Origin of the sequence: Dyadobacter jejuensis (genome assembly GCF_003149085.1) — a bacterium.
Lineage (GTDB): Bacteria > Bacteroidota > Bacteroidia > Cytophagales > Spirosomataceae > Dyadobacter > Dyadobacter jejuensis.
The window spans coordinates 173,015-230,685 of record NZ_QGDT01000008.1 but is presented as its reverse complement, the minus strand read 5'-3'; the positions used below and the strand labels follow the sequence as shown (position 1 = coordinate 230,685).

At 46.8% G+C, this 57,671-nt stretch carries 53 protein-coding genes (2 of these 53 running past the window's edge); 25 read left to right on the top strand and 28 right to left on the bottom strand.

Features of this window, described 5'->3' with window-relative positions; all coding sequences use genetic code 11:
• The 4 genes from cas7b to CLV98_RS15810 form a co-directional block, all read right to left on the bottom strand.
• On the bottom strand, positions 1-752 hold the 5' portion of the coding sequence (gene cas7b, locus CLV98_RS15820; RefSeq protein ID WP_109675633.1) for a type I-B CRISPR-associated protein Cas7/Csh2. The gene continues 112 nt to the left of window position 1, outside the view; 752 of the gene's 864 nt are visible here — the first part of the coding sequence; its start codon is at positions 750-752; its stop codon lies beyond the left edge, outside the window.
• A 31-nt stretch (positions 753-783) separates the two neighbouring features.
• Positions 784-2,646 (bottom strand): TM1802 family CRISPR-associated protein, encoded by a 1,863-nt coding sequence (locus CLV98_RS15815; RefSeq protein WP_158281277.1) that lies wholly within the window; start codon positions 2,644-2,646, stop codon positions 784-786.
• 95 nt (positions 2,647-2,741) lie between these two features.
• A complete protein-coding gene (locus tag CLV98_RS23465) occupies positions 2,742-2,897 on the bottom strand; it encodes a hypothetical protein (protein ID WP_158281276.1) in 156 nt (51 codons plus the stop codon).
• 292 nt (positions 2,898-3,189) lie between these two features.
• On the bottom strand, positions 3,190-4,119 hold the full coding sequence (locus tag CLV98_RS15810) for a helix-turn-helix transcriptional regulator (RefSeq protein WP_109675629.1): 930 nt from the start codon (positions 4,117-4,119) through the stop codon (positions 3,190-3,192).
• 203 nt (positions 4,120-4,322) lie between these two features.
• Here CLV98_RS15810 and CLV98_RS15805 point away from each other — a divergent pair, with 203 nt between their 5' ends.
• Both CLV98_RS15805 and CLV98_RS23345 read left to right on the top strand, forming a co-directional pair.
• Complete coding sequence (locus tag CLV98_RS15805) at positions 4,323-5,390, top strand: NAD-dependent epimerase/dehydratase family protein (protein WP_109675626.1); 1,068 nt, start codon at positions 4,323-4,325, stop codon at positions 5,388-5,390.
• A 59-nt stretch (positions 5,391-5,449) separates the two neighbouring features.
• The gene (locus tag CLV98_RS23345; protein ID WP_146202291.1) at positions 5,450-5,653 is read left to right on the top strand and encodes a hypothetical protein; all 204 of its coding nucleotides are present in this window, start codon (positions 5,450-5,452) and stop codon (positions 5,651-5,653) included.
• On the opposite strand, the gene CLV98_RS15800 is transcribed toward CLV98_RS23345, so the two are convergent.
• From CLV98_RS15800 to CLV98_RS15790, 3 genes are all read right to left on the bottom strand, one after another.
• A complete protein-coding gene (locus CLV98_RS15800) occupies positions 5,626-6,267 on the bottom strand; it encodes a class I SAM-dependent methyltransferase (RefSeq protein ID WP_109675624.1) in 642 nt (213 codons plus the stop codon). The two genes, CLV98_RS23345 and CLV98_RS15800, sit on opposite strands and share 28 nt — an antisense overlap.
• Before the next feature lie 89 nt (positions 6,268-6,356).
• Positions 6,357-7,406: a glycoside hydrolase family 43 protein gene (locus tag CLV98_RS15795; RefSeq protein ID WP_109675622.1), complete on the bottom strand. Its 1,050-nt coding sequence runs from the start codon at positions 7,404-7,406 to the stop codon at positions 6,357-6,359.
• A 243-nt stretch (positions 7,407-7,649) separates the two neighbouring features.
• Positions 7,650-8,561, bottom strand: a complete 912-nt coding sequence (locus CLV98_RS15790) for a UbiA family prenyltransferase (RefSeq protein ID WP_109675620.1) — start codon at positions 8,559-8,561, stop codon at positions 7,650-7,652.
• Positions 8,562-8,668: 107 nt separating this feature from the next.
• Here CLV98_RS15790 and CLV98_RS15785 point away from each other — a divergent pair, with 107 nt between their 5' ends.
• Positions 8,669-9,385 (top strand): SOS response-associated peptidase, encoded by a 717-nt coding sequence (locus tag CLV98_RS15785; RefSeq protein ID WP_109675619.1) that lies wholly within the window; start codon positions 8,669-8,671, stop codon positions 9,383-9,385.
• A gap of 1,133 nt (positions 9,386-10,518) precedes the next feature.
• On the opposite strand, the gene CLV98_RS15780 is transcribed toward CLV98_RS15785, so the two are convergent.
• Positions 10,519-11,760 (bottom strand): BamA/TamA family outer membrane protein, encoded by a 1,242-nt coding sequence (locus tag CLV98_RS15780; RefSeq protein WP_109675617.1) that lies wholly within the window; start codon positions 11,758-11,760, stop codon positions 10,519-10,521.
• A 461-nt stretch (positions 11,761-12,221) separates the two neighbouring features.
• On the opposite strand from CLV98_RS15780, the gene CLV98_RS15775 reads away from it, so the two are divergent.
• The 4 genes from CLV98_RS15775 to CLV98_RS15760 all read left to right on the top strand — a co-directional run bounded on the left by CLV98_RS15775 (position 12,222) and on the right by CLV98_RS15760 (position 18,289).
• The gene (locus CLV98_RS15775) at positions 12,222-13,775 is read left to right on the top strand and encodes a M20/M25/M40 family metallo-hydrolase (RefSeq protein WP_109675615.1); all 1,554 of its coding nucleotides are present in this window, start codon (positions 12,222-12,224) and stop codon (positions 13,773-13,775) included.
• A 132-nt stretch (positions 13,776-13,907) separates the two neighbouring features.
• A complete protein-coding gene (locus CLV98_RS15770) occupies positions 13,908-16,148 on the top strand; it encodes a M1 family metallopeptidase (RefSeq protein WP_109675613.1) in 2,241 nt (746 codons plus the stop codon).
• 173 nt (positions 16,149-16,321) lie between these two features.
• On the top strand, positions 16,322-17,536 hold the full coding sequence (locus CLV98_RS15765) for an ATP-grasp domain-containing protein (protein ID WP_109675611.1): 1,215 nt from the start codon (positions 16,322-16,324) through the stop codon (positions 17,534-17,536).
• 24 nt (positions 17,537-17,560) lie between these two features.
• Complete coding sequence (locus tag CLV98_RS15760; protein WP_310588730.1) at positions 17,561-18,289, top strand: M15 family metallopeptidase; 729 nt, start codon at positions 17,561-17,563, stop codon at positions 18,287-18,289.
• A gap of 22 nt (positions 18,290-18,311) precedes the next feature.
• Here CLV98_RS15760 and CLV98_RS15755 read toward each other — a convergent pair whose 3' ends face one another.
• Entirely contained in the window at positions 18,312-19,028 is a 717-nt protein-coding gene (locus CLV98_RS15755; protein ID WP_109675609.1) for a head GIN domain-containing protein, read from the bottom strand.
• A 208-nt stretch (positions 19,029-19,236) separates the two neighbouring features.
• On the opposite strand from CLV98_RS15755, the gene CLV98_RS15750 reads away from it, so the two are divergent.
• Genes CLV98_RS15750 through CLV98_RS15740 form a run of 3 tightly spaced genes read left to right on the top strand, consistent with a single transcriptional unit; the run spans position 19,237 to position 22,725 of the window.
• Positions 19,237-19,860 (top strand): RNA polymerase sigma-70 factor, encoded by a 624-nt coding sequence (locus tag CLV98_RS15750; RefSeq protein WP_170120686.1) that lies wholly within the window; start codon positions 19,237-19,239, stop codon positions 19,858-19,860.
• Entirely contained in the window at positions 19,857-20,876 is a 1,020-nt protein-coding gene (locus tag CLV98_RS15745; RefSeq protein ID WP_109675607.1) for a FecR domain-containing protein, read from the top strand. The genes CLV98_RS15750 and CLV98_RS15745 overlap by 4 nt, the downstream gene beginning before the upstream one ends.
• A gap of 58 nt (positions 20,877-20,934) precedes the next feature.
• Positions 20,935-22,725, top strand: coding sequence for a peptidase associated/transthyretin-like domain-containing protein (locus tag CLV98_RS15740; protein WP_109675605.1), 1,791 nt, complete (start codon positions 20,935-20,937; stop codon positions 22,723-22,725).
• Between the two features lie 56 nt (positions 22,726-22,781).
• Here CLV98_RS15740 and nadE read toward each other — a convergent pair whose 3' ends face one another.
• The gene (nadE, locus tag CLV98_RS15735; protein WP_109675603.1) at positions 22,782-24,824 is read right to left on the bottom strand and encodes an NAD(+) synthase; all 2,043 of its coding nucleotides are present in this window, start codon (positions 24,822-24,824) and stop codon (positions 22,782-22,784) included.
• Positions 24,825-25,045: 221 nt separating this feature from the next.
• Between nadE and CLV98_RS15725 the strand changes: the two genes are divergently transcribed.
• Positions 25,046-26,281 (top strand): ABC transporter permease, encoded by a 1,236-nt coding sequence (locus CLV98_RS15725; protein ID WP_109675599.1) that lies wholly within the window; start codon positions 25,046-25,048, stop codon positions 26,279-26,281.
• Here the strand turns inward: CLV98_RS15725 and CLV98_RS15720 are convergent.
• Positions 26,271-27,311, bottom strand: a complete 1,041-nt coding sequence (locus CLV98_RS15720) for a LacI family DNA-binding transcriptional regulator (RefSeq protein ID WP_109675597.1) — start codon at positions 27,309-27,311, stop codon at positions 26,271-26,273. The genes CLV98_RS15725 and CLV98_RS15720 overlap by 11 nt on opposite strands.
• Before the next feature lie 356 nt (positions 27,312-27,667).
• Between CLV98_RS15720 and kduI the strand changes: the two genes are divergently transcribed.
• Positions 27,668-28,498: a 5-dehydro-4-deoxy-D-glucuronate isomerase gene (gene kduI / locus CLV98_RS15715; protein WP_109675595.1), complete on the top strand. Its 831-nt coding sequence runs from the start codon at positions 27,668-27,670 to the stop codon at positions 28,496-28,498.
• An 83-nt stretch (positions 28,499-28,581) separates the two neighbouring features.
• Here kduI and CLV98_RS15710 read toward each other — a convergent pair whose 3' ends face one another.
• The 3 genes from CLV98_RS15710 to CLV98_RS15700 all read right to left on the bottom strand — a co-directional run bounded on the left by CLV98_RS15710 (position 28,582) and on the right by CLV98_RS15700 (position 31,696).
• Positions 28,582-29,664, bottom strand: coding sequence for a dipeptidase (locus tag CLV98_RS15710; protein WP_109675593.1), 1,083 nt, complete (start codon positions 29,662-29,664; stop codon positions 28,582-28,584).
• 6 nt (positions 29,665-29,670) lie between these two features.
• Entirely contained in the window at positions 29,671-30,684 is a 1,014-nt protein-coding gene (locus CLV98_RS15705; protein ID WP_109675591.1) for a 3-hydroxyacyl-CoA dehydrogenase family protein, read from the bottom strand.
• Positions 30,685-30,925: 241 nt separating this feature from the next.
• Positions 30,926-31,696, bottom strand: coding sequence for a DeoR/GlpR family DNA-binding transcription regulator (locus CLV98_RS15700; RefSeq protein ID WP_170120684.1), 771 nt, complete (start codon positions 31,694-31,696; stop codon positions 30,926-30,928).
• Positions 31,697-31,824: 128 nt separating this feature from the next.
• Here CLV98_RS15700 and CLV98_RS15695 point away from each other — a divergent pair, with 128 nt between their 5' ends.
• The 4 genes from CLV98_RS15695 to CLV98_RS15680 all read left to right on the top strand — a co-directional run bounded on the left by CLV98_RS15695 (position 31,825) and on the right by CLV98_RS15680 (position 36,382).
• On the top strand, positions 31,825-33,414 hold the full coding sequence (locus CLV98_RS15695) for a glycerol-3-phosphate dehydrogenase/oxidase (protein ID WP_109675589.1): 1,590 nt from the start codon (positions 31,825-31,827) through the stop codon (positions 33,412-33,414).
• A 141-nt stretch (positions 33,415-33,555) separates the two neighbouring features.
• Entirely contained in the window at positions 33,556-33,933 is a 378-nt protein-coding gene (locus CLV98_RS15690; protein ID WP_109675587.1) for a GxxExxY protein, read from the top strand.
• A 236-nt stretch (positions 33,934-34,169) separates the two neighbouring features.
• On the top strand, positions 34,170-34,910 hold the full coding sequence (locus CLV98_RS15685) for a GDSL-type esterase/lipase family protein (protein ID WP_109675585.1): 741 nt from the start codon (positions 34,170-34,172) through the stop codon (positions 34,908-34,910).
• A 128-nt stretch (positions 34,911-35,038) separates the two neighbouring features.
• Positions 35,039-36,382 (top strand): FGGY-family carbohydrate kinase, encoded by a 1,344-nt coding sequence (locus tag CLV98_RS15680; protein ID WP_109675583.1) that lies wholly within the window; start codon positions 35,039-35,041, stop codon positions 36,380-36,382.
• A gap of 6 nt (positions 36,383-36,388) precedes the next feature.
• Here the strand turns inward: CLV98_RS15680 and recG are convergent, their stop codons facing one another.
• Entirely contained in the window at positions 36,389-38,479 is a 2,091-nt protein-coding gene (recG, locus tag CLV98_RS15675; RefSeq protein ID WP_229203410.1) for an ATP-dependent DNA helicase RecG, read from the bottom strand.
• A gap of 138 nt (positions 38,480-38,617) precedes the next feature.
• On the opposite strand from recG, the gene CLV98_RS15670 reads away from it, so the two are divergent.
• The gene (locus tag CLV98_RS15670; protein WP_109675579.1) at positions 38,618-39,112 is read left to right on the top strand and encodes a DUF2911 domain-containing protein; all 495 of its coding nucleotides are present in this window, start codon (positions 38,618-38,620) and stop codon (positions 39,110-39,112) included.
• Positions 39,113-39,188: 76 nt separating this feature from the next.
• Here CLV98_RS15670 and CLV98_RS15665 read toward each other — a convergent pair whose 3' ends face one another.
• The 5 genes from CLV98_RS15665 to CLV98_RS15645 form a co-directional block, all read right to left on the bottom strand.
• The gene (locus CLV98_RS15665; protein WP_109675676.1) at positions 39,189-39,485 is read right to left on the bottom strand and encodes a winged helix-turn-helix domain-containing protein; all 297 of its coding nucleotides are present in this window, start codon (positions 39,483-39,485) and stop codon (positions 39,189-39,191) included.
• Entirely contained in the window at positions 39,485-40,630 is a 1,146-nt protein-coding gene (locus CLV98_RS15660; protein WP_109675577.1) for a hypothetical protein, read from the bottom strand. Before CLV98_RS15660 ends, CLV98_RS15665 begins: the two co-directional genes overlap by 1 nt.
• 75 nt (positions 40,631-40,705) lie before the next feature.
• Positions 40,706-41,083 carry a diacylglycerol kinase family protein gene (locus CLV98_RS15655; protein ID WP_109675575.1) on the bottom strand — a complete coding sequence of 126 codons (378 nt, stop codon included), beginning with the start codon at positions 41,081-41,083 and terminating at the stop codon, positions 40,706-40,708.
• 223 nt (positions 41,084-41,306) lie between these two features.
• Positions 41,307-42,203, bottom strand: coding sequence for an SMP-30/gluconolactonase/LRE family protein (locus tag CLV98_RS15650; protein ID WP_229203409.1), 897 nt, complete (start codon positions 42,201-42,203; stop codon positions 41,307-41,309).
• 20 nt (positions 42,204-42,223) lie between these two features.
• Positions 42,224-42,871 (bottom strand): thioredoxin family protein, encoded by a 648-nt coding sequence (locus tag CLV98_RS15645; protein WP_158281275.1) that lies wholly within the window; start codon positions 42,869-42,871, stop codon positions 42,224-42,226.
• A gap of 262 nt (positions 42,872-43,133) precedes the next feature.
• Here CLV98_RS15645 and rplU point away from each other — a divergent pair, with 262 nt between their 5' ends.
• The 8 genes from rplU to CLV98_RS15605 all read left to right on the top strand — a co-directional run bounded on the left by rplU (position 43,134) and on the right by CLV98_RS15605 (position 51,717).
• A complete protein-coding gene (rplU, locus tag CLV98_RS15640) occupies positions 43,134-43,445 on the top strand; it encodes a 50S ribosomal protein L21 (RefSeq protein ID WP_109675571.1) in 312 nt (103 codons plus the stop codon).
• 39 nt (positions 43,446-43,484) lie between these two features.
• Positions 43,485-43,754 carry a 50S ribosomal protein L27 gene (rpmA, locus tag CLV98_RS15635; RefSeq protein WP_109675569.1) on the top strand — a complete coding sequence of 90 codons (270 nt, stop codon included), beginning with the start codon at positions 43,485-43,487 and terminating at the stop codon, positions 43,752-43,754.
• A 155-nt stretch (positions 43,755-43,909) separates the two neighbouring features.
• The gene (locus CLV98_RS15630; protein WP_109675567.1) at positions 43,910-44,506 is read left to right on the top strand and encodes a NifU family protein; all 597 of its coding nucleotides are present in this window, start codon (positions 43,910-43,912) and stop codon (positions 44,504-44,506) included.
• Positions 44,507-44,590: 84 nt separating this feature from the next.
• A complete protein-coding gene (locus tag CLV98_RS15625; RefSeq protein WP_109675566.1) occupies positions 44,591-45,673 on the top strand; it encodes a hypothetical protein in 1,083 nt (360 codons plus the stop codon).
• A gap of 12 nt (positions 45,674-45,685) precedes the next feature.
• A complete protein-coding gene (locus CLV98_RS15620; protein WP_109675564.1) occupies positions 45,686-46,738 on the top strand; it encodes a flavin reductase family protein in 1,053 nt (350 codons plus the stop codon).
• A gap of 553 nt (positions 46,739-47,291) precedes the next feature.
• On the top strand, positions 47,292-49,736 hold the full coding sequence (locus CLV98_RS15615) for a T9SS type A sorting domain-containing protein (protein WP_229203412.1): 2,445 nt from the start codon (positions 47,292-47,294) through the stop codon (positions 49,734-49,736).
• A 126-nt stretch (positions 49,737-49,862) separates the two neighbouring features.
• The gene (locus CLV98_RS15610) at positions 49,863-51,275 is read left to right on the top strand and encodes a GH1 family beta-glucosidase (RefSeq protein ID WP_109675560.1); all 1,413 of its coding nucleotides are present in this window, start codon (positions 49,863-49,865) and stop codon (positions 51,273-51,275) included.
• A gap of 79 nt (positions 51,276-51,354) precedes the next feature.
• Positions 51,355-51,717 (top strand): hypothetical protein, encoded by a 363-nt coding sequence (locus CLV98_RS15605; protein ID WP_109675672.1) that lies wholly within the window; start codon positions 51,355-51,357, stop codon positions 51,715-51,717.
• Between the two features lie 21 nt (positions 51,718-51,738).
• On the opposite strand, the gene CLV98_RS15600 is transcribed toward CLV98_RS15605, so the two are convergent.
• From CLV98_RS15600 to CLV98_RS15570, 8 genes are all read right to left on the bottom strand, one after another.
• A complete protein-coding gene (locus CLV98_RS15600; RefSeq protein WP_109675558.1) occupies positions 51,739-51,954 on the bottom strand; it encodes a hypothetical protein in 216 nt (71 codons plus the stop codon).
• 248 nt (positions 51,955-52,202) lie between these two features.
• Positions 52,203-53,222, bottom strand: a complete 1,020-nt coding sequence (locus CLV98_RS15595) for a toast rack family protein (RefSeq protein WP_109675555.1) — start codon at positions 53,220-53,222, stop codon at positions 52,203-52,205.
• Positions 53,223-53,235: 13 nt separating this feature from the next.
• Positions 53,236-53,412 (bottom strand): LiaI-LiaF-like domain-containing protein, encoded by a 177-nt coding sequence (locus CLV98_RS23945; protein WP_229203408.1) that lies wholly within the window; start codon positions 53,410-53,412, stop codon positions 53,236-53,238.
• Between the two features lie 48 nt (positions 53,413-53,460).
• Entirely contained in the window at positions 53,461-54,063 is a 603-nt protein-coding gene (locus CLV98_RS15590; RefSeq protein WP_109675553.1) for a PspC domain-containing protein, read from the bottom strand.
• Positions 54,064-54,207: 144 nt separating this feature from the next.
• Positions 54,208-54,831, bottom strand: coding sequence for a hypothetical protein (locus CLV98_RS15585; protein ID WP_109675551.1), 624 nt, complete (start codon positions 54,829-54,831; stop codon positions 54,208-54,210).
• A 129-nt stretch (positions 54,832-54,960) separates the two neighbouring features.
• Positions 54,961-56,106, bottom strand: a complete 1,146-nt coding sequence (locus CLV98_RS15580; protein WP_109675549.1) for an aldose epimerase family protein — start codon at positions 56,104-56,106, stop codon at positions 54,961-54,963.
• Positions 56,107-56,137: 31 nt separating this feature from the next.
• Positions 56,138-57,325 carry a galactokinase gene (gene galK / locus CLV98_RS15575; protein ID WP_109675547.1) on the bottom strand — a complete coding sequence of 396 codons (1,188 nt, stop codon included), beginning with the start codon at positions 57,323-57,325 and terminating at the stop codon, positions 56,138-56,140.
• 104 nt (positions 57,326-57,429) lie between these two features.
• On the bottom strand, positions 57,430-57,671 hold the 3' portion of the coding sequence (locus tag CLV98_RS15570) for a D-2-hydroxyacid dehydrogenase (RefSeq protein ID WP_109675545.1). The gene runs 694 nt beyond the window's last position; 242 of the gene's 936 nt are visible here — the last part of the coding sequence; its start codon lies off the right edge, out of view; the stop codon is at positions 57,430-57,432.

The following is a 57,671-nucleotide window of genomic DNA, read 5'->3' as shown; positions in this document are numbered from 1 at the left end:
AGAATATAATCGGCCACATCTTCGAGGCCTTCCATTGTCTTATCCTCATTGAGAATAATATGCAGTCGTTGACAAAGATCCCCAATGAAAAAGCCATCCCGGTAATCCACTTTAACTAGTAATCTAGGCATATGCCCTTTCTTCGAACGTGTTAGTAGATTCTTCGTGCCGTTCCACATTGCCTCAGTTAACTCCTCAATATCTTCATCAGAAGTGCCTAATCGTTTGGCTGCATTTTCATTTATTACGCCATGAAAGGCAACAAGTCCGTAAGTGATGTTATATTCTTCTCTGAATGTCTTTTGCTCGGCTCCTTCTTTTGTAGCGAATGCTCCAGTCCCTTTGATGAAATTATCTTTAGTTATATGATTAATGGTATATCCCATAGAGAATTGCACTGGGCCAGTAAATTGGTAATTTTTGCCCTTTACAGCTGAAACACCACCAAACAAACGAACATCAATGAATTTTTTCTTGAATTCCTCTTCGTTGGCATATGCCCCAGATCGTTGCTCGCCAGTGACTGCTTCGGTCCGAATAAAAATATCACCTCTTCCTGCATCTTGTCCATCAAACCCCTTGTCGAATAAATAGTCCCTTATAGTTCGTTTTAGTCGCACATCGGTTACCAAGCAACGATTGGTTTCTTCATCTAACCGAGGTCGATTAGAGTCTAGCGGATCACCGTTTGGGTTACAGCGTTTTACGTCATATAAAAAGAGAAGTTCGCTACGATTTTGAATAGTACTCATGTCTTTTGTGTTTTATTATTTGAAATTGGATTTATTGATTGGATTCTCTTAGTTTTTTTAGTGCGCTGCGCTCCTTTTTTCTCTCTAAAAAAAACTCTCGTTGGATGATAAGTCCTAAGGAGAAAGCATAAGAGGTTTCTACCTTATTACAGGACTTTTCTGATCCTTTTGCAAAAGCCTTGTCAAATTTCGCTGCTAGCTGGATGAAACGTTCATATTCGCCGTAGAGTTTATCAGCCTTATGATACTCATCTGTCTTGGCCAATAGTTTTGGCATAATTTCCATCATTTCTCGATACCCTATACTCAAGTTGTTCAGCTTATGTGTGAACGGTCTACTTTTTAAATGTCCCTCTTGGGCATTTAAAAGGATTTCAGTTGCACTGCCTAAAAAGAAAGCTGCTTCACTTAAAGGTTTGTTTTGAAAGAAATTTGAGTGTTGCTCCACAAAGTCCTCAGCAACGAGATTTAAAGGTTTTTTTTCTGTTTCATCCATTTTTCCGAATAGTTCAAGAGATTGAAAATATTGATAGATAGCAAATGTCCTTTTAACAGTTTGGGGGAATTTATAAGCTTCTTCTTGCTGATTTTTAAAAGCGCTAACTATTATCTGCATAAACGCAGATAAAACTTGGTTTGATTTTATAGGGTTTTTGTAAAAAATGGCCTCCATTATTTGGAAGAAGAATGGCTCTGCTAGAAACTTTTTTATTTCAAATAGGGTAAGGCTAAATTGATAAACTTCCCCTTTTTTAGTTGTTACCTTAGTGATGGGCTCATAATAGGTTTCGATGATTTCTTTCTGTTTGAGGATTAGATTAAACCTAGAAGGCAAAACATCAGATAAATGAATTTTTATAGAAAACTGTGCTTGCTTTTGCTCATAGAAAAATATGTCGTAATAAATACTATTTTGACTTAATTTTTCTTCCTCAATTATTCTGTTAAAAATATCTTCCGAGTTAAATATTGAATTAATTTGTCCTGTAGTCCCAGTTTGGTTATTCTTCTTATTTTGCACAAATGCTTCAACTATCTCTTCTCTTAAGTGTAGATCATCAACCGCAATAAACCTTGGTAATACGAAAAACTTTAGGTTTTGAAATCCAAATGAGAGACTATCTTCCAGTGCTCTTTGTGTACCTTCCAGAATCTTTACAGCATCTGGTGAAACGGGGAACATTTTATAGGAATTTTTAGGCTCAAATCCATTTCGAGAAAAAGGAAGATCGTTTACAGTGAAGCCAAGGGTATCGACACGCCCCCATACCTCAGCCACAGGCTTATAGGTAACAGCACATATCTTATTAGCTGCTTTATAATCTTGGCCTTTGCTCCTGAAGTATTTGTCGTAGGCCGCAACATCAAGAATCCTTCTCATCTCCTCTATCTCGCCAAGCCAACAGTCGTCAATTTTTAGGGTGAATAGGTAATTCTTTTTTTCACTACATTTTTCAATTACAAAATCTTCAAATATTGGACGTAGTTGTTCAACAAGTAGTGAAGTGTTGAAGAATGTATTGTAGACTTTTGGTTCTGATTGTAGGCATCTATTTAATTTGTCAAGAAATTTATCAATACTGTTGTCTAAATCCTTTCTATTCTTGGCAGATGTTTTAGGATTATTGCCGATGGGTAGGTTGTAGAAATGAAGGGTGGGTAATATACTCGTGGAACGGGCTGAAGCTAGTTCTCTAAAAAGATATTTATCATTCCATGTTTTACGATATGTTTGCAGGGAAATGTTTTCTAACTCCCCTTTTTTGATATCCACTACAATTACCTGTTCATTTTCAGACCGATCTGAATATGCAGAACCATAAGCTTGGAAGTATCGCTTCATGGGTCCTATCTTTTGAAGTTGTTCTCCGAATTGATAAATTGTTTTGATCATAGCATATCTCTTTTTAAACATCGGCAATCTCGCCATCCTTTTTGACAGGGGCTGTCAATGACCGAATTTTTTTAATGTTTTATAGGGTTTTTTAATTAGGGAAGGTAATCGGTAGCATAGGAGTTGCCATTGCAGATTTCACATTCATGATCTTTTTCGTAGCCACAATTATGGCAGATTGAGACAGCCCGGTTGAGAAGTCTATCGAAGGTGGCTTGGTTTTGTCGCGTTTGAAGTTTAAATTTGAGCATAATTAGGCTATGGTAAGTTGAAAAACTGACTTGCGTTTATTATTATTTATTTAAAGAAGAGCAATTGCTGGGGGTTCAATTCCGTATTTGCTCTTCTTTTTTTTTTCTACCCTTCTAATTAATGGATGATTAAAATATTTACAAACTAGCGTGTTTCAACCATGCTTTTTAATATTGAATTCTAAACTAGCGTTAAAGTATTTGAATGTAAAGGTAATAAAAAGCTGGATCTTGTCAAGATCGATTGGCAAACTTTTCTGATATGTTGTATTGAAAGTTTCCAGATATAATACTAACTGTTTGATAGTAAGTGTTTTATTGTTGTTTTGGTTAATTCAGTTTTTTCTTTAAGAAACTGTTTAAGCTCCTCGGGTTGAAGAACCTGCACCTCGCCGGGTAGGCCTAAAAGGAACCTTCCAATGCCGCGAAAGTCGCGCACTTCGTAGCGGAAGGTATAGGGGAAGCGCAAGGGGGTGTCCTGGTCGTCAACTACCGACTTGCTGATAAAGCCCCTAGCTCCTGGAAATTCTTCGTAGAGCAGGTTATGAGCCAAAAAGGACAGTCTGATTTGCACTAGGATGGGCTCGGGACCCGTAAATCCGAAAAGATCGAGCTCTGGGGGCTCTTCTTGGTTGGCGATGGGGATGGTGCTTATTTCAACATCCTCCATACGGTGTACCTTAAAGGTTTTTTGAATGCCCGAGCTTACTTCGTAGGCCTTCAGGGTACTGAAATCGTCGGTCAGGGCCAAGGGTTCTACCAGTCGGTCGGTAACCGTGGCCGAATGGTTGGAGTGGTAGCGCAACAGTGTCACCCTTTTATGGGCTTGGATTGCCTCTTGGAGCTTACTAATCAGTCCACCTCTTTGCTTGTCGGCTAAGTCGTCGGCTAGAGGAATAAGCTCGCTGGAAAGATAGAGCTTGCGTTCGATGCTCCCTTTGAGAGGGTGGCTGGTAGGCAGGCCGGACAGGTGCATACGTACCAGGCGGGTCTCTTCTAAGGTAAACAATCCGCTCTTTTGTTGGAGCTGTTCCCCTAGGTAGTAACGATTTTGGTCGTCTTTTTCCAGGACATAGCCCACATTTTGTAATACCAAAATATCCCTATAGATGGTTCGTGGCGTGGTCGACAGGAGTAATGCCAGGTGTTCTATGGTTCGCTTGTTTTGATGCAGTATCCGGATCAGTCTTAGGATCCTTTCGGTCTTAGGTATTTCACTCATAAAGGAATTATTCTCAAGAAATTATAACGTTTGGTAGACGTTTCGGGTGGTTACAAATCGCATTTTATGGAATTTATTTGTATAATGCTTATAATATTTATGATTCTTAGTAAACGGTAATTCTTCCCCCTTTCCGGAATTTGTGTTAAGGATAGTGGGCCGGTGGCCCTACTTTTGTAGGAAGCCTATAAAACAAATAACGAATGACTACGATAGATAAAACAAAACCGGTGATGGTGACGGGTGCCAATGGCTATGTGGCCAGTTGGTTGGTAAAGCGGCTTCTGGATGAGGGGCTCACGGTGCATGCTGCGGTGCGCAATCCGGAAGATACCCGTAAGACGGGGCATCTCTTGGAGGCTGCTGCGCAAGGCAAAGGAACGCTCAGACTTTTTGCCGGGGATCTGCTGAAGCCGGGGTCGTATACGGCCGCTGTGGAGGGCTGCGAGCTGGTGTTCCATACGGCCTCTCCCTTTATCATGGACGTAAAAGATCCTCAGAAGGAATTGATAGAACCGGCGGTACAGGGTACGGAGAATCTGTTGAAGTCGGCCATGGAGGTAAGTACTGTTAAGCGGGTGGTGGTAACCAGCAGCTGCGCTGCTATATATACCGACGCCATCGACACGACCCAGGCTCCTGGAGGGCGCATTACCGAGGCGGTGTGGAATACCACGGCTTCGCTGGACTATCAGCCCTATGCCTATTCGAAAACGCTGGCAGAGAAACGGGCCTGGGAAATACAGAAAACGCAAAACCGATGGGACCTGATCACGATTAATATGTCGCTGGTGTTAGGCCCTGCATTGAACCCCGCCACCACCACCTCCGAGAGTGTTAATATACTGAAGAGGTTGGGCGATGGAGAGCTGAAAATGGGAGCGCCTAGGATGGGAATTGGGGTGGTAGATGTGCGCGACGTAGCACAGGCCCACTGGCTTGCGGGCTTCACGCCAGCAGCGAAGGGCCGGTATATTACCTCGGCCCACGAGACCGACCTCCTAGAGATGAGCGCATTATTATTGCCCAAGTATGGAGCTGCTTTTCCGTTGCCCAAAAGGGCCTTGCCCAAATGGCTGCTGATGCTGGTAGGGCCGATGGCCAACAAATTGTTTTCGCGCCGATTTGTCCAGAATAATGTCAATATTCCCTGGCGAGCCGACAATACAAAAATCCAGCGGGAGTTGGGGGTCCGATATATGCCGCTGAAGACTACCATGGAGGATTCCTTTCAGGTATTGATAGACCAGGGTGTTCTGCAGGGGAAATAAACCCTTGGTGGATAGATGTTTTTTTTAGGGCAGGAAGGGCCAGTATAAGGAGATTGGAATTGGACCCTTCGAACTCCCTTCGACCCTTCGGCTCCGCTCAGGGATCGCCTTCGAACTCCCTTCGGCTCCGCTCAGGGATCGCCTTCGAACTCCCTTCGACTCCGCTCAGGGGCCGCCTTCGAACTCCGCTTAGGGATCGCTTTGGGCTCCGCTTAGAGAGCCCCTTCGACTCCGCTCAGGGGTCGCCTTCGGGCTTCCTATAGACGATTCCCTTTATAAACCTTCCATAGGTTTCATATTGTGTAGCGATGGTATAGCCGTACGACCGGAAGGCGGGCTCCATGGGGATGAGGCGGGTGGCCTCTACCTTACAAAGCATCCGGAAGAAGAAAAGCATGGATTGCAGCAGATATTTGTGCCAGAATTTAGGCTTGGCCACGTCGAGGTGGAAATCGGCGAAGAGCCATAGACCACCCGGGCGCAGGCCTGCATCGAGTTTCTGGAGGCAGGTGTCGATGCGGTCCTGGGCGAAGTTGTCGAACAAAAAGGCCGTAAAAATAACATCGTAGGGCTGGGTGATAGGAAAGTCCTCCACGGCGCTCTGTACAAAAGATACGGGGTTTCGGCCATGATAATCTTTCTGGGCGAGGTGCAGCATATTTTCCGAAATCTCCACATAGGTGATCTGAAGGCCGGTAGGGTGTAAGGCTGCTATTTCGTTGAGGATCCAGCCGGTGCCGCCCCCCACGATGAGGACCTTACTATTGGCTGGGATATGCGCCAGGATTTTCTGCTGAATATATACCAAGGCTTTCCCAAACACCAATCGGCTAAGGGAATCATAAAACCATGCTGCTCGGTCATAATTGTTTTGCATAGACCAAGCTAGCCAAATGTTGTTACACTACAAAATAGCCGGAGGTTATTCCTAACTTCCGGCTACGGCCCGCGATACTGCAGTTGAGATTAGGGATTAATCGTTTGAATACTTCCGTCGGGGTTACGTTTTAGCTCCCGCACCTTCACATTGCGAAGGTGTGTTTTGCCCGATAGCTGAACGTCATGGTAGAAGATATACCATTTCGATTCTTTTTTCTTGTCTTTGATTTCTACGATGGAATGGTGGGTGGTCCAGCCCGTAACGGGCTCCATCAGAACGCCTTGGTAGGTAAATGGACCATATGGTGAGTCGCTGGTGGCATAGGCCAGCAGGTGGGTGTCGCCAGTAGAATAAGAGAAATAGTATTTGTCCTGGTATTTGTGCATCCAGGCACCTTCGAAGAATCGGCGGTCGTGGTCCCCACCCAGAAGAGGGCGCCCCTCGGGGTCGAGTAGGACGATTTTTCTGACGGGCTCGGCAAATTGCTTCATATCTACGGTAAGTCTGACCATCCTTGGCGCTATGGCCGGCGCCTGGTCGTTTTCCAGATCGGTCTTGGAGCCACCGGCCTCATACTGTCCGGTTTCCCAGCGTTGTAGTTGTCCTCCCCATATCCCTCCAAAGTACATATAGCTGCTGCCGTCGGTATCGGTAAATACCGCAGGGTCGATGCTGTAGCTCCCTTCTATGGGCTTGGGTTCCGCCTTAAACGGTCCGGAAGGGGAGGTGCTGGTGGCTACGCCTATTCTAAAAACGTCGTCCTGATCTTTGGCAGGGAAGTAGAGGTAGTAGGTGCCGTTTTTGGTGGCCGCATCGGGAGCCCATAGCTGACGGCCCGCCCAAGGGATATCCTGAAGCGCGAGGGCCATACCGTGGTCGGTGACCTTGCCTCCAATATGTTTCATGGATAGTATATGGTAATCCTGCATGTTAAAATGGCCGCCTTCGTCGTCTTCGGCTACATGGGCTTCTATGTCGTGAGAAGGGTAAATATAAATTTTCCCCTCGAAAACATGCGCAGAAGGGTCGGCGGTGTAGATATGGCTAACCAAAGGCTGAGGAGCTGATTGGCCGTAACTATAGCCAATGGTCAAAAGAAAGAGTCCACAAAGGAATCGGAACTTAGGAATATTCATATTTTATGTCTTATTAGTTTTGTTTTTTTAGTGTATACGAAATTAAGTGTTTTATTGACAAATAAAAATTATTGCTTCAAAAACCTGTATGGGCGGAGGAAGGATTGAAATAACCTGTATGGGCTTATCCCTTCGTTTAGGAGGATATCCAGTCTGGTGTTTTCAGGGATTTACAAGTTCTGTCATCTCAATGATTATGGGCTGGCGCTTTTCGTACTGGACGACAGGCTCTGAGGCGTCGGTTTACTGATGGGCGTATATGATGCCTAGGATGCCGCAGATGGCCTTAACTAGCAACAGACCGTCGATGACGATGAGGTAGAACAGGATTTTTTTTGGGGTATGCAGCGAAAAGGCTACCCAGAGTAAGGATAAAAAGGGGATGGTGTTGAAGAGGACCGTTTCGGGGGCGAAGTGCTTGTAACGAGCAAAAAGTAAGAGGGCGAGTAGGCCAACCAGAAGGAGCGGGATCAGGATAAAAGTGATGGTGCGGTAGAGGCCAAACCTTACCACGAAAGTTTTTAATTGGCGGTTGGAGTCGTCCTCATAGTCTTTGATGTCGAACATAATGGCATTGACGGTACAGAACATCCAGTTTTTGAGGAATAGCCATAGCATGAACCCGGGCTCGGCTACATGGATCCCTTGTTCCACTCGGGCCATGGTAATGGGAAGGATATTGACACAACCTGCCCATACGAAGCCGATGACGAAAGCCTTAAGCCAGCCGGTATTGCGGAGGTTGAGCCGGTAGAGGGATTTGGGCAGTAGGCCATAGTAGAGGGCTGCGGCCAGTACCATAGCGCCCAGTAAAAGCCAGTAGGGCCAGGGAAGGGAAATGATTTTATAGAAATTCTGGATAAAGATCTTCGTTGCCAGAACGATGCTGACAACCAGGAGCATCAGCTGGCTTCTGGCCGCAAAAGTCCGGTGTTGTTGGTACCAAGCCGTGCGGGGGTTGGGACTTGCCGAAGTGCCAGGATTGGCATAAGCAAAGGTATAATAGAGTACTGTTACACTAAATAGAAGTAAGTAATATTCGGCCGAAAGGAAGGGTAGAGCCAGCTGATAGGCCGTCTCTATGGATAAGGCTACGGCGAGGAAACCTACAAAATAATTGGCAAAAAACAGGAAACGGACGATATTCGATAGCATGGACCAAAGCCGGGTTATCGGGCAAAAATAGGGATTTTCGGACGAAGTAAGTATGTTGCAGTCGGAGTAATGGAATATTCCCGTTCATTTTTAGCTATCAGAGAAAGATGTGTTACCATATTTCATTAGAAGACAAAAAGCAGGTGGAGGGTATGAAGAAACCCATCAAGAGCGAGGTAGAGTTCGTACCGAAGTTTCATTTTAACGGTTTCGACAAGCCGATGATCCCGGTGGTGAGCATACGGACACCCGATGTGGTGAGCCTATACCGCTGGCGGCTGGTGCCCGAGTGGGTGGGGAAAGAGGGAGAGTGGAAGGCCAACACCCTGAATGCGCGCAACGACGAGCTCTTTGAGAAGCCTGCTTATAAGTCGTACTGGACCAACCGCTGTCTGGTGTTGTGTACGGGATTTTTTGAGCCCCATACCCCTGCCGGAACCAGCCAAACCCATAGCTGGTATATTCGGCCTGCGGCGGGAGGTCTGTTTATGTTGGGAGGGATTTTTACCCATTGGCAGAATCAATATACTTTTTCTATTATTACCACCGATGCCGGCCCGCATATGGCGGCGGTACATAATGAAGGGGAACGTATGCCGTTGATATTGGATGGGCCTGAGGCGGAAGCCTGGCTGTCGCCCCAGCTGACCCAGGCCGAAATGAAAGCCTTGATGGTGCCCTACGCCGATGAGTCGAGGCTGAAGACCTATCGGGTGATGGACGGGGTATTCAATGCCCGTAAGGATACCAATTGCCCTGAAGTCCTGTTGGAACACCCATCAGGTTCCCGCCTCAATGAGGGAGGGACGTTGTCGTTGTTTTGAGGGCTGGAGTGGCTGTAGGCGATAAGCTGTAAGCAATAGGCTGTCGTTGGTGATCAAAGGTAATATGGTAACGGCTGTAAGCTCTAAGCAGTAAGCTATAGGCCTTCGTTGGTTATCAATTGTAGCGGGCTAGCGGCTTTAGGCGGCTGTAAGCGATAGGCTATCGTTGGTGTTCAAGTGTAGCGCGCCTTTATCCGCCCGGCGGCCGCTTTTAACTTTTAACCTTTAACCGTCCGGCGGCTGCATTTAACCTCTAATTACCTAACCGCTAACAGCCTAATACATTGACTGCCTTCGACAAGCTCTGGCTGACAGGGCTTTACGCTTTATGGTACCTTGAAGAGCTATTTTGGTGGCTGGAGTGGCTTTAGGCGGCTGTAGGCGATAAGCAGTAAGCAATAGGCTATCGTTGGTGTTCAAGTGTAGCGGGCTAGCGGCTGTAAGCTGTAAGCGATAGGCTATCGTTGGTGATCAATTGTAGCGCGCCTTTAACCGCCCGGCGGCCGCTTTTAACCTTTAACCTTTAACCGTCCGGCGGCTGCATTTAACCTCTAATTACCTAACCGCTAACAGCCTAATACATTGACTGCCTTCGATAAGCTCTGGCTGACAGGGCTTTATGCTTTATGGTACCTTGAAAAGCTATTTTGGTGGCTGGAGTGGCTTTAGGCGGCTGTAGGCGATAAGCAGTAAGCAATAGGCTATCGTTGGTGTTCAAGTGTAGCGGGCTAGCGGCTGTAAGCTCTAAGCAGTAAGCGATAGGCTGTCGTTGGTGATCAATTGTAGCGCGCCTTTATCCGCCCGGCGGCCGCTTTTAACCTTTAACCTTTAACCTTTAACCGTCCGGCGGCTGCATTTAACCTCTAATTACCTAACCGCTAACAGCCTAATACATTGACTGCCTTCGACAAGCTCTGGCTGACAGGGCTTTACGCTTTATGGTACCTTGAAAAGCTATTTTGGTGGCTGGAGTGGCTGTAGGCGATAAGCAGTAAGCAATAGGCTATCGCTGGTGTTCAAGAGTTGCGCGCCTTTATCCGCCCGGCGGCCGCTTTTAACTTTTAACTTTTAACCTTTAACCGTCCGGCGGCTGCATTTAACCTCTAATTACCTAATTTCTAACCGACTAACGCCTAAAAATACTGGCCAATTCCGAACACAAATCCTTGGCCGACGCCGTTGATGCTCCAGCCGTAGTCGAGGCTGAGGATGGCGTCGAAGGCTTTTTTGTAGATAAGCCTGGTGCCGAAGCCCGCGAAGACTTTGGTGTTTTGTCTTTTGGTAAAATCGGTCAGGGTGCCACCGGGTTTGCGCCAGGTGCCGGCATCGATAAAGCCGAGGGTCTGGATGCCGAAAGTAGGGTTTTCCCAGAGCGTCTGTCGGTATTCGGTATTAAGGACGATGGAGCCTGTGCCCCTGTCTATGCGGTTGCCCACCCCCCGAATATTATAATAGTTGTCGAGAACGAAGGGGGCCAGGAAGACATTCTGATTGCTGGCCAAACCGATTCTGTTACGAATGGCTAGGTTTCCTTTATGAGGCATGCGTTTGAAATAGCGGATTTCGTTGATAACCGACACGAAAGGTTGGGTGTTTTTGGGACCCAGCGTACCGACCACCCGCAGGGTATTGGCCCAGCCTGACAGATAGAAGCTATGGTAGTTGAGTTGGTTGAGGGTATGGACCGTCTTGAGTACCAATTTTTCATGGAAAAAGCGGGTGGGGCCTTGCTGGAATTCTTCAGGCTTCGTATGGAGGTATTTCTCTGAAAGGTAGCCCATTCCTACTTCCAGCTCATGGCGGTTGACTTTAAAAGGATAGCTGACGTTCACTTCGGCATTCCGGCTAGTGTATACATAGTATTCGGGCGTGTTCTGGAAGGTAAAAGGCTCGAGAAAGGACCATTTCCGGAGCAGATAGCCGACGCCCCATTTGCCTAGAGCCAACGGGAATTTTTGCTTCAGGACGAAGGAATGTTTTTCGTTGTACTGATAAAAGGCGATGGTTTGAATTCCCTTACCGAGCCCATTTTCGTCCTGGACGCCCAGGCGAAACCATTGGTTGCCCTGGGTGGCGCCTATCTCTACGATGGGTAAGACCGACTGCACCTCTTCACAATGGAAGTTTACAGTGGTATCGGAGCCGACAACCCTGGAGGTATAGCTTACGGTATGAAAAAGGCGTGTGTTCCTGATTTTTCTGGCTAGGGTCTGAAGCTGCAGGCTGTCCAAGGTGCTATGGGGCCTTAGACCGATAGCCTTTTTAAGATAGACAGAATCCGTCCTTTTTAACCCTGAGAACTGGATATTTTGGGCGCAAAGGGAATAGGAGCCCATAATGAATAACAATACATGTAAATATAAACGTGGGGTCATATGCCATTTTTTTTCGTTAGGCCGCCCTGATATTACAGCTTTTTATGGAGACGGTCACAATTGGAGGCCGCAAAGGGGGTACCAGGCCAGTGGTGAGTACAGGGCCCAGGGCCGCACGGCCCCATACTCATTGGACTAAGTACGTAAGTAGGTAGGGAATGGTTGTTTGCTATTCTAAAGCATTGCCAAAACAATGTCATGCCCTTCGACGGGCCCTGTCACGTTGTGTGATCAGGATTGGAATTTTTAATACTCTGTTAATCAGTAGTTTGTGATTTGTTTCGATAGGGACAGTAAAAGGGTTTTTAAGGAAATAATGTTATATTTCGAGGGAAGTGAGCTTACTTGGCTTTGAAATATTATTAATTTTCTGATTAGTAGGAATATTGAAAGGGAGGTTGAATTTTGGAATCAATGTGGTGACTTCGTTGATAGAATTACTAAATCTTTAATCTTTAGAAATGAAAAAACGAACCCTGTTTTGTTTCAGTGTAATGGCTGTAGTTGGCAGCATGGCTTATGGCCAAAAGGCTGATCCGGTAGTGGAGGCGATTATTAAGGAGGCTACGTACCACTCCCAGCTCGAACAGCTAGGGCATGAGCTACTCGATGTAGTGGGGCCGAGGCTGGTAGGTAGCCCACAGATGAAGCAGGCTGGCGACTGGGCCGTCAAACAATATGCTTCCTGGGGGATTGCAGCCAAGACCGAGCAGTGGGGTGAGTGGAAAGGATGGGAGCGAGGCATTACCCATGTCGATATGGTGGAGCCTTGGGTGAAATCTTTACATGGGATGCAGCTGGCCTGGAGCCCGAGTACGGCAGGTAAGACGGTAACGGCCGAGGCGATTTTACTCCCCGAATTAGCAGATTCCTTAGCCTATCAAAAGTGGTTGCCTACGGTAAAGGGCAAGTTTGTGTTGCTGTCGATGCTAGAGCCTACCGGTAGGCCCGACGACAACTGGAAAGACAACGCTACTCCAGAGTCGTACAAAAGAATGAAAATAGAAAGGGAAGTGCAGTCGGTGGCTTGGCGGGAACGTATCCGGCGGACGGGCTACAGCAGCAGGACGCTGCCGGCTGTTCTGGAGAAAGCGGGAGCCCTAGGGATTCTTACTTCCTACTGGTCGAAGGGGTTTGGTGCTAATAAAATTTTTGGTGCCTATACCGAAAAAGTACCTTCTGTAGACATTTCTCTAGAAGACTATGGCTTACTGTATCGGTTGGCGGCGTCGGGACATAAGCCGAAGGTCAGCCTCCGTGCCGACTCAAAAACGGGGGGAGCTGTACCCACTTTCAATACCATCGCTGAGATAAAGGGCTCCGAAAAGCCAGACGAATATGTGATCCTATCGGCGCATTTCGATTCTTGGGATGGGGGCACGGGTGCTACCGACAATGGTACCGGCACACTGACGATGATGGAGGCTATGCGAATATTGAAAAAAGTGTATCCTAATCCCAAGCGCACGATCTTGGTGGGGCATTGGGGCAGTGAGGAACAGGGGCTCAATGGCTCTAGGGCCTTTGTAGAGGATCACCCCGAAATAGTCAAAAATATTCAGGTGGTCTTAAACCAGGACAATGGAACGGGGCGGGTGGTCAACCTTTCGGGACAGGGCTTTGTGGACTCCTACGACTATCTGGGTCGTTGGCTGGCTTCCGTTCCCGATAGTATCAGGAATGAAGTTAAAACCACTTTCCCTGGTACTCCCGGAGGGGGAGGCTCTGACTATGCCTCTTTTTTGGCAGCGGGAGCTCCGGCATTCTCTTTGAGCTCTTTAAGCTGGTCGTATGGGAACTATACCTGGCACACCAATTTGGATACTTATGATAAAATCGTTTTCGACGACCTGCGTTCCAATGCTATCTTGACGGCCATTATGGCTTACGAAGCGAGTGAGGATCCAGAGCCGACTTCGAAGGTGAAACGCCAGATGCCTATGACCGAAGGGGGGAAGCGTCAGCCCTGGCCTGCTCCGCGAAGCCCGAACCGTAAAGGGGGAGGCATTGAATAGAACGACTTAGGACTAGAAAGAGCAGGGGACCCATTCGTACAGGATGGGTCTTCTTCTTTATTGATGGATTTGTTTGTCCTGTAGGTAAAAAAATATACGTATCTTTGATATAGAACCTCTATTGAAAATTGTATGCGCTATTTACTATTTTTTATATGGATACTGTTCCCCATCATCGGGACGGCTCAAGAGGGGCTGGAGCTTACTTGGAGCACCTCCGATATTGCGACCCTGGAGCAGAAGGGAAAGGGGGCCGGTTTGTTGCAGGCGAATGCGGGTTTAAAGGTGATGTCTTCCAATAATTTTGATGTGCGGTACTACCGAGCGGAATGGGAGGTGGACCCTGCCGTCAATTTTATCTCAGGCCAGTTGACCGTCTATTATATGATGGTGGCTACCGGGAGTCAGATCGTGCTCGACTTGTCTCAACAGATGAATGTTAGCCAAGTACTGCAGCGGAATATGCCCTTGGCTACGGTACATGCGGCCGACGCTTTGGCGATTAATATCCCTGAAACGGCGAGCGGAACCCTCGATTCCGTAACGATCGTATATAGTGGTACACCGGTGGGGTCTGGATTTGGGAGTTTTACCACCACCACCCATGGGAGTCCCGGAGTTCCGGTGATGTGGACCCTTAGCGAGCCCTATGGAAGTAAAGATTGGTGGCCATGCAAAAATGGCCTCGACGACAAGGCCGACGACGGGATGGATATTTATATTACCCATCCTGCCGCCTACAAGGCCATTTCGAATGGGCTCAGGCAGTCTGAAACCAACCTAGTAGATGGCCGGGTGCGTACGCATTGGCGCCATGGCTATGCCATCGCCTCTTACTTGGTGTGCATGGCAGTAACCGATTTTACGGAACTGTCGCATTCGACCACCATCGATGGCGTCACCATCCCCATGCAGAGCTATTGCTATCCGGAAAGTGTGGCATCTTTCGAAACGGGCGCGACTACAGCTTTGGACGCCATGCAGTTTTTTAGTAGTAAATTTGGATTATACCCCTTTGCTGAGGAGAAATATGGGCACGTACAATTTGCCTGGGGAGGAGGTATGGAGCATCAAACCAACTCCTTTATGGCGAGCATGGGCGTGGGGCTGATCGCCCATGAACTGGCACACCAGTGGTTTGGCGACATGGTTACCTGTAGTTCATGGAAGGATATATGGCTCAATGAAGGCTTTGCGACTTACCTGACGAATATCTACCAGGAATACAAAAACCCGTCCCAAGCAACGGCGCTGAGAGCTAATGAAGTGAATTATATTACTTCGGTGGCCAATGGCTCGGTGATGGTCGACGATACCAATAACGTTAATAGGATTTTCCATGGAAGACTTAGCTATAGTAAGGGCTCCCATTTGTTGTATATGTTACGCTGGATAATGGGGGATAGCGATTTCGAGTTGGCGTTGAACCAATATCTTTACGACGCCAGGTTGAGCTATGGGTTTGCCAGTACCCAAGACTTGCAAGGACACTTGGAGGCGGTAAGTGGGAAAGACCTGACCTATTTTTTCGATCAGTGGTATAGGGGGCAGGGCTATCCAACCTATCAACTCACCTGGAGCCAGCTGGGGGCGGGTGATGTATCCATTAATCTAAAGCAAACGACCTCCGACCCATCGGTGACTTTCTTTAAGTTGCCCGTGCCTATCTTGTTCAAAAACAACAGCACTGGGGAGGAACAATTGGTGGTCGTCGAGAATACCCATCACGATCAGGATTTTACTGAAAACTTGCCATTTGATCCGGAAACGGCAGTGATAGACCCAGATTTCTGGCTTATTTCTAAGAATAACACGGTGACGTTGAATACGGATCCGCTTCCTGTTCGTTACAGTGCTTTGTCCATAGGCTGCCAAGGGCACCGAGTACGCTTGGAATGGGAAACTTCCAATGAAAAAAATGTGGATTACTTCGAAATTCGAAGGAGTACCGATAGCGTTCATTGGACGGAGATAGGGCGGGTCGATGCCGTATCGAACTCGGATGTTACCAATCGTTATTCTTTTATGGAAGCTACGCCGAAAGAAGGAGCGGTATATTTTCAGATTGTGAGTCACGACCATGATTTTACTACCGTTCCTACGAGGATTTTGACCCAGCGCTGTGCTGAAAAGGTAGCGCCTTATGTGGCACCTAATCCGGTGAGGGGGCGCTTGTGGCTTCGGGGATTGTCGGCTTTTGAAGGGCAGAGGTTGCTGAGGATTTACGATCAGCGCGGGGTAGTGTTAAATAGTATCAGGGTGAGTCATCCGGTTCTTCAGAGCGATGGGGTGGACTTGTCGCAGCTTGGAGCGGGCTTATATTTCTTGCAACTCGATGGGGAGGCTTCCCTGAAATTTGTTTTAATAGAGTAATCATTTGCTGAGCGAGCGGCTACCCGCCGGCAATATCGTCGTAACTAGAAGAATAGGGAGGGTTTTGCCAAAAAAAAACGAATCGATAGGCCTAGAATAGCTGGTTCTTTTCGTTAGATTTGGGAGAAGTCGCCTTTGGGCCTAAAAGGGATTGTGTCACTAAAATAATATATATGTCTGTACCCTATACATTTCTCTGTATCTCTACCATTTTTAAAGGAAATGATTTTCTGCGGGCCTGCAAGGAAGCTGGCAATACGGTGCTCTTGTTGACCGACCGACGCCTAGCCGATAAGCCTTGGGTGAGGGAGTCTATCGATGAGGTCTACTATATCGATTCGCTGCCTTCTGGTGGTTACGATGTGGATACCATGTTCACAATTTTGGCCTTAGCCATGCGTACTACGAATATAGACCGGGTGGTGGCACTGGACGACTTGGATGTAGAAAGGGCCGCTCAGCTTAGGGAGTATTTTCGTATTCCAGGAATGGGGCAAACAACAGGGGGGTATTTTCATGATAAATTGAGTATGCGTGCCAAGGCCCAAGAAGCGGGAATACGCGTTCCAGGCTTTTCCGCCCTGTTCAATGATGAGGATATTCGAGCTTTTACAGAAAAACATCCGGGGCCATGGATGCTTAAGCCGAGGTCGGAGGCCAGGGTGATGGGGATTCAGAAACTACAGTCGACCGAGGAGTTATGGCGGGCCATAGAAAGCCTTGGGGATAGTCGGCATGCCTATTTGGTGGAGCAATATACCGCAGGGGACGTCTTTCATGTCGATTCTATCAGTTATAATGGTCGGGTCGTGTTTCTATGGAGTAGCCAATATCTGACTCCACCCTTTGACGTGGATAGTATGGGGGGGATTTTCAAGTCGGTCACCGTACCATTTGAAACCTCGGAGGCACATGCCTTGGAAACGATGGCGGTTGATCTGTTAAAGGCATTTGGGCTCACCCAAAGTGCGTCACACACCGAAATTATCCGTTCGCAGGAGGATGGGAAGTATTATTTTCTGGAGACTTCATCGCGAGTGGTGGGTGCTCATTTGTCGGAGATGGTGGAGGCCTCTTCGGGGATCAATCTTTGGGTAGAATGGGCCAAAATGGAAACCGCTGTGGTGTCCAATACCCCCTATAAGCTGCCTCCTGTAAGGCAACATTATGCCGGGATTATCAAGGCTAAAGTATCGGAAGAGTTTCCAGATACCAGTATGTTCGACGATGCAGAGCTTTTCTGGCGTATGGAGGAGCCCTTTCAGGTCGGCTTGGTGGTAAGGGCGAAGACCCAGCAGCGGGTATTGGAATTACTAGAAAAATATACGAAGATCATACAAGAGCGCTTTCAAGATAGCCGGCAGGGAGCCGTTCAAGCGACAGAGTAGTAAAAGGAGCATAAAAATAAAATAATGAATTGGATCAAAGAAAGGGTGGGACAAGGAAAAACGAGGTTAGTGGTATTACTAGTAGGGTGGTGCTGGGCACTAGGCCCCATGGTGGCATGGGGGCAGACCAAGGTGCCAGAGCTAGAGCAAAAGATGATTGCCAGGGGATTGGTGGATGTGCAGCGAGTAGATCCGAGCATACTAGTAGAGCTCAAGTATTCGACGACCGATAACTTTGTGAAGAAGGACGTCTATGGCGACTTGACCAGGGCCTATCTCCAACCCGAAATGGCCGATCGGCTAGCTCGCGCCAGCAAGCTATTAAAATCGAAGCATCCGCAGTTACGTTTATTGGTATACGATGCTGCCCGGCCCAATTCCGTTCAATATCAACTTTGGGATGCCTTGGACGCCCAAAATATTCCCGAGAGTCGTAAGCCCATGTATGTGGCCAACCCGAAGACGGGGTCTAATCATAATTTTGGTTGTGCAATCGACCTTACGGTAGCCGATGCCGCTGGAAAATCTTTGGACATGGGAACGTCATACGATTATTTTGGCCCTCTGGCTTATCCACGTTCAGAGGCAGACATGCTCCGTCAGGGAAAGTTGAGTAAGCAGCAAGTCGCCAACCGACAAATCTTACGCTCGGTGATGACTGCCGCGGGGTTTACAGTGAATACGACCGAATGGTGGCATTTCGATGGTATGTCCAAAAAGCAGGCTAGGGCCAAGTATGGGATGATTCCCTGATCGGACTTGGCCCTAGAGGTTCTTAATATCTTTTCACACTGCTACTTCCCGATACATCCTGACTGATGCTGGGACTCCCCTTATAACGTACCTTACTGGCGCCGCTGGCTTTGATGTCGAGGTCGTCTAAAGCCCAAACGTAGGCCTCGCTAGCTCCAGACAGGTCGAGTATCACCGATTTGACGGGATAGTCGACGGCATGTAGTTCAGAAGCCCCCGAAAGTTTACCATTCAGGACTTCGCTAGTACCCTTCAATTTTAGCTCAGAAGCACCGGATAGGTCCATTTGTATGCTACCGGCATAGCCGTCAAAAGTACATTCGGAAGCGCTCGTAAGCTTTAGCTGCAGGGTGGAGAGGTTGTCAAATCCGTTGATGTCGGCATCTACGGCTCCTGAGAATTCAACGGCCGAAAGGTCGTTGGTGGTCAGGTATAAGTCGAGGCGCTGGCGGTTGCTAAACCATTTGTCCTTGAAGCGCGCCACCAGTTTGTTGTTAGAGACTTCGATCTCGAGGTCGTCGAGGTCGCGCTGGGCGCCGGTCGCTTCTACATATGAGGCGGCCCCATAGCGTAGGTGGACGTCGATACCATCGGTGACACTCACCCGATCGAAGTCGTCGACGTACCAGCTTTCTGTCGACTGCGGCCCTCTTGGCGATATACCATCGGAATCGATGTATACACAAGCTTGCATGCTTGCGGCCAGGGCAAGGATCCAGGTTAATTTAAAATTGTTCATGGCTAATAAATTTAACGAAGGTATAAATCTTGTTTGGTGCCTAATGGACAAACCACGAGAGGGGAACCCCTATGCGTGAAGAAAAAAAATAGGGAGATAGGGGTAGAGGCGGTGCTGAGTTGTCATGATGCAAACCGACAGAAAGACCGTGATTGTAACAGAAAAAGCCCAAGCGGAGACGTATATCGGGGGTGAATTTTTAAATTTGATGCAAAATCAAAGCCGTAAAAAAGTGGATTTCACCGACCCGGAACTTGTGCAGGCCATCAGAAAAGGCGACGAGCGTGCTTTTGAGGTAGCCTTCCGCACCTACTATGAGCGATTGTGCCAGTATGCTGGTTCTCTCCTCAAAGACGATGATGAAGCGGAGGAGGTGGTACAGACTGTTTTTTTGAATATTTGGGAAAAGCGGGAGTCCTTAGAGATTACCCTTTCCTTAAAGTCGTATCTGTACAGGGCCGTACATAATTATTGTTTGAATCGGTTTAAACATAATGCCATCAAAAAGACCCATCAGGAATACAGCCGTCATATTCTGACACCCCATCATGATTCGGTAACGGAGGCTATCCAGAGCCAGGAACTGGAGGAGAAGATAGAAATGGCCATTAGCAAACTGCCTGAGCAATGCCAGGTGACTTTTCGGATGAGTCGGTTTGAGGAGCTTCGCTACCAAGAGATAGCCAACCAACTGGGGGTTTCCATCAAAACGGTGGAAAATCAGATAGGAAAGGCCTTACGAATATTAAGACAGGAGCTGGCGGATTATCTACCTACTGTGGTAGGATTGCTGTGTTTCTTTTCAGAGCATTTAACCGTTATTAGCATATGAGCGCCCCATTAAATACATTATCGGACGAGTTATTGGCTCGATATTTGGCTCATTCGGCTACGAAAGAGGAGATTGAGACCGTGGAAAAATGGCTGAGCCAATTTCCAGAAAAGAGGAAAGAACTGAGTGAATACCGACTTATCTGGGAACTGTCGGGTAAACTCAAGCCTAGCTCTGCGACCGACAAGGTGGATAGGGCCTGGGAGCGGGTGCGTCAAAAAATGCAGCAGCCTACTCCTGATATCGATAAAATACGTCCCTTACATGGAGGCGGGAGTGGGCAAGGGGTTAAGCGCTACCCCTTGTTGGCCTTGGCCATGACGGTGGCTGCCGCTTTAGCCCTGATGTTTGGCTTGTATTATTACCGGTTCGAACCCGTACCAGAGATGGTTTCGGTTGTTACCCAAGAGCAGACCCAGGAATTGGTATTGCCCGATGGAACCAGTATATTTTTGAATCATCATTCGCACTTAGAGTATCCTGCTCAGTGGAAGGATGATATTCGGACGGTCTCTTTAGAGGGAGAAGCATTTTTTGACGTGCATCGGGATGAGAAGCGCCCGTTCGTTATCAGTACCTTAGAAGGGGAAGTACGGGTATTGGGGACGTCATTCAATGTCAATGCTTCGAAAGAAGGGCCTATGCGGGTCGATGTGGTGTCGGGGAAGGTGGAAGTGAGCAATGCCGTTGCCAAAAAATTGCTTGTGAAAGGACAAGGGGCGGAGGTTCAGCGCGATACCATCTTAAGTCTGATGGCCAATACTAATTTGCTGGGCTACAAAACGCAGATCTATGATTTTAAGGCTACACATTTGGCGGATGTGGTCGAGTCCATTCGGAATGGATACCATGTGGACCTCCGGCTGGCCAAATCGAACATTTCTAACTGTCGGCTTACGATACGCTTCGAAAAGGAACCACTCGACGCCACATTGGCGGTTATTGCGGAGACCTTGCAGCTAGAGCTGCGCAAGGATGGAGATACCTATTGGCTCGAAGGTGCGGGCTGTCGATAAGGGTTGCGGGTTGCTATGAATTCTTGACAAAATACGGAGCATTTAATATAATCATCAATTGAAAACGAAACTACAACTTCTGATATTCCTTTCGGGATGGCTCCTGCTATCAAAGGCGTCAGTCTATGCCCAGGGGATTTTGGACACGCGCATTACTATTAAGAGCAGCCAAGAGCGCGTCGATCAGGTGCTTTCAAAAATCGAACGGCTGGGGGGCTTTAGCTTTTCTTACAGTCCCGATGCCATAGATGTACGGCGTAAGGTGAGTGTCGCGGCCGATGAAGAGCGAATCGTGGATATTTTGGATAAAATATTCCAACAGGAAGTACAGTATAAAGTACGGCGTCGGTACGTAATACTTCAAAAACGTGCTGTACCTAAAGCTGCGAAGGTGGAAGAGGATTTTAATTTCAGTGGTTATATTGTAGATGGGGCTACGGGGGAAAAGCTGGCTAATGCCAGTGTTTATGAGTCTAGCACGCTCATTTCGACTATTAGTAATCAATATGGTTATTATAAACTTCGATTGCCCAATGTGTCCTCTAAGCTTCAGCTGGAGGTACGCAAGGAAGAATATGTAGGGGTGTCGATACCGGTCATGCAACGTGAAGATACTTATCGGCCTATTCTGTTAAGTCCCGATACACTACGGCCCTTGGCCGGTAAGCCTGCCCGACTATCGCAAAGGATCGACAGTGTGGGGGTGAAGGTGGTGGTTCCAGAATATGAAACCACGGCTACAGCGAGCTCCAATCCACTACAGGGAATAGAGCCAGTATTGGATAAAACGCATCAAAAACTTAGGCAGACCTACCAGTTTGTGCAGGGAGAGTTTGTTTCGGCTTTCGCTTCGGCTCAGCAACATATCCATACCCGCAATATTGAGGATACCCTTTACCGGCCATTTCAGGCTTCGTTATTACCGTTTTTGGGAACCAATCATGGACTTAGCGGGAATGTGGTCAACGACTTCTCACTTAATTTATTAGCGGGTTATTCCTTGGGGGTCAATGCCATGGAGATAGGCTGGGGTATCAATGCGGTCCGTGGGAATGTGAAGGGCTTTCAGCTAGCGGGGTTGAGCAATGTTGTCGGGAATAATGTTACAGGCTTTCAGTTTGCTTCGGTGCTCAATGTGACCTTGGGGGATGTTTATGGTTTTCAGGGTTCTAACGTGATCAATTACACAGGAAAGAATTTTAGAGGTTGGCAGGTAGCGGGAATAGGCAATGTAGTTGTGGGGCATTTGAATGGGTATCAGCTCTCGCCGGTGTACAATTTTGCTGGAACGGTGCGGTCGGGTCATCAGATTGGGATGGTCAATTTTGCTGATTCTTCGGCTACGGTACCTTTCGGTATGTTTAGCTATGTTCGACGGAATGGGTATCGGCGTTACGAAGTCTCTATCGATGAGTTCAACTATTTCAATGCGACCTTTAAGACTGGTATGCCCAAGTTTTATAATGTATTTACGATGAGTTTTAATGGGTTGGCTGCCCATCGTCCTATAGGAAGTATGGGCTATGGGTTCGGTACGGCTCGGTTGTGGGGCCGAGGCTGGGGAGCGAATCTGGACCTTACGGCCAATGCCGTGTGGTTGGACGATCGGTACGAGGAAAGTGCTATTGCAGGCTTATTTAGGGCTAGTTTGAGCATAGAACGTAAAATTGCTGGGCGGTTTGCCCTGGCGGCTGGCCCTACCCTGAATCTATTTGTGAGCGACTATATGGGGGTTGTTACCAACAAAAGGAAAATAGAGCCCATCTGGATAGGGCATGCACCTTCTGAAGGTCGAGAGGAGCAGAGCTGGTTGGGATTTGCAGTGGCCTTACGTTTTTGTAATAAATAAGGAGACGTTAAAGGGTATAAATGGCTGGAAGCAATGGCGCTTCCAGCCATTTTATACTAAAAGCCGATTCGATTTTTCGATTTTGTAAGGTCTCCAGCGGCATAAGCGCGGAGCTCTTCGAGCTCTTTTTCAAATCCACCAGACAGTATCGGGAATCGGCACCAGGATCGGGGGTCTAAGTTCAGGTCGTCCAAATGAAAGGAAGGGGCATAGCGCTCGCGTTTCCATTGGTTACGGCTCCAGAGCCTAAAAAACCTTTCGGTCCAAATGAGTAATTGCTCCCGACTATGGATGGTCTCGTAGTTGGTCAACAGATTTTGGAAGGACACTTTAGGAGATTTTTTCTCATATATAGCCAGGCGCTCCAAGTCATTGAGGAAGTCGTAGGGCATCAGGTCGGCTTCGTCGGTCTGTTTCTGATCTTTTGGTCTTAACTCGGCGGTAGGCTGGAGGCTATTCACTTTTTTTAGACCTTCGATGCGAATGTGTCTTCCTTTTACCTCACATCCCTTTTCTTCGAGCCATCGGAGCCACTGGCGTAAATAGTGTTTGTCGATGCCGGCCAAGGGGCTGATGCTACCGGAGGTGTCGCCGTCCATAGTGGCATAGCCCACGGCGACTTCCGATCGGTTGGAGGTAGCCAATAGGAGGTGGTTGTTCAGGTTGGTAAGCAGCCATACCCCTGGGGCCCTCACCCGTGCTTGAATGTTTTGAAGGGCTATATCGTCCTGTTGCCAGGTAAGTTGACGGCCGATTTGGTCTTCAATAAGGCCTTTATAAGTCTCTACCAGGCCGTTGATATCGATATTGTAAAAACGCGAGCCCATGGATTCCGCTAGGGACTGAGCCGACTCTAGAGTATCGGTGGAGCTGTTCTCGGTGCCTTGATAGATGTTGTGGATCAGGACTTGGGCCAAGTCTTCTTCGGTCTGGGTGTCGGTTAAGGCAGGGATGTAGGCTAATTTCTGTTTTAGTCGGTCCATGCCTATGCTTTCATCGGCGAGGCGTATCATCAGTCCACAAAGAGCGGTACAAGCGGAAGAGTCGGCCCCACCCGACAGGGAAATGGTGAAGCCATGGGAGCGGCTTTTGCGCAAATAGTCGAAAAGTCCGAGACACACCGCCCGAGCAAACTCTTCTTCCTTGAGGGCACCTCCTTTTTCAAAAGCTTCAAGTTGAGGTATTTGTTTGGCCACCGGCAGCAGCTCGGGGAAGTCGAAGCGGGCATGGATGAGCCAACGTTCGTCTTGGGCAGGGTCAGTTCGGTTTTGTAGCTGATTGAGACGGGTGAGGTCGGTGTCGATAACTGCGGTGGTGACCAGCTGATCCTCATAGCTAAACCGAGGGCTGGATACGAGCAGTTCCCCATTGGAGGCTATCATGGCATCACCATCATAAATAGCCCGCCCGGTTTCGTTGCCCAGTAGGTTGGTATAGATATAGCTACAACCGTAGGCACGGGAGCCGTCGATCACCAGCCGTTCTCGTATCAGGAATTTGTGAAAAGCGAAGTGGCTGGCACTGGGGTTTAGGATAATGTCCACCCCTCTTTCATAATGGCTTTTGCCGGGACGATTGGCCACCCAGGCATCTTCACATATTTCGAAGGCGAGGCGGGTATTACGACCTTGGCGGTCTTTTATCTCGAATACTAAGTCGCCGATTGGGTAGCTTAGGTCTTGGAATTCCACTTGGCTCACCAGTCCTTTGGGCCAGGCATGAAACCAACGCGTTTCGTAATGGATGCCGTTATTGGCTAGGTTTTGTTTGCAATAGAAGCCTACGATCTGGCGGTTAACGATCAGGCAGGCGGCATTGTAGAGCCGATTGTTATGGCGGATGGGGAGGCCTACCGAAGCGATGATCCCACTGGTGGCGGCTACGATTTCGGTGAGTGCGAGCAAGGCTTGATCGGCCAGGTCAGGGGCAAAAAAATAGTCCTCACAACCATAGCCTGTAATGCAGAGTTCGGGTAAGCAAATGATACTGACTTCCTCGGACCGGGCCTGCTCTATAGCTTCTAAGATGTGCTTGGTATTGTTTTTCCAGTCCATGGCCGTTTGATTGACCACGCCGGCAGCAACTTTTATTAATGGCATATATGTTAAATCTATTGAATCGATGGTTGATGGTACCCATAGAAAGGAATAGGATCCTATTCTGTGAGGTCATCTTGACGACTAAGATAGTATTTCTGGATGAAAACATCGACGACCGGGCTGGTCCGCTACCAAAAAGGACCGACAATGATTGGGCAGGCATTCAAGATTCCCCGGAAATTGCGCTATTTTTGCCCCATTACCTTTAAAATATTATTTCCTTGCAGTTTCCATCGTTCATAGCCAAGCGTATACGTCATAATGAGGCAGGGTCCTTTTCAGCTACCGTTACCCGAATTGGGGTAGCCAGCATAGCCATAGGGGTGGCTGTGGGGATTTTGGCTTTTGCTATACTATTGGGTTTTAAACAGACTATCCAACAAAAAGTATTTCTTTTTGGAGCGCATATCAATGCCAGTGCTTATATATTGGGGAATACCTATGAGGAGGGACCTTTGAATATTCGTAATCCCATAGCCGAAGAACTTCCTCATATCCCTGAGGTAGATCATTGGCAGGTGGTAGCCCATAAGTCGGGGATATTAAAAACCAAGGATGAAATAAAAGGGGTTGTCCTTAAAGGGGTGGGCAAGGATTATAATTGGGAATTGTTAAAAAATACTTTGGTCAGTGGTAGGCTACCCAGCGATCGAGACTCTTCATCGATTAAGTATGGATATTCGACAGAAATATTAATCAGCAAAAAAATTGCTTCACAATTAAGGCTAGAGGCAGGAGATGGGGTCATTATGTACACCTTGCAAAATCCGCCAAGGCCTCGTAAGTTGACGATTGCGGGGATTTATGATACCCAAATGGAGGAGTTTGACAATACACTGATCATAGGTGACCTTGGCTTGGTGCAGCGCTTAAACAACTGGGGGGCCGATACTGTTGGGACCTATGAAGTTTATCTTAAGGATTTTGAAGATTTAGATCTGGTAGCGGAACGTTTAAGAAAGGTGGTGCCAGTAGGCGTGTATTTATCGAGAGTAACAGATTCTTTCAGGCCTTTATTCGATTGGCTGGTACTCTTGGATCGGAATACTGCTGTGTTCTTGAGCTTAATACTGTTTGTGGCTTGTTTTAATATGGTGTCTATCCTGCTGGTGATGATCATGGAGCGTACTCCGTTGATTGGTTTGTTAAAGACATTGGGTAGTCCAAATCGACAAATCAGAAGGGTGTTTTTTAGGGTAGGGCTGTATATGGTTCAAAAGGGATTGATTATCGGGAATCTTACGGGGCTTACTTTATGTTGGCTTCAGTATCAGTTTCATTTGATCCCTCTCGATCCAGTAAATTATTATATGGACACGGTGCCCATCGTGTTCGATTGGCCCGTTTTTGCGTTGATCAATGTGGTAACGGTGCTGGTGGCAGGAGTCATATTGTTGATACCGACTTTAATAATTACCCGTATACAACCCGTTAAGGCTCTTTTATTTAAGAAATAAACGGTTTTGAACCAATAGTAGAGGATCTGATGTCCAGTAGGGAGGGTAGGATAAGGTTTTGGAATTCGTTAACTTTTTGAGGTGATTCTATAAGTTCTATGAGGAGCTTGGCTGCTTGTTCTCCCATCTGGTAGGCGGGCTGTACCACGGCCGTCAATGGAGGATTTAGGAGCCCAGCAACGGCGTTGTTAGTAAATCCGACGAGGGCCATTTCTTCAGGTATACGCATGTTTCTTTTATGAAGGATCTCCAGGCTTGCCATGGTGAGTCTTTCGCTGGCCGCGAGTAGGGCGTCGGGGGGCTGAACCTGGTCGAGTAGGCCATGAATGGTCTTTTCGTTTTCCTGCGCTACTGCACCCCCATAATGAAAATACTTTACCAGTTCTTCTTTAAAGGTCAAATCATAATCCAATAAAGCCTTTTTGTATCCAGCCAGCCGTTCTGTGGTGATAGACAAATACCTCGGACTGGTGAGGTGTGCGATTCGTTTTTTGCCCAGTTCGATAAGGTGTTTTGTTGCATTATAACTAGCCTCAAAATTATCGGAAGTTATTTTATGCACTTGACCTTGCTGGGGTACGCGGTCCACAAAAACGAAGGGCATTCCCTGGTCCATCAGGGCGTGGAATGGGTGGAGGTCGGTGGTAAGGCTCGATAAGGATACCAATATGCCGTCGACTCTTCGAGAAGATAAGTAGTTGAGATTGTTAACCTCTCTTTCGTAGGTCTCATGACTTTGGGAAATCACCACATGATAACCATGGGCATAGGCCACGTCTTCAATCCCATTGATGAGTTGAGAGAAGAAGGCGTTGGCGATTTCGGGTAAAATGAGACCTATGGCTTTACTTTTACTGGCTCTAAGACTGACTGCCATGGGGTTAGGACTGTAGTTGACTTTCTGGGCATAGTCCAATACCATTTTTTTTGTCTCCGGGTTCATCTCTGAGCTATCTCTTAGCGCCCTAGAAACGGTTGAGGTAGACAGGTTCAAAGCTCGGGCGATATCTTTAATGGTTACGGGGCTCAAATGGCGTCAATGTTTTAATGGGTGAAAGTAATCCTTATTACAATTACAGAAATATTTACGATAGTTCCTTAAAATAGCCTCCTTTTCAAAAATGAAGCAGGGGTATATGTGGAGCTTTTATTCCTTGATTTCTGTAGGATATTGCCTTATATGGTTCCTAATGGTGATGGCTTGAGGACCTACATAGGCAATTGGTATTTACCTATTGGTTTTGGCTGATGAGAAGGAGGTGTATTCTCTTAAAATCAGTTTTTAACAGGGTAAATTATTCTATAATTTCCCTTAATTGATAGGCTTCAATGATATACAGCCTGCAAATAGTATGGTTCTAAAATTTCAAAAAACAGGAATAGAATATGAAAGTAAGATTTGAGAGTAGTCCAAGGGAGGTAGCCACTATGAGTACAGCCATGCTAAGGGAGCAGTTTTTGGTGGGAGAAATTTTCAAGGAGGGCGAAATAAATTGGGTTTATTCGCATTATGACCGTGTCATGATTGGTGGGGCGATTCCATTAGGGAATTCGATTGCCCTACAATCGTTTGAAGGCCTGAAGGCCACGTATTTTCTAGAACGTCGGGAACTGGGGATTATTAATATTGGAGGAAATGGAAGCGTGGTTGTGGATGGACAGCGCATGGATATTCAAAAGCTAGGCTGCGTCTATGTGGGGCGTGGGAGTAAAGAGGTGGTGTTCGAGAGTGTCAACTCAGAAGACCCTGCCGTATACTACCTGCTATCGGCTCCGGCCCATGCCAGCTATCCTACCAGGCATTACAGTAAGGAAGACGCTGCCCCAGCAACGGTAGGAAGCCAGGAGACCTCAAATTTGAGAACGATCTATAAATATATTCATCAGGAAGGGCTGCAGAGTTGCCAGCTGGTGATGGGGCTAACGGTGCTAAGTCCGGGTAGCGTATGGAATACGATGCCGGCACATGTGCACGACCGACGTATGGAGGCCTATTGTTATTTTGATGTAGCTGAAGGCCAACGGGTGATGCACCTGATGGGCGAGCCTTCAGAAACGCGGCATATATGGGTTGAAAATCGTCAGGCTGTTATTTCTCCGCCTTGGTCTATTCATTCGGGTTGTGGTACGTCCAATTATTCCTTTATTTGGGGGATGGCGGGTGAAAATAAGGACTATACCGATATGGACATGGTGGCGATACCAGATCTAAGGTAATGGTATTACAGAGGGAGCCAGCCTGACTGTCGGGCTGGCTCCCTCTGCAATTTGAGATCTATAGGTCTGCTTTTAGAAAGGCTTTAGGACCAGGCCTTACGAATGAAGTTGAGCCAGTTGGAATAGAATATCTTGTCCAGGTCCTCGTCGGCATACCCTCTTTTGCGAAGCAGGCCTTCCAAGTTTTGGAGGTCGGCAATGGTGTCCAAGTCATAGGGCGATTGTTCTTTGCCATAGCCACCGTCTAGGTCGCTTCCTATGGCGATGTGGTCGGTGTTGCCGGCCATCTGACAAATATGGTCGTAGTGGTCGATAAGCTTTTCTAGGTTTACACCACGGGTTTTTGGGTCGTCCTTTCCTCGCTGCCAATCGTTGGCCAGCATCCAGGTGTCGAGGACCCCGCCGATCACAGAATCTCTTTCGATTAGTTGTTTGATCTGGTCGTCGGTCAATTGACGCTGATGATGAACCAGCGCCCGACAGTTATGATGGCTAGCCCAAACCGGGCCCTTATAGCGTGAAAGTGCCTGGGAGAAACCTTCGTCGGTAAGGTGGGTAACGTCCAGTATCATGTTGAGGTTATCCATTTCGCTGAGTAGGTCTAGGCCTGCTGGGGTAAGGGGGCCAGCCATTCCCGTTCCGGGGGCATAGCGACCAGGCCCATAATGGGCGGGTCCTAGGGCACGAAGTCCATAGGCATAGGCTTTTTCGAGATAGGAGAGGTTTACTAACGAATCGGCACCTTCGAGACTAAGGATGTAGCCAATTGGTTTTTGTGTGCTTTCCGTTGAGTCGTCCAGCCATCGTGCTATATGTTCGTCTAAGGCTTGTCGGTTGGATATTTGTTTCATTTCGCCTTGTTCTTCCATGGCCCGATACCAGCCCAGCTGAGCTTGGGTGATCCCCCAGGCAATTTCGGGGGAGTTCCAGCCGGGTAAGTTGTTGCCAGGGCCCACATAGCGGGCAATCTGCGTGGCTACCACGAGGCCAATTCCTCCTTGGCGGAGTTCGGGCAGGGCAACGGTTCCTAGCCCACGATCGAGCTTGTCGGTCATGCCAGATTCGGACATGCGGATGGCCTGTACTGGTTCCCGTAAGTTTCGGTTCCATTCTATGGCGTTCATCGATAAGTCGAGATGGGCGTCTATAATTAGTTTACGAGACATAGGGGTTTATTTTTTTGGATTATTACTAGCGGTTTTTGCCGCTTTTATTTTTTCTTCCACCACATTTCCGGGGTATTTGAGGGCTAGTTGGCGGATGTCGTAATCGAACTCTTCGAAGGTCTCCCGCCATAATCGTGCTTCTTCTTCGGTGTATTCATAAAATCCTTTTTGGTTGACGACACCTTTTCCTCCATTGTCGACCACTTGACGCATGAGCTTGGGGACATCTTGCTGGTTGCTCAGGGAAGGAAGGAGCTCTTCCATGACGGCCTGGTAGGCGGGCACACCGGTGAGGTCCATCCAGCGAAAGACACCCGCTAGGGTCATCCAATACCCAGGGTTGTTACGACAGGCCCTGTCCACATCTTCGACGGTGGCATAGCCATTTTCTACTAGATGAAAGGCTTCTCGAAACATGGCATACATGAGTCGGTTGGTGATAAAGCCCCGAATATCCTTACGTACCAGGGTGGGTTCCTTGCTCCAGTGATAGGACAGTTCATAAAGCCACTCGGCATATTGGATATCACTATGGTCGCCGCATATTATTTCGAGGAAGCGACTGGTATGGGAGGGCTCTTTCCAATGAAGTCCGAGGAATCGAGCTGGGATGTGCCGATCTTTTTGTAGCTCGGTAATGGGAATGGCCGAGGTATTGCTGGTGATGATGGCTTGGTCGTCGACAATGGCCTCGATCTTGTCGAATACCGACTGTTTGATGGCTAGGTTTTCTAGGGTGCTTTCAACAACTAGGAGGCATGGTTGTAACAGGTTGTATTGCTCGGTAATGACTAATTTGGAAAGGTAGTGATCGGCGGTTTCGGTGATGAGCCCCATCTGGTGCGATTTGGTGAGATGGGCATGGATTCGGTCCCGGGCGGTTTCGAGGTCGGCGGGGGTAGGAGCGATGCCCACCACCGGGTGGCCTGCCATCAATAGACAGGTGGCGATGCTGGTGCCCATGAGTCCAAGGCCCACTACGCCCACATAGATGGTCGAGGGGTCGTTTTGCTTATGCATACAATTTGGGGTTTAGGTCAAAAAATCTCCACAGTACATCTGGTTGGATAAGAAGAACTCCACTTCTTGACAAGAAGGTGTTCCTTTTCGTGTATCCATTACTCTCCTATTGGTTTACTGAGGAGTAGTCGAAGATATACCTATCTACGGAAAGGATTTTTATCCCTCGTTTTACTTGCAGATTTCAGATATAGCGGACAGGGTATGATAAGAATGTAACAGGTAACTGGCACGACCTGCCTTATACGCAAGTTACTTCGATGCCTAGATTTTCTAATAGTTCCAGGGTGTTTTTGTTTACGCCTGTATCGGTGATAATATGATGTAGGTCGGCAAGGGGGCAGATCTTTCCAAAACTTCTTTTACCAAATTTTGATGAATCGGCCAAGACGATAACCTCCTGGGCCGTGTGGATCATGGCTTTGTTGAGTTGGGCTTCCAGCATGTTGGTGGTGGTACAGCCTTGATCGATATCCAGGCCATCTACGCCCATAAAGAGCTTGGTGCAGCTAAAATGTGCCAGCAGGTCTTCGGCATAGGGCCCTATGGCCGACATGGAGGATTTTCGGACGATTCCACCCAGTTGTACGATTTCGATATTGGGTTTATCGATCAGCGCCATAGAGATATTCATGGCTGAGGTGAGTACGGTAAGGGGCATGTCCTGGGGGATCGCCAGGGCTAATTGCAATACGGTGGACCCTGAGGCGATGATAACGGCTTCGCCGGGTTCGAGCAGGGTAGCGGCCTGTTTGCCGATCCTTGTCTTTTGGTCGGTAAGTATGCTTCCTTTCTCTGTTACGTCGCGGTCGGTGGCATAGGGATTTTGTAGGCTGATGCTGCCGTGTGAACGGTAAAGTAATTTCTTGTCACTGAGGAGTTTTAGGTCTTTTCGGATGGTAACAGCCGAAACATTAAGTTCGGCGCAGAGATCGGCCACTCGGATATTTTGGTCGTGTTGAAGTCGATTGAGTATATAGGAATGGCGCTGGGCCATGGTTTCGATGTGCATGAGGGAAGTTGTTTTTTGACAAAAATAAGGCAAAACGAAACCTGAAGCAATATATGATAGGTAAAATGTTTCATTTCCTTGCAAACGAAACAAAAAGAAACTACATTTGTAGGTATAAATGAAATTATATGAAAGATATTGAAGCAGTAGGAGTGGAGTCAAGGGAGAGGTTGTTGCGACGATTGACGACCTTGCAAGAATGGGATGTGATTGTGATTGGAGGAGGAGCTACTGGCCTTGGAATAGCCATGGATGCCGCTAGTAGACAATATAAAACGCTGCTGGTGGAACAGGCCGACTTTGCCAAAGGAACCTCTAGTAAGGCTACTAAGCTGGTGCATGGAGGGGTGCGCTATATGGCCCAAGGGGATTTGGGACTGGTACGTGAGGCTTGCTATGAACGTGGATTGCTATTGAAAAATGCGCCTCATTTAACCAAAAATGAGACTTTCGTAATTCCTAATTACCGCTGGTTCGATAATATTAAATATACTATAGGTCTTAAGTTCTATGACTTGTTGGCGGGGAAGCTGAGCCTAGGGGCTTCTAAATACATCAGTAAACGGAAGACTTTAGAGGCTTTGCCCAATATAAAAGAAGAAGGCCTTAAGGGAGGTGTAACTTATCAGGATGGTCAGTTCGATGACTCTAGGCTGGCATTGAATGTGGCACAAACGGCGATAGAACAGGGGGGCTGCGTGCTGAACTACATTCAGGTGACTGGTTTTATAAAAGGTAATAATAAAAAGGTGGTTGGTGTCGAAATGAAAGATGTCGAAACTGGGGTGGCCTATAGTGCCATTGGTAAGACGATTATTAATGCGACGGGGGTATACGTGGATTCTGTCTTGCAGATGGATCGTACGGATGCTCCCAATATGATTCGCCCTAGCAAAGGGGTGCATATTACCTTGGATCGGTCGTTTCTGCCTGGCGCACATGCCCTGATGATCCCCGAAACCTCCGATGGCCGGGTGCTGTTTGCCGTACCGTGGCACGATACGCTGATCGTCGGGACTACCGATACGCTCTACGACAAAGCAGAATTGGAACCTCAGGCCGTAGAGGAAGATATTGACTTTATTTTGAATACGGCTGCCGCCTATATGGTGAGGAAGCCTCTTCGCTCCGATGTCCGCTCGGTGTTTGCCGGATTACGCCCTCTGGCAGCCCCCAAAGCCGATGGCGGCAAAACAAAGGAAATCTCTCGGAGCCATAAGATCATTGTCTCTGAGTCGGGACTGATCACTATTACAGGGGGGAAATGGACGACCTTCCGACGCATGGCTCAGGATACGGTCCAGAAGGCGATCGATAATGGACACCTGCCTTATAAGAAATGTGTGACAGAAAATTTGAACGTCCATGGCCATACTAACCAGCCTGATATCAATCATCCCCTCCATTTCTATGGCTCAGACTTGCCTTATGTCGAGGCCCTAGGTGTCGAAAATCCGGCTTGGTCGGAACCTCTCGTGGCGGGCCACCCTTTTACCAAAGCCCAGGTGATATGGGCTGTGCGGCATGAATATGCCCGGAAGGTGGAGGATGTATTGGCACGCCGCTTTAGGTTGCTATTGCTGGACTCGAAAGCGGCCTTGAAGGCGGCACCGGCTGTAGCCCAGCTGATGGCCGAAGAACTGGGGAAGGATGCCGACTGGATACAACGAGAATTGGAGGGCTTTAAGGCTTTGGCCCTGGGATATAGCTTGAATTAAAGAGGGGGGATTCGTGTGAATTGGTGTGTTCGTGGCTGGAATTGTAGCTTCGGATGCACTTTTGTTGTTATATGGATTTATTTAAGTAAATTAATGTAAAAGTTTGTCCATCAGTATTTTGTGGTTATTGGATCAGTGGCTATGGCGGTTGATATCTTGTATAAGGAGGAATCCTATCTAATTATTGGCAAGTGCATGGAGGTGTATAACGCCCTGGGTCATGGCTTTCTCGAGGTCGTGTACAAAGATGCCTTGGAGATTGTCTTTACAGAAGACGCCGTTCCATATGAGCGAGGTAAGGAGTATCAAGTCTATTTTAGGGGCAAACTTTTAAAACATTTATTCTATGTCGATTTTGTAGTCTACAACAAAATTATTTTGGAAGTGAAATGTAATACTGAAATCACGGATGAACATATAGCCAAGACGATTAATTATCTGAAAGTTTCAGGGAATAGGCTGGCGTTATTAATCAATTTTGGAAGGGGGAAGCTGGAGTACAAAAGATTGATATATTGATTGTAGGAACCTTAACGCTAATTTTCACTACTCCAAAGTGCTAAACTCTTCAAGCAAATCCCGGCATCATCTTCCAGCCACGAATCCACAAATCTTCACGAATCTTCACTTTTTCAGGGTACTTTCTCTCTTGTTGCCCTTCCGTAAGCTAAATATTTTAATAAAATTGAAGAAAAATAGATTATAAAAGTAGTACTTGTCTCTTCCTATAAGTATCGCACGACCATTTTTATACCATGTATTACAATATTATCAAGGGGAGTAAATTTACTCGAATTACTGTTTTTTTATTGCTAGCAACCTTTTTAGGTTCTTGTCACAAGCCAAGTTACACCAGTTTAGCTGCCGACTGGACGCCCGACTATGATTTAGATCGGTTCGAAAAGACCATACTTTCCTATGAAAAGCGCGATGCTGTGCGGATGCCTCCGAAAGGAGGGATTGTTTTTACGGGGAGTTCGTCTTTTACCAAATGGACCAAAGTTGATCAAGATTTAGCCCCATTGCCAATCATCAATCGGGGGTTTGGGGGCTCTACAATTCCTGAAGTGATACATTATGCCGACCGGACCATATTCAAGTATCAGCCCAAGACCGTAGTAATTTATTGTGAAAACGATATGTTTGGTGCCAAGGCCAAAACGCCTGTGCAAGTAAGGGATGAATATGTCAAGTTGACGAAAATGATTCACGAGAACCTTCCAGGGGCCAAAATTTATGGCATTTCTTTAAAGCCATCGCCCTCTAGGTGGAGCAAGAAAGAGGAGAGTTTAGAGGCTAATCGTTTAATCAAGGATTTTATTGCCAAGGACAAGGGGCACGAATACATCGATATTTGGGACGTGATGTTAAAAGACGGGCGGCCCGATGGCGCAATATTTGTGTCGGATAGTTTACATATGAATCAAGAAGGCTATGATCGGTGGGTGAAGGTGTTAAGGCCTATATTGGAGAAGGCTCCGTTTGATGCCCAATAGTGAAAAGATGCTTTCAAATTCATGAATGCAATTAAAAATAGGGATAAGGGTGATTGTTCCAAAGTAAAGTCACTATATTAACAGCAAAATAAGTTTTTGAGTTATCAGGAGAATAGCGAAGACATATAATGAAAGTAACAGCAGTATTTGATATTGGCCGGACCAATAAAAAGTATGTTCTTTTCGACGAGAACTACGACATAGTAGAGGAGTATTCTGAGCACCTGCCTGAGACCATCGACGAAGATGGCTTTCCTACAGAAGACATTCAGCTCTTGACGCAATGGGTAAAGGATCATTGGGCCTTACTTTTGGCCAATCCCAAATACGACGTCAAGGCGGTCAATGTAGCGGCCTATGGGGCAAGTCTGGTACACTTAGATGAAAATAATCAAGTTATTACCCCTTTATATTCCTATTTGAAGCCCTACCCACCAGCGTTGTTAAATCAATTTTACAGTGCGCATGGCGATCCCACGCGTATTGCGCTACAAACCGGCTCACCGGCTATGGGCATGTTAAATTCGGGGATGCAGCTATACTGGATCAAGTATACCAAGCCTGAAATTTACAAAAATATTGTTACCACCTTACATTTGCCTCAATACATCTTGTACTTACTTACCAACAGAAAAGTAAGCGACTACACCTCTATGGGCTGTCATACGGGCTTATGGAGTTTCGAGATGTGGGATTATCACGAATGGGTTAAGGCAGAGGGGGTTCATAAGAAATTAGCGCCTTTATTGGCCTCATCTTCCTTTATCTACCGTCATGAGGAGAAGGGCATCCAGTCGGGATTTGGAATGCACGACAGTTCTGCCGCTTTGGTGCCGTATCGTATGGCTATGAAGAAGCCCTTTGTTTTGCTTTCTACCGGTACATGGTGTATTTCCTTTAATTCCTTTTCCTCCAAGCCGCTTACATTTAATCAGCTAGAGCGCGACTGTCTTAACTTCCTGACGCCGGAAGGCAGTGGAGTGACCGCTTCCAGGCTTTTTATGGGTCGGGAGCATGACTTTCAGGTGCAGCGGATCGCTGAATATTTCAGGGTTCCGGCCGATTTTTACAAGTCAGTGCAGTTGGATGAAGGTCTATTAAAACTCGACACCCCGCCATTCTTTCCTGCCTGTATGGAGGGGAATGGGCCTGAGCCCGCTCCAAGTCCGCAGGACTGGCAGATTAGTGCATTTGCCTCTGCAGAGGCTGCCTATCATCATTTGATTGTTGGGCTAGTGAAGTTGTTGAAAAAATCACTCGATCTCATTGCAGTCGAAGACGTAGATTCCATTTTTATTGATGGAGGCTTTGCCAAGAATAAGATCTTCGGCAAGCTAGTGGCCAGGACGTTTCCAAACCATGAGGTGTATGCTTCGGAGCTGCCCTATGCCACTTCATTGGGGGCCGCTGTTCACGTAACCCGGCCCGATTCCTTTGAGTTTAAAGATGCCATTAAAATTATCACCGCATAAGCAGTACTAGCTAATTCTACTCCAGTTTGTTTCTTCCTTACGAAGGTTCTCTAGATGCACCTTTATGGGGTTATGTTCGGGCTGGAGTAGGTGTTGGTCTGCCTCTAGGATCTGTTGAGCGGTCATTCTTGCTTCCTTTAGGATGGCTCCATCTTGAGCCAAGTTAGCCACCAACAAGTCGGTGATCCCACTTTGCTGAGTTCCCGACAAATCCCCAGGTCCACGCAGCTGTAAGTCTACTTCCGATATTTCAAAACCATCATTGGTTCTGCACATCGTTTCGATGCGCAGCCGGGTATCCGCACTAATTTTATAGCTAGTCATAAGGATACAGTAGGACTGGTCGGCGCCTCTTCCCACCCTCCCTCTCAGCTGGTGTAGTTGAGAGAGTCCAAATCTTTCGGCATTTTCTATGACCATCACCGAGGCATTAGGGACATTTACGCCTACCTCAATGACCGTAGTAGCCACCATGATTTTTGTTTCGTTTTTGACAAAGCGTTGCATTTCGAAGTCCTTGTCTTTGGCCTTCATCTTACCATGCAGAATGCTCAGTGGCACCTCGGGGAAGGACCTTGACACACTTTCATAGCCATCCATCAAGTCCTTAAGATCGAGCTTTTCCGACTCTTCTATAAGCGGGTAGACCATGTATACCTGTCGACCTTTATGGAGTTCTTCCTTAACGAATCCAAAGACGGCGCTCCGGTTGGCGTCGTATCGGTGTACTGTTTTAATGGGTTTTCGGCCTGCTGGCAGTTCGTCGATGGCCGATATGTCCAAGTCGCCGTAAAGGGTCATGGCCAGAGTTCGCGGAATGGGTGTAGCCGTCATAACGAGCATATGGGGGTTGATCCGATCATTTTTTGCCCATAGTTTTGCCCTTTGGGCCACGCCAAACCGATGTTGTTCATCGATAATACACAGTCCCAGATTTTTGAATTGGACGATATCTTCAATAAGCGCATGAGTCCCCACGATAATCTGCATTTCGCCACTGAGCAGTTGTTCATGAATACGCATCCTTTCCTTTTTGCGCGTCGACCCCGTCAATTTGCCAATGGTAATTCCCATTAAATCGGCAAATTTGCGAAGGCCTTGGAAGTGTTGTTCAGCCAAGATTTCTGTTGGGGCCATCAGGCACGACTGAGCCTGGTTGTCCAGGGCGAATAGCATCGTGATAAAAGCCACAATCGTCTTTCCTGAGCCCACATCTCCTTGAAGCAGTCGGTTCATTTGACGGCCCGTGAGCAGGTCGCCATGTATTTCGTGAAGAACACGTTTTTGGGCACCGGTAAGTTGGAAAGGGATATGGTGGTTATAGAAGTCCTGAACGATGGCACTTCGGTCAAATATCATTCCTGGATACTCCGTCTTATGGAGTAGCTTGTTTTTTATAAGCCTAAACTGGTTGTAGAACAGTTCTTCAAACTTCAGGCGGCGTTGGGCTTGGTGTAGCCAAGCGGCACTTTGTGGTAGGTGAAACTGCCATAAGGCATCACGCTTGCTAACGAGTTTATATTTTTGGATGATATAATCGGGCAAAGTCTCCCGGATATGGGGCCAAGCCATTTCAAGCAACACCTGAATCATTTTTCCAAGTACCTTGCTGTCGAGGTTTTTTCGGCGGAGCTTCTCTGTAAGCGGATATATAGGCTGCCAATACCCTCCTTCCGAGTTCTCGGGAGTCAGTAGGTCCAGTTCTGGGTGGGTGATACTCCAGCGTCCTCCAAACTGTACAGGTTTGCCATAAACGATATATTCGCCATTTGGGCGGAGGTATTTTTCGAAATAGCTAACCCCTTGAAACCATACCAAGTCCATGGTACCTGTGAGGTCGGAGAAAGTCGCCACGAGCCTTTTTTTGCTGCCCTCCCCAACGATATGCCATTCTCGTAGCCTTCCTTTGATATGCACATTAGGGAGCCTTTCGTTTATGTCGCGTATTTGTTGAAAACTTGTACGGTCTTCATGGCGAAAGGGGTAATGTTGTAATAAATCTCCAAAAGTGAACAAGCTCAACTCCTGGTTGAGAAGGGCTGCTCTTTGTGGGCCTACCCCTTTTAGAAATTCAATTTTGGTGTCAAAAAAATTCAATTGTTTATGATTTAATGGGCTTGGTTTAGGCTCAAAATTACAAATTTTGAATCAATACTCTTTTATTACAACTTTAAGGGTATGATTAACGTTACAAGCGTAAACCAATATTCACCCAAACCAATTTAAGAATTTTTTATGAAGACTTCATTATTAGCTTTATTGATGACCGTCGTAGCCTTTACCTTCGCTACTGCACAGAAAAGTCCAAGAGTAACAGCCGATGGTAAAAACGTAAGTGTGGCCTATGGTCAACCCTCTCAGAATGGCCGGGTATTATTTGGAGCGGAAGGACTCGAAAAGTATGGCAAAGTATGGCGTACAGGTGCTAACAAGTCTACCGAAATTACCTTTAAGAAAGACGGTAAGTTTGCTGGGAAAGCGGTAAAGGCCGGTACCTATTCCCTTTTTACCATTCCTGGTGAAAAAGAATGGACCGTAATCTTAAATAGTGTTTTGGGCCAGTCGGGAGCCTTTGAGTATGAGAAAAACAAATCGAAAGATGTACTCTCTGTAAACGTTCCTGCCAAAAAATATTCGACATCACAGGAGAAGTTAACCTTTACGGTGAAAGACAAAAGCCTAGATTTCCAATGGGGAGGCGACGGGTTCTCAGTTCCTCTTAAATTTTAATCGAGGACTATTCCAGAAATAGTAATATTGCAAAGCTAGGCTAACTTGTATTTTAGTCTGGCTTTGCTTTTTTTGTTTACATATTCTGACGAATCATTTTTTCGAGCACCAACAAATGTTCAGTAAATGCTTCGTGGCCGATTTCGGTAGCGGAATAGGTCGTTAAAGGCTTTCTTCCCATAAATTGTTTCTGAACGGATATATAGCTTATGTCTTCCAAGGCACGTAAATGTGAGGCTAAGTTGCCATCTGTAAGTTGTAGCAGCTCCTTGAGTTCTATAAAGCTCATGGATTCATTCACTACCAACACAGACATCAGGCCCAGCCGGATCTTACTTTCGAATACCTTATTGAATTTCTCTAACCATTCCATCATTGGGGGTCCTTTTGGGTAGCCTCATATTGGCTTTGTTGGGCTTCCATCATAATAAGTGCGTCGCGGTTGCGTATCCACACGGCCTGGTCGCGTTGGTTATTGGCTCTAGCATTGAGCATAGTAGCGGCCACCCCTGTGCCTAATGATACCCATATAAATTTTTTCCAACTGTCCCGATCGTTACTGAATAAAGAGACAATTGTTCCTACTGACCCTGCTAGGGATATAGCCAGGCCAATATTACGATTTCTTCGAGATCTAAAATACATATTCAGACCGTTGGGCGATATGGAAAACTCTTTCATCAGCGCCTTATTGCCCGTATATAGCTTATTTTGTTTGACGTAGCTATTCTGCCCTTGCATATAAATGCTTTCCTGGTCGTACCAGCGGATGGGGTTTCTTTCACCTGTATGGGGTGTTACACTCTGAGCCGTAGCTATGCTGCTACAGAGTACCATCCCTAGCAACAAACTTGTGCCTATACCACTCCGAGGTTCGGGCGATTTTAGGTCATACTTCTTATGCATCACTAGGCCATATAATATATGTAGTAGGCCGAAGCCTACCGACCAGAGTAACACGGCATAATTTGTCATGAATAGGGCCAGGCAGCCAATCAGGATTTCGCAGATCCCTAGGTAGCGCACTTCCGGATAGGTAAAGCGAGCGGCTGTTACCAAGGCGAGTCCATAAAATATCAGGGTAGTAGGGAAAACCAGCCATATAAGACCGTAATGGAGCATGGCGATGCAAAAGATACCACCGGCGGCCAAAGGGACAATCATGGCCCTTAACAATCGTCTCGAACTCCCATTCCAGACTTTTAAACCTCTTTTTTGGGCCTTTCGTACCGTTAACAGAATACCACACACAAGGGATAAAGATAGGACTAGGAGTCCGTCCAGAAAAAGGAATAAGATGATTTCCTGCCGACCAGTCTTATGGGCCAGTCCCGTGGGTTTTAGAATCTCCGTAAGCCAGTCAGTTTTAAAATGAATGTAAGCGATGGTGGCCCCTAATAAGGCAAAAATACCCGCAAATACACCACTTAGGCCACTTAGCGAGAGAAATTTGGACGATTTCTCCATCAGTTCCCTAATTTCATGTAGGGTATGTAACGATTCCTGTTCTGGTTCCATGTAGTGTAATTAATAGACTGTAAATATAATCGGTTACAAAATTATCGCCCCAATTATTTTTGACCATTCATATCCCTATACCAGTAAAGCGGCGAATTTAGGAATGAAGATGATCAGGCCGGTAAGGAAGGCCACTATGGCCATAATGAGTACCCCAGCGGCGGCAAGGTCCTTTACTTGTTTAATCCCCGGGTGGATCTCTGGGGATACCACATCGGCCAACTTTTCCAAAGCGGTATTAAAGGCCTCTGCCATCCACACCAGGCCAATAGCCAGGAGTACCAATATCCATTCATGCGCAGTCAGGCGCAGGTAATATCCTACTGCCATGACCGATAGGGCTGCCAACAAATGGATTTTGGCATTATTTTCATTTGCAAATAGGCTGACAATTCCCATTGCTGCATATTTAAAGCTCCGGAGGGCTTTGGGTATATCGATTCTTAGATTCATGACGCGTCAATTGGGCTCTGAAATAGCTCGCAAAATACAACAAGATCGATACAATGGAAAAAATGAGGTAGGTCTTAAAGTTAAGAGGTCACCGCTGTTTAATCTTCGAAATAAAGTACTTTGCATAACAAAGGAAAGAAAGAAAATCTTTTATCCCTACAGGGACTAGGGATTTTAAAGAAGATTGTTCTTTTACAAAAAAGTTCGCTGGGTTTTGTACTATTTATTTTTGCTGGAACTGCTTCATAAGTGCCCATTCTCTACCCGGAATTTTCACCTTAAATTGTTCCAGGTGGCCGGTATCCTGCAGGGTGATGTAGGCGGTTTTTCCTTTTTTTCCTCCAAAGCAAATATTGGAGACTTTTTTTCCTAAGGTTTGGATCGTTTGAAGCAGCCTTCCATCGGGCGACAATACGGCCACTTGTCCCATTCCGTGCCGAGCTACGTAAAGGTTGCCGGCGATGTCGCAGCGCATTCCGTCCATACCGCCCTCTTCAAAGCGGAAAAATAGCTGTTTATTGGTTAAAGATCCATCGGGTTCTATATCGAAGACCCAAATGCTGCGTTGTACGCTTTCGTTTACGTACAGCTTTTTTTCATCGGGGCTCACCTCAATACCATTGGTAGTGCCCAGGTCTTTGGCCTCTAGCCGGCTGGTACCGTCAAGGGATACATGCCATATTTGGCCACTATTGTCCTTCCAGTTGGGGTCGGAGCAGTAGATATAGCCGGTAGAGGTGACCGCCAAATCGTTGGGTTGGTTCATGGCTGGCTCGTGAACCAATACGGATATTTCCCGGCTTAGAAGGTCCGCTTTTAGTACATTATGACCGGTAAAGTCGGCAATCAAAAACGTATTTTGGTCGATGAAACGAATGCCATTTCCGGTACTTCCTTTCGGAAGGGTCATAAAAAAACTCGTTTTCCCTTTTTTAGTGATTTGAGCTACGGTGCCATCTCGGGCAAAATTTACGGCATACACATTGCCTTTACTATCCACGGCCGGGCCTTCACAGTTGTTGGTGAACTCGCCGGTTGCGGAAAATGACTTGGTTTGGGCCCAGGCCGGAGCGGCTAAGGCCAACATCCAGATCAGCGATAGGGTATAAGTAGGGTTCATAGCGTTAATGGGGTTAGTCGTTAGAAACGTAACCGGCAGCCTTCTGCCAGGGTAGTTGGCGTGATGACCGGCTTGTGATCCAAAAGGTTCGAAACGGCCTCTTCTACATAGGGTCGGGTTACGGCACCGGCATCCTGTGGGTTGTCGTCGATAAGGCCGCGGTATTTTACTTCAAAATGGTCCCCATTTCTTTGTAGAACAAAGGCCGTAGGGATGCGAGTAGGGCCAAAAGCTTCGGTGACCTTTTGGTCGCTGTCGATACCGTACGTAAAGTTAAATCCTTTCGATATAGCTCTTTCTTTGATTTTGCCAAGGGCATCGTCTTGGTGGACGTTGGGGTTGCTCGGGTTAATGGCTAGGACTGGAAAGCCCATACTGCCAAATTTGTGCTGAAGGGCTATCATCCTGTTTTCGTAGGAACGAGAAAACGGGCAATGCATATTGCTGAATATGATAATGAGCCCTTTGGCGCCGCTGAAGTCCTTTAGGGAAATAGGTTTCCCATTGAGGTCTTTAAGGGCAAAATTCACTACCAGGTCGCCAGGCTGGTACCCAGTAGTCTGTTGCCCAGTTTCCAGAGCGGGTTCTGTTGGCTGGTGAAAGGCCAATATAGGTCTCCATGTTCCTGCTAAGAGAAAAAGACAGGCAATTTGGATAATGGTTTTCATGTTGGTACGATCCATGGTCTGATATCCGGACGGATTTCTATACTAAGGTAACGATTCAGAATGTTAAGCCGTGTTAAGGGAAGATAATTTTATAGGGGCCATCACCATCTCTTTGCCGATAACGCCTAATACTACTATATTTTCCTGAACAAAAAAATGTATTGGGTTCTTTTCTTCTATAATTGTAAGGGAGTGTTTGCAAATAAGTTTGTTAATCAGTAGCTTTGCACCTCATTTTGAATAATTATCAATATACATTACAATGTACGCAATCGTAGAAATCGCAGGTCAGCAATTTAAAGTTGAAAAGGGTCGCGCTATCTTCACGCACAGGCTTGAAGGAGACGTGAACGCTGAACTTGTATTTGACAAAGTCCTTCTCGTTGATAACGCAGGCACAGTACAGGTTGGTGTTCCTACAGTAGCTGGTGCTTCTGTTAAGGCAACCGTTCTTGAGCACCTTAAAGGTGACAAAGTAATCGTCTTCAAAAAGAAAAGACGTAAGGGTTACAGAGTTAAGAATGGTCACCGTCAATATCTGACCAAAATCAGCATTGACGAAATTGTAGCTTAATTCCAAATCAAAGAACAACACATTAAAAGTTAAGATATCATGGCACATAAGAAAGGTGTAGGTAGCTCGAGAAACGGACGTGAATCGGAAAGTAAACGTCTGGGAGTAAAATTATTCGGTGGTCAGATCGCCCAAGCTGGTAACATTATCGTTCGTCAGCGTGGCACTAAGCACAATCCAGGTGAAAACGTAGGTATCGGTCGTGACCATACTCTATTCGCTTTGGTTCCTGGTAAAATCGTTTTCCGTAAGAAACGCGACAACCGCTCCTATGTGAGCATTGAGCCCGTTGCTGTAGCGGAAGCTTAAGATTTTAGGTATTTCCTTAGGAAGCGTCCACTGGTATCTCTGGTGGACGCTTTTGTGTATAGACCCTATTTTTGGGTCATTACCAAACCAAATGGTTCCGAATGCTGTTATAGCAACATCCATTACTGATATAATATTTTTAAAAAGAATCAATCATGCTCTCTCGTCCTATTTTTGTTTATACAGAATTAAGCCCCAATCCTAACTCAATGAAGTTTGTTTTGAACTTCGAGTTGGTACCCGATGGGCTTAGCTTCGATTATCCATCCAGAGAGGCTGCCTTGGAGCCGGGTAAGGTATCTCCCCTGGCTGCCGACTTATTCCAATTCCCACATGTCAAAAGGGTGTTTATTGCCAGCAATTTTATAACCATCACTAAGGACGACGCTCAAGAATGGGAAGAGGTGCTGCGCGACACAAAGCAGTTCATAAAAATATACTTCGAAGAAAACCACCCCGTATTTGAGCAGCAGACCATCGAAAATAATACCCTGATCGTCGATGCGCGTGACACGGAGGCGGTTCAACAAATAAAAGCGGCTCTGGATCAGTACGTACGGCCAGCCGTAGAGTCGGACGGTGGCGCTATTAACTTCCACTCATTCGACGAACCATCTGGGGTGGTGAAGGTGCTGTTACAAGGCTCTTGTAGTGGTTGCCCATCTTCTACGCTAACCCTGAAGGCCGGAATCGAAAACCTGCTGACCCGTATGGTTCCTGGTGTTAAAGAGGTGGTAGCAGAGGGAGTTTAATGCTATTTGGATACGCCCATACGAACCCTGTCTTTCCCGACGGGGTTCGTTTTTTGTTATTATAATTCATTTACTTCCCTCCCTATGACCCAGGTGCTGGAAAAATGTATTGAACAAATTGAATCGTCCCAGTGTGTCGGTCATCCGCACTTTGTGGATGGTACCTTCCCCGCCTACCGACAAAACGCAAGGCTAGGGTATAAGCGACCCGATGCTACCCTTTTCTTTGCGGCTATTATCTGTTTTTCCTTGCAAGAAATGGAGCCCGAACTACCGGCCGAACTTGCCAATCGGGTTAAAAGTCTGTGCGCTCGCATTCGGTTGAGTTATCCGAATTTTCAGAATAAGGATGGTTTAAATACCTATAATTTTTGGACTACTAGGCCTTCCCATCATTTCCCCAACGGCCGTCTGTTTCACCGATTCAGGCATTTTAAAATACCAGACGATGTGGACGATACCGCCTTCGTCTATATGACTACACCGCGGACGGCCCAGGATTATAGTTGGTTGCAGCAGAAACTGAGCCAGCATGCCAATGGGACCAAACAGTTTATCCAAAACACATTTTCTGATTGTCGTGAGCTGCCGGCGTATTCTACTTGGTTTGGTGATAAAATGTATATCGAGTTCGATGCCTGTGCCCTGAGTAACTTGCTCTACTGCCTGCTTAGAGCCGGCGTGGTGCCCGATCGACATGCCACCGCCAGTTTGGAGTACCTCCGAACCATCATTGAAACGGATCGTTATATTACCGATCCTTTTCATTGTGCCCATCACTATCCCAAGACAAGCCTAATCGTGTATCATATCAGCCGCCTAATTGGGCGCTTCCATCCTGAAGTTTTACGACCGGTGCAAGAAAAGCTCATTCAGGATACGCATCGCTTAGTGGCCCAGGCAAAGCATCCACTGGAGCGTGTAGTGCTGTCTATTGCCCTGCTCAGGCTAGGGGAGTGCCCTCCAGAGTTGCCGGCTTCTTTTTATCAAAAGGAGGCATTTGGGGATTTTTCATTTTTTATTGCAGGACTCTTGACGGCTTATGAAAACCCGGCTTTGTATCGATTGGCTCCCTTTCCTCTATTTCATATGAACTGGGTATGTGAGGCGCATGGCTGGGCATTATTGGCCGAATATGAATTTTTAAAACAACGTGCAAAGAAATAACGATTAGTGATCATGACCCAGGCCGATTTTCAGGTAACGGTAGTAGCCATACAACAAGAAGATGCCCTTACCAAAACTTTTTTACTAAGACGTACAGATGGCGAAAAACTCGTCTATAGCGCCGGACAGTTTCTTACCTTTTTATTTAACTTCCACGATCAGCCCATTCGGCGCTCGTACTCTTTTAGCTCCGCTCCCCAGGTGGATACTGAACCTGCCATTACGATTCGTCGGGTCGAAAACGGGACTGTTTCTCGTTTTTGGTTTCAGGAAGTGAAAGTCGGTGATTGTTTCGACGTGCTGGAGCCAGCTGGCCGTTTCGTTATTTCTGAGCAAGAGGTAGCCACTCCCTCCGACTTGGTGCTGGTAGGAGCCGGCAGTGGAATGACCCCTTTGTTTTCGATTTTGAAGCATGCGCTCGTCAGTATGCCACACCAGCATATTCTGATGATCAGTGCCAGTCGAAACGAAAAAGTCTCCTTATTTTCGAAAGCCATAAACCAGTTGGCCATACAGTATCCTGCCCGGCTCCGCTTTATAGAAGTCCATAGCCAGCCTACCGACGACTGGCAGGGGCTGCGTGGCCGGCTCAATAATAGCCGTATCCAAGCATTGATGGAGGGGAACCTACGCTATCCGATGCAGCATGCTCGTTTTTTCTTATGTGGTCCTAAGGCGCTGATGCGTACGGTCGACATTACTTTGCGATTTATGGCGGCTTCTCGTGATCATATCCGCAAGGAGCATTTTATAGTGCCTTCTCCACCGACTGCTAAGCCTGTGATGCAGCAAAATCAAAATATCTCCATCGTGATTCAGGGTCGTCAGCTACCTCTATTCGTTCCCGCAGGCAGTACCATTCTGGATGCTGCTGCCGAAAGTGGCCTGGCGATTCCCTATAGTTGTAAGGCGGGAAGCTGTGGAATCTGTGCGGCTCAGTGCAGCCAGGGAAAGGTGTATATGGCTGCCAATGAGGTACTCACGGATCATGATCTGGCCGACCATTGGGTGCTTACCTGTACGGGCTATCCCCTCGATGACCAGGTGGTTTTGAAATGGCCTTAAGGTTTCGACAAGGGTAGTTTGCTCCACCTCTTTTCTTCTCGACTTATCCACCTACTCCCCTTCGTATACTAGGAAACCATGAGGGTGCCTATCCTTCATTTAGTTAAATAATACTATCTTTTAGAAAATTGTTACGATACTCCTACAAGGGTAGAACGCTGTATGGTATAATCATGGAGTCAACTAATTCGAATGCTGTATTTTTTTTAAAAAAAATACTATAAGCGTTTGTCGGATTGGATAATTCAGGATAAGTATGATTTTGGTGACACAGGCTTAAATACACCCAAAAAATAGTAATAGTACTAGAATGTAACCTACATATCGAAATTTATTGTAATAATAGCTCTAAAAGTGAAGGTAAAAAGTGTTCTAAATATTAATTATAGGTAGTTTGATGCCTACTTAATAAGTAATTTAATGTTATATCTATACGTAAATAAATAGTAGATATTCTATTACAATTGGTATAAATTTGTACCTGTATATAAATCAAACCTTTTTATTACACGTACTAGATGATATGAAAATTACCCCTAAAAATGTGAAAAAAATGCAATTATGCCTGGTTGTCCTGGCTATGTGCATGAGCTATTATGGTATGGCCTTGGCGCCCACCACCTATGACTGCGATTGCGCAGGGAATCTTTTACAGAATGCTAGTTTTGAGAGTACTGCGAGTTGGCAAAAGGGTGAATCTACCAGCTTTAGTGTCGACAATGCCTACAATGTATGTGGGAATAAAAATGGACTAATTTCGGGCTCTGGCTTCGTATATCAAAAAGTTCAGGTTTCGGCTGGCTCCAAGGTTAATTTCAGTATCTATGGCGGTACACATGATACACGTTACGATCATATTATTTTTCTGACCTTTTTGGATAGTGGTGGTACCAAAATTGAAAGTAGCCAAAACAAAGAGGTACACATGGACTACGACGTAGGTAGCCAAAGGGCCTTGCGAAAGTACGCTATAGAGGCCACGGCACCCGCAGGAACCAAATATGTGAAGGTGCTGATGTATTCTTCAGGCAACTACTTCAAAATGGATGCTGCATGTCTGACCGCCACTGCTGCCGAACCCGCCGAATGTACTTCCTGTGCGGGTAACCTTTTGGGGAATGACGGAAGTTTCGAATCGGGAAATACCTCGGGTTGGTACACCGATGGCAAGAGCTTTTCAGCCAGTAAAACCTACGCAGTTTGTGGCCAGTATGGTGCCGTTTTTCAGGGTCCGGGATCCTTCTGGAAAAGAATTCCTATGTCCGATTTGGCGGGTAGAACGGTATCGTTGTCCATCTGGGGAGCTAAGCATCAAAATAGTGGTCAGAAGTTTTTCCTCATATTTCAAGATGCCGATCAAAAAACGATCGGGACCCAAAAAAAGGTGGATATTACCAGAGTTTTCGATGTGCAACCCACCGGGTTGGATAAGTATGACCTGCAGGCAGTGGCTCCCGCTGGCGCTAAGTTTATTGTGATCGGTGGAGAGTCTACCGGTGACTATATCAAAGTAGATGCCGCCTGTGTCACGATTTCGCCCTCGGTGGTTTGTAATAATTGTTATAATAATCTTCTGGGCGATGGAGGAGGCTTTGAAGCAGGGAATACAAATGGCTGGACTGTGACCTCTGGGTCGTTCAGTGCAAGTACTACCTATGCCGTTTGTGGGAATTACGGAGCGGCTTATGGTGGCTCTGGAAGTTTCTATAAGGATATACCCGTCAATTCGATGGAAGGAAGAACCGTAAGCCTTAAGGCTTGGGGAGCTTATCATAATTCCAAAGGTCAGAAATTCTTTGTTACCTTCCTGAATGCCTCGAAATCCGCAATTGGTCAACCTGTAACTGTAGCCATCGATAAAGTATATGACGATTCTCCCAAGGGCCTAAATGAGTACAATCTTTCGGCGGTAGCCCCTAGCGGAGCCGAGTATATTCGGGTGGGTGGTACCACGACGGGCGATTATATTAAGGTGGATGCCTTATGTCTCACCATTACCGAGCCATTGGAATGTACTTCGTGTACCGGCAATCTGGTGACAGATAACCCTGGCTTTGAAGGGAATAATACCACCGGGTGGACCTCTACAGGAGGTACTTTTGCCGCTAATTCGAGCTATGCTGCTTGCGGTTCGTATAGCGGTGTACTCTCGGGTGCTGGCACTTTTACCAAATTGGTCCACGTGCCAGGAGCATCGGGAAATGGCTTCGAACTTAAAGTTTGGGCGGCTTATGATATAGCCAGGAATCAGAAAATCTCACTTGGGTTTCTGAATTCCTCCAAAGGGTCTCTTTCTGAAGAGGTAAGGGTCTCGGTAGACAAGGCCTATGCGGCCGCTCCGGTAGGGCTCAAGTTGTATACCCTTCGTGGAAATGCCCCTGCAGGTACCGAATATATTAGTATCAAGGGTAGCTCGGATGGGGATTTGCTCATCATAGACGCCATCTGTCTCACCCAATCGGGACCTCCTTTGCCGGTTACGTTGGTACGGTTCGACGCTATGCCCGAAAACAGCGAGGTGCAGTTGAACTGGGCAACAACTTCTGAGAGTCAGTCCAACTTTTTTGAAATACAAAGAAGTGTGGACGGAAAGGACTGGATGGCCTTAGGGGAGCGCTCCGCACAAGGAACTAGTACAGCCATGGTTAACTACGATTTTACCGATCCAAAACCAATATCAGGAAAGTCCTTATACCGGTTGAAGATGGTCGATATGGATGGTACCTTTGCCTACAGTCGACTCGTATCGGTTAGCTTGAATCGCGAAATGCAATATGCGGTTTATCCTAACCCAACCTCCGATCATGTTACGGTTGAGGCTCAGGAACGAATCTCAAAGGTAGAGCTGATTAACACCGGGGGGCGGATCGTCTACTCAGCAAGGCCGACAGTTTCTAATCAAGTAGACTTGCGTTCCTTGCCTCAGGATACTTATCTGATGCGCATCACCACCTCTGCAGGGGAAGTCGTTATAAAACGCATAAGGGTCGTTCACTAATAGATCCTTACCATAATATCCCTTGACTCATGCCTTATCGCTTCATCCATTTTGATGGGTGGAGCGATAATTTTTTTATATAACTCCTAAAAATTACTTTTACACCTTCATATACCAATTTGCCTCATGTCCTATCGATTCGATATACCTTTTGACAAGTCTGAATTTGGAGAGGATTTCCTTTGGGGAACGGCCACGGCGGCCTATCAAATAGAGGGAGCCACGGACGAGCACGGGCGAGGTCCGTGCATTTGGGACGAGTTTGTTAAAAAAAAGGGTAAAATTAAAGATGGTAGCACTGCCGACCTTGCCTGCGACTTTTATAACCGCTTTGAGGAAGACCTACAACAGGTGGTGAAGTTAGGTTTGAAGCACTTTCGTTTTTCAATATCATGGTCGCGGTTGCTTCCAGAGGGCGTCGGTGAGGTGAATCAGGAAGGAATCGATTTCTATAACCGTATTTTAGATGCCTGTCAGGACCTGGGGATAGAGCCTTGGTTAACCCTTTATCACTGGGATCTCCCTTTGGCACTGGAGCAACGGGGTGGATGGAAAAACCGGGAGGTGGTAGATTGGTTCGCAGCCTACACACAAGTGTGTATCGATGCCTTTGGGGCAAGGGTCCGGAACTGGATCGTCATGAATGAGCCCATGGCTACCGCTGGCTTGGGCTATACCACCGGCTTACATGCACCCGGGCGAATGGGCCTTTTTAATTTTTTACCCGTCGTGCATCATTTGGCCCTGTGCCAAGCGGAGGCGGGCCGGTTGGTTCGCAATGGGGTAGCCGATGCCAATATTGGTACTGCTTTGTCCTGCTCTGCCGTTCGACCCCTAACCGACACGCCCAAGGACCTGCGCGCTGCCAGTCGTGCCGATGCCGTCATGAACAGATTGTTTATTGAACCGGCTTTGGGCCTGGGCTACCCTTCAGATGTATTTCCTTATCTGGCCAATATTAAGAAATACATGCTTCCTGGGGATGATGATAAGCTGAAATTTGATTTTGATTTCATCGGCCTCCAAAATTATTTTAGTGTGGTCGTTACCCATTCCTATCTGAGGCCCATCCTATGGCTCAAAGAAATACCTGCTCTCGAGCGTAAGAAGCCCATAACGGCCATGGGCTGGGAGATAGCACCGGATGGTATGTTTGATATTCTACGGCAATTTGCTAATTATCCGAACCTGCCACCTATCATTATCTCTGAAAATGGTGCCGCCTTTGAGGATAAGCTTGTGGATGGAAGCGTAGCCGACGTGGAACGGACCGCTTTTTTTAGGGAGTATCTGGCTGCTATCCTAAAGGCCAAACGACAGGGCGTTCAGGTGAAGGGCTATTTTGCCTGGACGCTAATGGATAATTTCGAATGGGCCGTTGGGTATACCGCCCGATTTGGGCTGATCTATGTCGATTTCGATACCCAAGAACGGATTTGGAAGGATTCTGCCAAGTGGTTTGCACAATTTTTAGGCGCCGAAGAAGAAAATGCCGTCGTCTTACAACCAAAACATAGTGCACCGCGTCTCTCAAAGTAGCAGGCATGTGTTACGCTCCTAGGTTAATCATATGCCATACCTGATTTTTAATTTTAAAACGATACAACCGCTTAAAAAAATGAGGATTTGGACTATGCTTATGGCTGTGCTGATTTTTGGGGCCTGTCAGTCTGAAAAGGTTGGCGAACTGCAGCAAGATGTGGTAGAACGAGACGCAAAATGGGTGAATATGCTTGCCGCTGATGGTTGTTCCTGGCATTTTCAAGTATTTCAGGCCGACTCTACTATAGCATCCTTAGTGGCTTCAGAAGCGTCCTTAAAACTGATCGAAGCCGAACTCGGAAGCCTGGAGTCGAGCTACAGTACTACCAACGTTCGGCTCCGATATAGCCGCACAGGTAACAAAAGAGAGGTGACCTGCGGCTGGGGAACCCTATTGCCCATGGACGAGATTAAAGTGGTATCTATTCAAAAGCAATGAGTCACTTCTACTAGGACTTGCTTATAGATTGAGGATTGCCCTAGCTTCTTTATCAGAATAATAGGGGCCCAACTCCGACTCCTCTATAATTTCCTCAATTTGCTGCTCGTTGGCAGCTACCATCGTACGACCTACTTTTTGAACCTGGATAATGTTCTTGTCAACTAACTGGTCTAAGAGCTCCAAGACATTATGCTCTTCCTTGTCGACGAGTATATTCAACTGATACGTCTTCATTTGATTGCAAGTTTGGTTTTTAATTTTGATTCATTACATAAATAGTGCCAGCAAATGGCAACCACCATTTTGCTGAGGCAAGTACCTATTGGATTAACGAATATAGGGCCTTTTATTGTGATGAATCAATAAAAATTAGCAATAAGTTAATAAATGGATTGCTTTTTGACCAAATAAAAAATGGAAATAGAGCCATATCCTGACCACTATTTCCATGATATATTTATTATTCCAAACTTTATGTGGGACTAATAGCGTTTTACCTTCACCTTTGTAAGTCCTCCTTCAAAGTTAATTACGACTTTTTTTGTGGCCGATTCGAAGCCTGGAGAGCGGTAGTAACCATTATTTTGCTTCTCCAAATCGTCCATGGATTTTACATTCAAGGCTCCCTCCAAATGAACTTCACAACCCATTTCTTGAGGTACTTCGAAAGTAATAGAGGCTACTCCAGCTTCTACATCCACTTGTACGTGATCATGGATGCTCCCCAAGCGTATGTCCATATCGGCCACTCCCGTGCTGATTTTCATCTTCTCAACTTTGAATGGGCTGAAATCGAAATCCCCCTTTCCCGCTCCCAGTCCCATATCTACCGTCCAAATAGGGGATGGATTGAGCTTGATGGAGGCTTCGTTGGTGATATGGCCATTTTTTACGGATAGTTTGCCTTCTTCCATTTTAAGGTTGACGGTTGTCGACTTATTAAGCTTATTGGAGGTGCGACTGGCCACAAAGCCCACTACGTTAGACTTGGTGCTGGCTTCAAACAATTGGTCGGTACTACCTTTTAAAGAGAACTTCCCTGCTCCACCTTCCAGATTTAAGGTAGCGTGGGTAGGATTATCATCCATGTCGTAGCTGTAATTCCCCGTTCTGACCCGCCCTGACTGGTTTTTTTTTTCGGACAGGTAATCTTCGTCCTGCGTCTCTTCGTCCTGGTCATCATGAGGCCAACTCCAGTGATTAGAGTCCCTGTCACGGTCGTTCCAGCCAAAGTTCCAGTCACCTTGACGGTGTAGCTTACCATTGGTTTTATTGGCAATCCCACCTATAACAGCTAGGGTAATTAGGAGACTCACCAGTCCATTAGCCGAACTATTGGGCCTGGATACTATGAGCATCAATCCCGCTACGATGAGCAAAATAGGCCAAAATGGAAGGATATATGCCCAATCCACATTGAGCCAGCCAAGCAAGCGAAATAACCAGAGGGTGCCAAAAATGAGTAGGAGTCCACCCCAAACCATACTTTTGTTAGATTTCATCTTGTTGTGTCGTTTAGTCCGTGTGATGATTCGTTTTGAGATAGTTTTTTAGCAGCATTAATCCTCCAGAAAAAATGAGCACAATCGGCCAAAAATATCTGCCAAAATCGAAGTGTGTAAATTCTTCTATAAGAAAAAAACACCCCACTAGGATCAATATAAGACCCCATATTACATTTCTTGTATACATCTCTTAGGTAGTTTATGGTGAACAGAAAGTAGACTTACCCCGGGAGGGTTAATTCACCCGGATTACGGAGTCGTCGTCTTGTGCTTCATCATCATCACCCTTTTCTTTGGGGATGGTTGAGTCGGGGGTGTCCGCACCAGTCCAAGTGGTTTCAGGACTTGGCGGCGTAGGGTTGGTTGGAGGAGGGCTTGAAAAGCCATTACTTTCCTCGTTCCTTTGGTCCCTTTGTCTTAGGATTAGAAACGCCCCAATACTGATAAGGAGCAGAGGCCAAAAGTATCGTTTTACCTGATACCAGATCGGCAGGTCATCAACGAGCATCACAATTCCAAAGAAAACCAAAGCCCCGCCTAATATCATGATGGTCTGATCCGATTTTTTTTTGTCTCCGAAAGGGTCGAAGTTAGGGAGGTTATCCCTAAAACTATCACCTTGCAAAGGGGTAGAATAAGCAGGCCCAGTGGGTAATACCGCCCAAAGGATTATATATAATAGGCCAGTCCAGCCAAAACTAGGTGGGATGGGTAAAATTAACATGACGACCATCAGAACGCGTATGATGACCACATCGATTTGCATATACTGGGCTATGCCGGCAGCTACTCCTCCTACAACGGCTTGCTCTGGTATACGGTGCAATTTCTTTTCCATAGTTCAGTTTCATTAAGTTTGTAATCAAAGGTAGTATGTTATGCAAGATACTTCATAACGGAAGTTTATAACTGGTTTTAGGCTGGGTTAAATGGCGAAATAGCAGTATTCAACTACAAGGAGGGCGTGTTGAGCCGAGGGGGGTCAGTCTTCCTCTAAGGCTTCCAGTATATCCATCATACTGCCAAAATCTTTGAATCCAGGACGTATTTCCTCGCTTCCTCTTAGGGCTATACCAATCGTGGGGAGTAGTTCTGTAAGTGCAGCTACGGAATATTCATGGTCCAGTCCGAAACCAACCAGCAAGGAATGCTCTTTAGACAAGGTGGTGAAGGTATTCATCCATTCGTCATTTAAGGCGCTACCTTCATTGCTAATCAATAGGAAATGACTCACCATGTCTCCATAGCGTTCTACCATCAATTCTAGATCGGACGGGCCATATAGGTCCGCATCCACTCGTAAGAGCAAAGGGAGGTTAGTTTGCGAGGATAAATTTTGTAATAAAGCGGGGTCGGTAATTTCTAATGCATCGACGGGGTACTCCGCTATGCGTTCCAATATAGAGGTGAGATCGGAGCTCGAAGTCTCGGCTACAAGTTTTACACCGGCTATCCATGCACTGAGTTCGCCAAATACTTTGGGTGTTACATAATGTATGGACGCTTCATCTATGTCGAATCCTAACATTTCCACACCCATACCTGCACAATAGCGGGCATCTGATAGGTTGGTGACATGGCTGATCTTTACGGTTTTGCTGAGCATCGTTAACAAGAATTCGGTTTAAAGTCCTGTAAAGATACTTTTTAAGAACTGAAATTCCAGAAAAGCCTAGTATAACTAGTAGGTAATAAGAGTGGCACCTGGGCTGAATAGGCCCAGGTGCTACAGGAATTACTGTATAGAAAATCGATAGCTGGTACTACTATGATACTCCTGTTCAGGACGTAATACGGTGCTGGGGAACTGGGGCTGGTTGGGGGAGTCGGGGAAATGTTGCGTTTCTAGGCATAACCCAAAACGCTTGCCATAGGTGACGCCTTTCCCTTTTAATCTTCCATCCAAAAAATTGGCGGTATAGAACTGAACCCCTGGCTCTGTGCTGAAAACCTCCATAAACCGACCGCTTGCTGGATCGCGAACCGTCGCTATTTTGATCATGCCAGGGGCCTGGCGGTTAATCACCCAACAATGATCATAGCCTCCACCAATTTTGATTTGTGGGTCACTATCCTGGTCGATGCCTTTTTTTACCATTGTTGGTTTTCTAAGGTCGAAAGGGGTGCCTTCTACGGCCATGAGCTCCCCAGTGGGTATAAGTGTTTCATCTACAGAAACGATACTGTCGGCCAATATACTGACCTCCTGGCCCATAATGTCTTCTTTAAGGCCGGTCAGGTTAAAATAGGAGTGGTTAGTCAGGTTCACGACCGTCGGCTTGTCGGTAGTGGCCTTATAGCCAATAGTCAAGGCGTTGTCGTTGGTAAGGGTATAGTTTACCGTAACTTTTAAAGTGCCAGGAAAGCCCTCTTCACCATCTTGGCTGGTATAATGTAGCTCCAGCCCTACGACGCTATCGGACTTCACCTCTTGAACTTCCCAAATTACTTTATCGAAACCTTTGAGGCCACCATGCAAGGAATTCGGGCCATTATTGATCGGTAGCTGATAGTCGTTGCCATCGAGCTCAAATCGGCCTTTGGCAATTCTATTGCCATACCGACCCACTAAGGCCCCAAAAAATGGATGGCCTGCCAGATAAGGTGCTAGGGAGTCGAAACCCAGTACAACATCGGCGAATGTTCCTTCTCGGTCGGGAACCAATATCTTGGTGACAATACCCCCATAATTGGTAATATTGACAACCATGCCGTTGCCATTGGTAAGGGTATAGAGCTCAGCCATTTTTCCCTCAGGGGTTAAGCCAAACTCTTCCTTCGAAATTGTGCTAATCATTTTAACTTCTCGATTTTTTGATTGGTTGCATCCAAACAGCAATAGTATAAGGATCACCTGGAGCAATTGGTAACTTGATTTCATAGGTATATGATTTGGTTTCTCGATTACCCATTTACATTACTTCGTTGGTACCTTCGGTAATACGCACCTTGTAGCAAGGTAAATCGATGTTGAAGGCTTGCCGATAAGCATCTTTCATTTTTGCTTCGAAAGCCTCTATGTGATTTACGGCTACCAGGTTGATGGTGCATCCGCCAAAGCCACCACCCATCATCCGTGCCCCCAGAACTTCGGGCATAGATAGGGTCTGATCTACAAGGAAATCCAGCTCCGGACAGCTTACCAAATATTCGTGTTGTAGGCCCTGGTGGGTTTCATACATTTTCCTTCCAAAGCTTTTTAAGTCCCCATCGACCAGGTCCTGGCAACCCTCTTCTACTCGTTTTATCTCTTCAGTAATGTATTTGCAACGCATATATACGGCTTCCCCGAGTTTGTCACGATGCTGGGCCACTAGTTCAGGACTTACATCGCGTAGGCTGGCTATATTCGGATCAAATTCCCTTAGGGTAGCCACCCCTTGCTCACATTCTTGGCGGCGGGTATTATAAGCGGAGTCGGCTAGCGAATGTTTTACCTGGGTATCACATAGCACCAATCGGTACTCTTCCATCGGAAAGGGGAAGTAGGCATAGTCCAACGACCGGCAGTCGAGCCGGATTACCGAAGCCTCTTGGCCAAAGGTAGAAGCGAATTGGTCCATAATCCCGCACTGTACGCCAACATACTCATTTTCGGCTTTTTGTGCCATTTTGACTATTTCAAAACGGTCTAAACCCAATTCAAAGACTTCATTTAAGGCAAACAGTAGACAACATTCAAGGGCTGCCGACGACGAAAGCCCCGCTCCTAGGGGTACATCTCCCCCAAATGCCGCCTGAAAACCCTTGATTTTAAGGCCCTTCTTGTGTATTTGTTCTATGATGCTCAATTGATAAACGGCCCAAGTCTGACTGGGTTTGCTGAGGTCGTTCAGCGAGAATTGGTAGTCTTCGTTCAGGTCCACGGCATGTAGTAACACTTGGTCGTCTTCTCTTGGGGCAATGACGAAATACACCGCCTTGTCGACGCTAGCAGGAAGAACGAACCCATGATTATAATCGGTATGTTCGCCGATTAGGTTAATTCGCCCCGGGGAGCGGAAGGTGCGTGGTGCGGCTTGTGTTGTAGAATCTTTAAATACCCTTGCGTATTGGTCCGATATGTGAGAAAGCGTTTCGTTATTCTGTTCAGCAATCATGGTTTATGTGTTATTTTATATTTTTTTGGAGTGAAAAGCCCAGTTAAACCACCAGAGGCCTTAGGCTTATAAAAAAGCCACCAGGCCGAACCTATCGATTAACCTTAATAGCCCCTGGAAATGTCGATCCGGTCCATAATGTCGCATCCAGACGCCACGGCATGGATGTTGGTAAGAAACAAGTCGACCTTGCCGACGTGCTCGTTTCTATGCCCTCCGCCAGTATGCTGGGAGAGGATTACCTGAGGCATTTTCCATAATGGATGCTCCTCTGGCAACGGCTCCGTTTCGGTCACGTCCAATACGGCCCCCGCCAGATGCCCCCGTTCCAGGGCCTGAATCAAGG

What these genes read in the sequence shown, in the direction of transcription:
- CLV98_RS15815 (WP_158281277.1), bottom strand. Translation starts at nt 2,646, where the DNA reads ATGATCAAAACAATTTATCAATTCGGAGAACAACTTCAAAAGATAGGA.
- CLV98_RS23465 (WP_158281276.1), bottom strand. Translation starts at nt 2,897, where the DNA reads ATGCTCAAATTTAAACTTCAAACGCGACAAAACCAAGCCACCTTCGAT.
- CLV98_RS15810 (WP_109675629.1), bottom strand. Translation starts at nt 4,119, where the DNA reads ATGAGTGAAATACCTAAGACCGAAAGGATCCTAAGACTGATCCGGATA.
- CLV98_RS15805 (WP_109675626.1), top strand. Translation starts at nt 4,323, where the DNA reads ATGACTACGATAGATAAAACAAAACCGGTGATGGTGACGGGTGCCAAT.
- CLV98_RS15800 (WP_109675624.1), bottom strand. Translation starts at nt 6,267, where the DNA reads ATGCAAAACAATTATGACCGAGCAGCATGGTTTTATGATTCCCTTAGC.
- CLV98_RS15795 (WP_109675622.1), bottom strand. Translation starts at nt 7,406, where the DNA reads ATGAATATTCCTAAGTTCCGATTCCTTTGTGGACTCTTTCTTTTGACC.
- CLV98_RS15790 (WP_109675620.1), bottom strand. Translation starts at nt 8,561, where the DNA reads ATGCTATCGAATATCGTCCGTTTCCTGTTTTTTGCCAATTATTTTGTA.
- CLV98_RS15785 (WP_109675619.1), top strand. Translation starts at nt 8,669, where the DNA reads ATGTGTTACCATATTTCATTAGAAGACAAAAAGCAGGTGGAGGGTATG.
- CLV98_RS15780 (WP_109675617.1), bottom strand. Translation starts at nt 11,760, where the DNA reads ATGACCCCACGTTTATATTTACATGTATTGTTATTCATTATGGGCTCC.
- CLV98_RS15775 (WP_109675615.1), top strand. Translation starts at nt 12,222, where the DNA reads ATGAAAAAACGAACCCTGTTTTGTTTCAGTGTAATGGCTGTAGTTGGC.
- CLV98_RS15770 (WP_109675613.1), top strand. Translation starts at nt 13,908, where the DNA reads ATGCGCTATTTACTATTTTTTATATGGATACTGTTCCCCATCATCGGG.
- CLV98_RS15765 (WP_109675611.1), top strand. Translation starts at nt 16,322, where the DNA reads ATGTCTGTACCCTATACATTTCTCTGTATCTCTACCATTTTTAAAGGA.
- CLV98_RS15760 (WP_310588730.1), top strand. Translation starts at nt 17,561, where the DNA reads ATGAATTGGATCAAAGAAAGGGTGGGACAAGGAAAAACGAGGTTAGTG.
- CLV98_RS15755 (WP_109675609.1), bottom strand. Translation starts at nt 19,028, where the DNA reads ATGAACAATTTTAAATTAACCTGGATCCTTGCCCTGGCCGCAAGCATG.
- CLV98_RS15750 (WP_170120686.1), top strand. Translation starts at nt 19,237, where the DNA reads ATGCAAAATCAAAGCCGTAAAAAAGTGGATTTCACCGACCCGGAACTT.
- CLV98_RS15745 (WP_109675607.1), top strand. Translation starts at nt 19,857, where the DNA reads ATGAGCGCCCCATTAAATACATTATCGGACGAGTTATTGGCTCGATAT.
- nadE (WP_109675603.1), bottom strand. Translation starts at nt 24,824, where the DNA reads ATGCCATTAATAAAAGTTGCTGCCGGCGTGGTCAATCAAACGGCCATG.
- kduI (WP_109675595.1), top strand. Translation starts at nt 27,668, where the DNA reads ATGAAAGTAAGATTTGAGAGTAGTCCAAGGGAGGTAGCCACTATGAGT.
- CLV98_RS15710 (WP_109675593.1), bottom strand. Translation starts at nt 29,664, where the DNA reads ATGTCTCGTAAACTAATTATAGACGCCCATCTCGACTTATCGATGAAC.
- CLV98_RS15705 (WP_109675591.1), bottom strand. Translation starts at nt 30,684, where the DNA reads ATGCATAAGCAAAACGACCCCTCGACCATCTATGTGGGCGTAGTGGGC.
- CLV98_RS15700 (WP_170120684.1), bottom strand. Translation starts at nt 31,696, where the DNA reads ATGCACATCGAAACCATGGCCCAGCGCCATTCCTATATACTCAATCGA.
- CLV98_RS15695 (WP_109675589.1), top strand. Translation starts at nt 31,825, where the DNA reads ATGAAAGATATTGAAGCAGTAGGAGTGGAGTCAAGGGAGAGGTTGTTG.
- CLV98_RS15690 (WP_109675587.1), top strand. Translation starts at nt 33,556, where the DNA reads ATGGCGGTTGATATCTTGTATAAGGAGGAATCCTATCTAATTATTGGC.
- CLV98_RS15685 (WP_109675585.1), top strand. Translation starts at nt 34,170, where the DNA reads ATGTATTACAATATTATCAAGGGGAGTAAATTTACTCGAATTACTGTT.
- CLV98_RS15680 (WP_109675583.1), top strand. Translation starts at nt 35,039, where the DNA reads ATGAAAGTAACAGCAGTATTTGATATTGGCCGGACCAATAAAAAGTAT.
- CLV98_RS15670 (WP_109675579.1), top strand. Translation starts at nt 38,618, where the DNA reads ATGAAGACTTCATTATTAGCTTTATTGATGACCGTCGTAGCCTTTACC.
- CLV98_RS15665 (WP_109675676.1), bottom strand. Translation starts at nt 39,485, where the DNA reads ATGGAATGGTTAGAGAAATTCAATAAGGTATTCGAAAGTAAGATCCGG.
- CLV98_RS15660 (WP_109675577.1), bottom strand. Translation starts at nt 40,630, where the DNA reads ATGGAACCAGAACAGGAATCGTTACATACCCTACATGAAATTAGGGAA.
- CLV98_RS15655 (WP_109675575.1), bottom strand. Translation starts at nt 41,083, where the DNA reads ATGAATCTAAGAATCGATATACCCAAAGCCCTCCGGAGCTTTAAATAT.
- CLV98_RS15650 (WP_229203409.1), bottom strand. Translation starts at nt 42,203, where the DNA reads ATGAACCCTACTTATACCCTATCGCTGATCTGGATGTTGGCCTTAGCC.
- CLV98_RS15645 (WP_158281275.1), bottom strand. Translation starts at nt 42,871, where the DNA reads ATGAAAACCATTATCCAAATTGCCTGTCTTTTTCTCTTAGCAGGAACA.
- rplU (WP_109675571.1), top strand. Translation starts at nt 43,134, where the DNA reads ATGTACGCAATCGTAGAAATCGCAGGTCAGCAATTTAAAGTTGAAAAG.
- rpmA (WP_109675569.1), top strand. Translation starts at nt 43,485, where the DNA reads ATGGCACATAAGAAAGGTGTAGGTAGCTCGAGAAACGGACGTGAATCG.
- CLV98_RS15630 (WP_109675567.1), top strand. Translation starts at nt 43,910, where the DNA reads ATGCTCTCTCGTCCTATTTTTGTTTATACAGAATTAAGCCCCAATCCT.
- CLV98_RS15625 (WP_109675566.1), top strand. Translation starts at nt 44,591, where the DNA reads ATGACCCAGGTGCTGGAAAAATGTATTGAACAAATTGAATCGTCCCAG.
- CLV98_RS15620 (WP_109675564.1), top strand. Translation starts at nt 45,686, where the DNA reads ATGACCCAGGCCGATTTTCAGGTAACGGTAGTAGCCATACAACAAGAA.
- CLV98_RS15615 (WP_229203412.1), top strand. Translation starts at nt 47,292, where the DNA reads ATGCAATTATGCCTGGTTGTCCTGGCTATGTGCATGAGCTATTATGGT.
- CLV98_RS15610 (WP_109675560.1), top strand. Translation starts at nt 49,863, where the DNA reads ATGTCCTATCGATTCGATATACCTTTTGACAAGTCTGAATTTGGAGAG.
- CLV98_RS15605 (WP_109675672.1), top strand. Translation starts at nt 51,355, where the DNA reads ATGAGGATTTGGACTATGCTTATGGCTGTGCTGATTTTTGGGGCCTGT.
- CLV98_RS15600 (WP_109675558.1), bottom strand. Translation starts at nt 51,954, where the DNA reads ATGAAGACGTATCAGTTGAATATACTCGTCGACAAGGAAGAGCATAAT.
- CLV98_RS15595 (WP_109675555.1), bottom strand. Translation starts at nt 53,222, where the DNA reads ATGAAATCTAACAAAAGTATGGTTTGGGGTGGACTCCTACTCATTTTT.
- CLV98_RS23945 (WP_229203408.1), bottom strand. Translation starts at nt 53,412, where the DNA reads ATGTATACAAGAAATGTAATATGGGGTCTTATATTGATCCTAGTGGGG.
- CLV98_RS15590 (WP_109675553.1), bottom strand. Translation starts at nt 54,063, where the DNA reads ATGGAAAAGAAATTGCACCGTATACCAGAGCAAGCCGTTGTAGGAGGA.
- CLV98_RS15585 (WP_109675551.1), bottom strand. Translation starts at nt 54,831, where the DNA reads ATGCTCAGCAAAACCGTAAAGATCAGCCATGTCACCAACCTATCAGAT.
- CLV98_RS15580 (WP_109675549.1), bottom strand. Translation starts at nt 56,106, where the DNA reads ATGAAATCAAGTTACCAATTGCTCCAGGTGATCCTTATACTATTGCTG.
- galK (WP_109675547.1), bottom strand. Translation starts at nt 57,325, where the DNA reads ATGATTGCTGAACAGAATAACGAAACGCTTTCTCACATATCGGACCAA.